Here is a 57671-nt window from a genome sequence, read left to right as displayed (position 1 = left end):
CGAGCAGGACCCCGGCTACCAGGCGCGCAAGATCTACCGGTGCGGCCAGGCGATCGTTCCCTGCGACCCGCAGGAATTCGCCCGATGGTGCCAGCACAACGAAATCGGCTGCGACATCATCTCCATGGGCCCCGAGTTCAATCAGGCCATGGAGGAACTGCACGCCTTCACCAGTGCGGTGACCGGCCTCGGAAATCTTGAAGCATGCCTCGACAACAAGAACTTCGAGGACTGCGGGACCCTGGCGGTCGATGTTCTGCTGGGCGCCAAGCTGAAGGCGCTCAACAAGGCATGGGACAGCCTCAAGCTGATCCGCCGCGGCTGCAAGGCCCTCGGCGCGGCCACGATGTCGGCTCAGTCCGACATGACGCCGATGATGGGCGTGCAGGCGGTGGCCGGCGGGCCGGTGGGAAGGGGCTGCCTCGAAGGCAAGGTCAATCACCCGGTCTACGATCCGACGACTGGGAATCGGATCACCGACATCGACGTCTTCGAAGGCGACGTCCTGTGGGAGGAGAAGAGCGTCCTAGGCTACTGGGGCGAGACCGAATGGCTCACACACCTGGAAGACAAGATCGAAAAGTACATCGCTGCCCGTGCGCAGCTGCCGGAGTTCTACCACGACGCACCCATGGGCTTCTGGTTCACCCGCCCGAACCAGGATCCACGGTTCGTGGAGCTGATCGAGACCGAGCTTCAGAAACTCAGGGCAAAGTATCCGGAGATCCCGATCCAGACGAGGTGGAACTGATGAGTTACCCGTTCCGGAACATTGAAGGATCGAAGATCATCTGGGATCCGGGAATCGGCGTGGGGCAGACCTACGCCGCCCTCGCCGCCGAGACCGGCGCCCTGCTGCAGGTGCCCACAGGGCTGACCTACGCCGAGCGCCTGGGCGGCAGCGAGGTGGACCTGGTCCTGTTCCAGCGGTTCACTCAGAAGCTGTACGACCGGTACTTCAACACCAGCAACTTCGTCCTGCACGGACTCCTTCACGGCCTGTTGCTGTCCTCCATCGTCATGCTGGAGAACGGCGGCGGATCGATCACACGGAACCCGGAGACGGAGCACGGACTCCTGGATGACCACGGCGCCTACACGCGCGCCATGTGGACGGACTTCTGAGAAGGCCCCACGCCTCGGCGTGAGAACGGCCGGTCCCGCACCCGCGGGACCGGCCGGCTCGCGTACAAGGAGGCAGTGCACAGCATCGCCTCACGGGCGGGGCTCAGTTTTCGCGATGGTCCGCGTGCCTGAGGACTGATTCAGTGCCGGACGGCGTCCGGGGAGCGCTTCACGCCTGCGGCGGCCAGGATCGCACCGAGGGCGCAGAGCGTGCCGGCGACGAGCACGGAGGTGTGGACGCCGTTCATGAATGCCTGGTGGCTGCCTTCGGTGACGGCTGTACGAAGGGCGGCCGGCATGGTGTCGGAGACGGGGGCGATGCCCATGGCGACGGCGTCCTTGGCCTCCAGCAGGCCGTCGGCGACGGGTGCCGGTGCTCCCGCTGTGGCGAGTTCGCCGGTGAGGGTGGTGCCGACCCTGCTGCTGATGAGGGAGACGAGGACGGAGGTGCCGAGCGCGCCGCCGATCTGGAGGGCGGTCGCCTGGAGGCCGCCGGCCACTCCGGCGTCCTTGACGGGCGCGTTGCCGACGATGGCGTCGGAGGAGGAGGCCATGACCATGCCGACGCCCAGGCCCAGGGCGACGAACGGCGGCCACAGGAGCGCGTAGGAGGAGTGGGCGTCCCAGCTGAGCATGGTGAAGCAGGCGATGCCCTGGAGTGCCATGCCGAGCGGCATGGTGAGGCGGGGTCCGAACTTGTCGGTGAGGGCGGCGCCCAGCGGGGAGGCGACGACCGAGGCCAGGCTCAGCGGCAGGGTGCGTACGCCGGCTTCGACGGGGGTGAAGCCGCGGACGTTCTGCAGGTAGATCATGACGAAGAAGATCACGCCGAGCAGGACGAAGAAGTTCAGCGCGGTGATGACGGTGCCGATGGTGAGCGCGGGGTTGCGGAACAGGCGCATCGGCAGCAGCGGCGAGGAGACGCGGGTCTGCCACCAGCCGAAGGCGACGAGGAGCAGCAGGCCGGAGCCGATGGCACCGAGGGTGCCGCCGGAGGCCCAGCCCCAGGTCTCGCCCTTCACCACCCCGAAGACGAGCAGGAGCGTGCCCGCGGCGAGCAGAACGACGCCGAGGACGTCGAACTTCTCCTGCGCGGCGGCCTTGTTCCGGCTCTGCGGGAGGACGGCCGCGCTGAAGGCGAGGGCGATGACGCCGATGGGGGCGTTGATGTAGAAGACGGATTCCCAGTCGACGTGCTGGACGAGGAGGCCGCCGACGATGGGGCCGAGGGCGGTGGACACCGAGGAGACCATGGCCCAGATGCCGACGGCCATGCCGAACTTCTTCGGCGGGAAGACGGCGCGGAGCAGGCCGAGGGTGTTGGGCATCAGCAGGGCGCCGAAGAAGCCCTGGAGGGCGCGGAAGGCGATGACGCCTTCGATGGAGCCGGCGAGGCCGATGGCCACCGAGGCGAGGGTGAAGCCGGCGACGCCGACGAGGTAGAGGGTGCGGCGGCCGAAGCGGTCGCCGAGCTTGCCTCCGAGGATGAGGGCGGCGGCGAGGGCGAGCAGGTAGGAGTTGGTGACCCACTGGAGGTCGGAGGTGGAGGCGTGGAGGTCGCGTCCGATCTCGGGGTTGGCGATGGCGACGACGGATCCGTCGAGGCCGACCATGAAGAGGCCGAAGGCGACGGCGATCAGGGTGAGCCACGGGTTGGAGCGCCGCTCGCGGGCGGGGGGGCTGCTGGGCGGGCGGTGGGAGGTTTCGGCGAGGGTGCCGGCGGAGGGCATGGCTGTGTCGAGTTCTTTCGGTTCACGGCATGCCGGCGCGGCGGCCGTGAGCAGGGGGGCGCGGCGGCCGGCACGGGTGCATGCGCAGGTGCAGGAGGTGAGAGGAGAGGCCGCGACGGGGCCGGGCCCGCTCGAACCATGCGGGCGGGGCGGGTCAGTGCGCGGCGTGCAGGCGCTGGTCGAGGCTGTTCAGGGCGCCGAGCGCGGAGCCGAGGGCGTCGAGTTCACCGTCGGTCATGGTGCGCAGGACGCGGACGACGCGGGCGCTCATGATCTGCGCGACCTCGCCGAGTCGCCGCTGGGCGACCGCGGTGAGGTGGAGGTGCGCGACGCGCTTGTCGGCGGGGTCCTGGCGGCGTTCGAGCAGCCCCTGCTCGGTGAGCTGGGTGACCAGGGCGCTGACGTTGCTCGGCTTCATGAGCAGCGCTTCGGCGGCGGCACGCACGGTGGTGCCGTCGTGCGTCGAGACGTAGCGCAGGAGCGCGAGCTGAGCCTCGGAGGGCTTGGGGTACGGGTAGTCCTGGTCGACGTACCGCTCGAGTGCTCGGCCCAGCGCGGGCAGGCAGGCCACGAGGCCGGCGGCCGTGTGGTCGAGGTCCTGCGCGGACTCGCTGGAGGGGAGCATGACAGCATTCAACTATGAAGATATAGCTATGCCAAAAGACCTACCTCCCCTGCGTGGATGACGTCACGGCGTGAACGCGGGGGCCGACCGCCCCAAGGGCGGCCTGCGCCTCGCCACCGCAGGTCGCAGGTCGCAGGTCGCAGCACCTGCCCTTTGACTGAATCCTTTCACATCCGTTCACATCACCCTCTTGACCGTCTACCAGAAGCCATGCTTCTGTGTGGCTGAAACGATTCATACGCCGACGCACACAGCGCGGCCCAGGTTCCGAGGTTGCCCAATGACTGTCGTACGGGACGCCGTGAAGGCCGCGCTCAAGACCCAGCGCATCGAGACCCCCTCCTGGGGCTATGGGAACTCCGGCACCAGGTTCAAGGTGTTCGCGCAGGGCGGTGTCCCCAGGACCCCGTGGGAGAAGCTCGACGACGCGGCGAGGGTCCACGAGTTCACCGGCGTCGCCCCGAAGGTCTCCTTGCACATCCCGTGGGACCGCGTCGACGACTACGCCGCCCTCGCCGCGTACGCCGAGGAGCGCGGTCTGGAGCTGGGCGCGATCAACTCCAACACCTTCCAGGACGACGAGTACCGCCTCGGCAGCGTCTGCCACCCGGAGGCGACGGTGCGCCGCAAGGCCGTCGACCATCTCCTGGAGTGCGTCGACATCATGGACACCACGGGTTCGACGGACCTGAAACTGTGGTTCGCCGACGGGACGAACTACCCGGGGCAGGACGACATCGTCGGCCGCCAGGAGCGGCTGGCGGAGGCGCTGGCCGAGGTGTACGAGCGGCTCGGCGACGACCAGCGGATGCTGCTTGAGTACAAGTTCTTCGAGCCGGCGTTCTACACGACGGACGTGCCGGACTGGGGCACCTCGTACGCCCACTGCCTCAGGCTGGGTCCGAGGGCTCAGGTCGTCGTGGACACCGGGCACCACGCCCCGGGCACCAACATCGAGTTCATCGTGGCCTTCCTCCTGCGGGAGGGGAAGCTCGGCGGCTTCGACTTCAACTCGCGGTTCTATGCCGACGACGACCTGATGGTCGGGTCCAGCGACCCGTTCCAGCTGTTCCGGATCATGCACGAGGTCGCGAAGAACGGCGGCCTGGACCCGGCCACGAACGTGGCCTTCATGCTCGACCAGTGCCACAACATCGAGGCGAAGATCCCGGCCGTCATCCGCTCCGTGATGAACGTCCAGGAGGCCACCGCCAAGGCGCTCCTCGTCGACACCGACGCACTCGCCGCCGCCCAGCGCGACGGCGACGTGCTCGGCGCCAACGCCGTGCTGATGGACGCGTACAACACCGACGTACGTCCGCTGCTGCGGGAGGTGCGCGAGGAGCGGGGCCTGCACCCCGACCCTGTCGCCGCGTACGCCGCCTCCGGGTGGCAGGACCGGATCGCGGCCGAGCGCGTCGGCGGCGAGCAGGCCGGCTGGGGCGCCTGACCGACGCGCCCGACGAGGCACCGCGCCCTGGCGGTGCCCGCGCCCTGACGGGGCACCCACCCCCAAGGGGTGCCCCCCGGGGTGCCCCCTCCCCGGGTGCCCCCTCCCCCTGACTCTTCGACCCGCGAAGGACTGATCGCACATGCCCACCCCTCCCGAAGTCGCCGCGCTCCTCGACCGCGCGCACCGGCTGGGCTCCGACCCGCGCAACACCAACTACGCCGGCGGCAACGCCTCCGCGAAGGGCACCGTCACCGACCCGGTCACCGGCTCGGACACCGAGCTGATGTGGGTGAAGGGGTCCGGCGGCGACCTCGGCACGCTGACCGAGAGCGGCCTCGCCGTGCTGCGTCTGGACCGGCTGCGGGCGCTCAAGGACACGTACCCGGGTGTGGAGCGCGAGGACGAGATGGTCGCCGCGTTCGACTACTGCCTCCACGGCAAGGGCGGCGCGGCACCGTCCATCGACAGCGCCATGCACGGCCTGGTCGACGCGGCCCACGTCGACCACCTCCACCCCGACTCCGGCATCGCGCTGGCCTGCGCCGCCGACGGCGAGAAGCTGACGGCGGAGTGCTACGGCGGGAAGGTGGCGTGGGTGCCGTGGCGGCGCCCCGGTTTCCAGCTCGGCCTGGACATCGCGGCGATCAAGGAGGCCCACCCGGACGCCGTCGGCGTCGTGCTCGGCGGGCACGGCATCACCGCCTGGGGCGCCACCTCCGAGGAGTGCGAGACGAACGCCCTGTGGATGATCCGCACGGCCGAGACCTTCCTCGCCGAGCGGGGCGAGGAGCAGCCGTTCGGTGCCCCTCTGGACGGCTACGGGGCACTGGACGAGGAGGTACGCCGGGAGCGGGCCGCCGCACTCGCCCCGCACATCCGGGCGATCGCCTCCCAGGACCGGCCGCAGGTCGGCCACTTCACCGACTCCGACGTCGTCCTCGACTTCCTCGCCCACGACCGGCACCCGCGCCTCGCGGCCCTCGGCACCTCGTGCCCGGACCACTTCCTGCGCACCAAGGTCCGCCCGCTGGTCCTGGACCTCCCGGCCGGCGCGCCGCTGGACGAGGCCGTGACCCGGCTGCGGGAGCTGCACGCCGAGTACCGGGAGGAGTACGCCGCCTATTACGCCCGGCACGCCACCGCCGACTCCCCGGCGATGCGCGGCGCGGACCCGGCGATCGTGCTGGTCCCCGGCGTCGGCATGTTCTCCTTCGGCAAGGACAAGCAGACCGCGCGCGTCGCGGGCGAGTTCTACGTCAACGCGATCAACGTGATGCGCGGCGCCGAGGCCGTCTCCACCTACGCCCCCATCGAGGAGGCGGAGAAGTTCCGCATCGAGTACTGGGAGCTGGAGGAGGCCAAGCTGCGGCGCATGCCGAAGCCGAAGCCGCTCGCCACCCGCGTCGCGCTCGTCACGGGCGCGGGCTCGGGCATCGGCAGGGCCATCGCGCAGCGGCTGGTCGCCGAAGGCGCGTGCGTGGTGGTCGCCGACCTGAACGGCGACAACGCCACGGCGGTCGCCGAAGAGCTGGGCGGCCCGGACAAGGCCGTGGCGGTGACGGTGGACGTCACCTCCGAGCAGCAGATCGAGGCCGCCTTCAAGGCGGCCGTGCTCGCCTTCGGCGGCGTCGACCTCGTCGTCAACAACGCCGGCATCTCGATCTCCAAGCCGCTCCTGGAGACCACCGCGCGCGACTGGGACCTCCAGCACGACATCATGGCCCGCGGCTCCTTCCTCGTCTCCCGCGAGGCCGCCCGGATCATGACCGCGCAGAAGCTCGGCGGCGACATCGTCTACATCGCGTCCAAGAACGCCGTCTTCGCCGGCCCGAACAACATCGCCTACTCCGCCACCAAGGCCGACCAGGCCCACCAGGTCCGCCTGCTCGCCGCCGAACTCGGCGAGCACGGCATCCGCGTCAACGGCGTCAACCCCGACGGCGTCGTCCGCGGCTCCGGCATCTTCGCCGCCGGCTGGGGCGCCCAGCGCGCCGCGACGTACGGCATCGAGGAGGAGAAGCTCGGCGAGTTCTACGCCCAGCGCACCCTCCTCAAGCGCGAGGTCCTCCCCGAGCACGTCGCGGGCGCGGTCTTCGCCCTCACCGGCGGCGACCTCACCCACACCACCGGCCTGCACATCCCCGTCGACGCCGGCGTCGCCGCCGCCTTCCTGCGCTGACGGCCCTTGATCCCACCTGGGGCGGGTGACTGACGCACCCGCTCCAGGTGCCCCCAGCTGACCGGCGGCGTGATGCCGTACGGGAACCGGCCCCGACACCGTGCCCGCCGGGCACGGCCGGCCGCCCCCATCCCTCCTGCCGTGCCCGCCGGGCGCCGGTCGCTCCACCTCTCCTGCCGTTCCCTGACGAGCCGCCCGCACCACAGAGGTATGCCCCGTGACCACTACTCCCCCGTCGTCCGCCTTCTCCTCCGCGTTCGCCGCCGTCGACCTCGGCGCCACCAGCGGACGGGTGATCGTCGGCCGGGTCGGGCCGGACACCCTCGACCTCACCGAGGTCCACCGGTTCCCCAACACACCCGTGCGACTCCCCGACGGGCTGCGCTGGGACGTGCTCGCACTCTTCCAGGGCATCCTCGACGGACTGCGCGAGGCCGCCCGATCCGGCGGCGTCGCCTCCATCGGCGTGGACACCTGGGCCGTCGACTACGGTCTCCTCGACGCGGACGGCGCCCTGCTCGGTCACCCCTTCCACTACCGCGACGAGCGGACCGGCGAAGTCGCCGAACGTGTCAGGGCCGAGATCGGCCGCGAGAATCTGTACGGCATCACGGGCCTTCAGCACCTGCCGTTCAACACGATCTTCCAGCTGGCGTCCGCCGAGGGAACCGTCCAGCGGGACACCGCCCGCACCCTGCTGCTCGTCCCGGACCTGCTGGTCCACTGGCTCACCGGGTCCGTCGGCGCCGAGGAGACCAACGCCTCCACGACCGGACTCTTCGACGCCCGCACCGGCACCTGGTCCGAGGAACTCCTGAGCCGGCTCTCCCTCGACCCGGGCCTCTTCCCGCCGCTGCGCTCCCCCGGCGACCCGGCCGGCACCCTGCTGCCCCACGTGGCCGCGTACACCGGGCTCGACGTGCGGACGCCGGTGACGACGGTCGCCTCGCACGACACCGCCTCCGCGGTCGTCGCCGTGCCCGCGGCCGAGCCGGACTTCGCCTACATCTCGTGCGGCACCTGGTCACTCGCCGGCCTCGAACTCGACGCCCCGGTGCTGAGCGAGGAGTCCCGGGCGGCGAACTTCACCAACGAGCGCGGGATCGACGGCACGATCCGCTATCTGCGCAACATCATGGGCATGTGGCTCCTGGAGGAGTGCCGGCGCACCTGGGAGAAGGAGAACCTGCCCACCCACATCCCCACGCTCCTCGCCGACGCCGCCCGAGCCGAATCCTTCGCCTCCCTCGTCGACCCGGACGCCCCGGAGTTCCTCGCGCCCGGCGACATGCCGGCCCGCATCCGCGACCACTGCGCGCGCACCGGCCAGCGCGTCCCCGGCAGCCAGGGTGCGGTCGTCCGCTGCATCCTGGAGAGCCTGGCCCTCGCCCACCGCCGCACCCTGCGGCAGGCCGCCGAACTGGCCGGCCGCGGCATCAGCCGGATCCACCTCGTCGGCGGCGGATCGCGCAACGACCTACTGTGCCAGCTCACCGCCGACGCCACCGGCCTGCCCGTCGTCGCGGGCCCCACAGAGGCCACCGCCCTGGGCAACATCCTGGTCCAGGCCCGCGCCGCCGGACTCGTCGGGGATCTCGCCGACATGCGCCGCCTGATCGCCTCCACCCAGCACCTGCGGCACTACACCCCCCGGGGCGACACCGCCGCCTGGGACGCGGCCGCCGCCCGCCTCGACTCCGCCCCGAGGAACTCCTGACGCGCGCCGCCCTCTCCGCCACCCGCGTCAACGACGCCGTCCACCCGTCCACGGCCGTCGCCACCATGAAGCCCCTCGAACGCCTCGGCGTCACGGGGGACTTCCCGGCCGCCGCGACCTGCCGCGGCCTCACCATGCACGTTCGCCCCGGTGAGATCGTCGGCCTGCTCGGCGCCGACGGTGCGGGCAAGATCACACCCTTTCGGCACACGAGACGGCGGCGGCCGGCGTCGATCGGCGTCGCGCGATCGCTGATCGGGAGTCGCCGCCCCGCTTGAGGGAGGCCGTCGTGGGGGAGGCTTCCGCGACGCGGACGGCGGGAAGGGCTGGTGTGGTGCGGCGGATGAGGGCGGATGTCGCGGTGGCGGGCAATGGTGTGCTCGGCTTGTCGCTCGCGGTGGAACTGAAACGCCGCGCCCCGGGGCTCCGGGTGGTGTTGGTCGGGCCGGCGTCACGGCCGGGCGGGGCGACGGCCGCGGCCGGTGCGATGCTCAACTGCTTCGCCGAGGTCACCGACACCACGCACCGCCATCCGGCCTCGCGCGCCAAGTTCGCGATGGCCCGGACGGCACTGGACGCGTGGCCCGACTGGCTCGCCGCCCTCGGCGACGGAGCCGGGAAGGGCCCCTCCCTTGCCTCGCCGGGGACGTTCGTGGTGCTGGGCGCCCAGGCCACCGCGACCGCCGTACGGAACTTCGACGCGGTCCAGGAGGCGTTGAAGGAGCACGCCGAACCGCACCAAGAGGTCCAGGCCGCGGACATCCCCGGTCTGCGGCCCGTGCCCCACGAACGCCCTCTCCGCGCGCTCTACCTGGAACGCGAGGGCGCCGTCGACGCACGCGCAGTCCTCCAGTCGCTGGAAACCTGCGGCCGCCGTCTCGGTGTCACCGTCACCGACGGCAGCACGACGCACCTGCTGACCGCCGGGGGCCGGTGCACCGGCATGCGCCTGGACGACGGCACCGAGATCGCCGCGGGCGCCGTCGTCGTGGCCGCGGGTACGGCCTCCGGTCCCCTCCTCGACCAGTTACTCCCCGGCCGAACCCCGCCGATGCTGCACGGCACGGGATGTGCCGTGCGTACCCTGCGCCACACGAGGCCCGGCTTCGACCGGGTGATCCGCACCCCCACCCGTTCCGGTGCGTGCGGCATGCACCTGGTTCCGCTGGGCGGCGGCGTGGAGTACCTCGGGGCGACCAACGTCGTGTCCTTCGCCCCACCCCCCGGACCGCGCCTCGGCGTCACCCAGTTCCTGCTGCGCTTCGCCACCGACCAGTTCGACACCCGTCTGGGCATGTCGGCCGTCCAGGGCTGGCACTACGCCGGCCGCCCCGTCCCCCTGGACCGCTTCCCGCTCCTGGGCCCGACCGGAATCGACGGCCTGTACGCGGCGACCGGCACCTACCGCGACGGATTCCACAGCTCGCCCGTCATCGCCCGTCACCTGGCCGACACCATCCTCGACCCCGGCCCCCTGCCCGAACTCCTGGCTCCCTTCGCCCCGGTGCGCGACCCCATCGAGACGATGACGGTCGAGGAGTCCATCGACCTGTTCGTGTCCGACGAGGTCGAGACGGCCGCCGAGTACGGGATGCGCCTGCCGTACTTCCTCGACACCGAGCCCATCGCCGCCCGGGCCCGCAGCCAGGCCCACGAGGCCCTCGAACGGCTCGACCGACCGATCGCGCTACCCCCCGAGATCCTCGCCGCGGCCCACGCCGCGCCTCCCACGCACCTCCGGCACCTCAACACCTACCTGCGGACCTCTCCCCCCACAGCCGGTTCGGTGCCGTCGCCGTAGAGGCCGAAGAACGCCTGGACGCCCGTCGGGCAGTCCTAGTCCCACTGCTCGTCGGCGAGGGAAGCCACGGGCTGGGGCTTGCCGATGAGAGCGAGGGCGATGAAGAAGTTGATCTGGCCGATGGCGACGGTCAGCGTCGCCATGGCCTTGTCGTCGTAGTGCCTGGCGGCCTCGGCGTACACCTCGTCGGTGACGCGCTCGCGGCCGTGCGGGGCAGGCTGGACAGTGGCCTCGACCAGGGCGAGGGCGGCGCGCTCGGCGTCGGTGAAGTAGGGGGCGTCCTGCCAGGAGGAGACGGCGGTGATGCGCTCCTCGGACTCGCCGGCCTTCCGCAGGAAGCTGGTGTTCAGGACGGTCAGGTACGTGTTGTGCACGATCTGCCCGGCGCGCAGGTGGATCAGGTTGATCGTGGTGCGGGGCACCGACTTGTTGCCGGTGGCGCGGAAGAGGGCGGCGGAGATGTCCGCCAGCTCGGGCACGAACTCGCCCGGGTTCGGCATGCGGGAGATCGAGGTGCTGCGGTTCGACATGGCGGGCTCGCTTTCAGATCTGTCTGGTCGGTGTCTTCACTGGACTGACGGACGGACCCGGCGCGATGTGACAGGACTCCGGTCGGAATTCTCACTTCGCGTACACCCGGCCCGACGGGGGATATCCCGCAAGCCCCCAGCCGATCACGGCCCACCCGGCGACGTCGCGAGGGATCGGCCGACTGCGCGCCGCCCGGAACACGATCACCGCGGCCCCTCTTCAACGCCGGCCACAGCGCCGCGGACACCGAACCAGGGGCCTCCGGCCCGGGCCAAGGCTGGGGTGGGGGCGGGGCTGGGCCGAGGCTTGGGCTGGGGCGGGGCATGCCCCCGCCGACGATCTCTGAGATCGGCTCCGACCGCGATTGCCTGATGGCCGGCCGTACGCGCGGAGAGGGTGTGTCAGAGTGATGGCCATGACCCGTTCCGAGTCTCGTGACGAGCTGAGGGCGTATCACGTGCCCGGCAGCAACAGCATGAGTGGGAGTGCGAGTGGGATGAGTCGTCCATGGCTGCGGTGATCGCGATGCTGGAACAGCTCGGGGCCGTCGCCCCGCTGACCGCCGAAGCTGCGGCCGCGCGGTTCGCGGACCAGGAATGGACGCCCGGCGGCAAGACCCGTGACGGCGTGCAGACCTCCTGGGACAGGGACGGCATCGGGGCCTGGATCCGGACGTGGAGCAGCGCGACGGTCACCGTCTCGTTCAGCGTGTGGATCCGCGACGTGGACGAGTCGGGCTACTTCGACGATCTGGACGCCGTCTACGAGGAAGGAGAGCAGGTCCTTGCCGACTTCCTCCCCGAGATCGAGCGGTCCTCCTTCGCCGGCCAGCTCGTCGAGGCCGAGCAGACGTTGGAGGACGAGGACGAGTTCATCGCGCTGAAGAAATGGGCCCTCGACGACCGGATCCTGACAGCCGGGGTCATCCAGCCCGACACGGACCTCCCGGTCATGGTCGTCGTGGCCTTGGAAACCGCCACCGTCACCGCCACCTGACACGGAACCCCGCCGTCGGAGGCATCAACCGATCCCGTCACACATCAGGCCGACTCAGAAGCCGCGGGGAACACGAACTCACCATGGCCTCTCAGCATGCCCGCCAATCTGCCGAAACAGCCGACGGACATGGGGAAGCAATGCGCCCGCCCGTCCGTATTCCTGTCGGGGGAAGCAGCCAAGCGGGCTCCGGGGACCACACGCCACCAGCCGCGACAGACCGTCGTCCGCACCTGATGGCCGCGACACAGATCCGCTGCCTGCCTGCCCGCTTCACTGATGAGGCTCACGAAGCACGTCACACCCATGGCATCACCGATGACCAGCCGTCCGCCGGCCAACGAGATCGGTCCCTCGTCGAGCGGCTTGATGAAGCCGTACTTTGTTGAGTTGCTGCTCAGGCCGCCGAGCCGGCTCATTTCGAGGCGCCATGGCGTCGTGCTCCACATTCGTTCTGGTCGGCGAGATGACCGGGCTGTTACGCGGGTCCCCCGGGCCCGGTGGATACTGAGGTCCGATGGCTTCAACCCGCGCTACGCGCCTTCGCCGACTCGCTCGTACGCTCACCGACCGATTCGACCTCGACCACCGGCGGCTGGGGGTGGTCGAGGCCACGTGGTCCGGCTCGGCGCAGGAGTGGACGTTCACGTGGACCGACGGGCCGACGGTGTCGCAGGTCATGGCGGCCTGCCGGGAGGCCGAACCGGAGGCGGGCGAGGGCCTTCGGTACGTGCGCGTGCTGTCGGAGGGCGCCGTCGCACTCGGCGCCGTCCGTCTCGCGGTTTCGCCCACCAGCGGCGCGGGCCGTCGCCCCCTCGTCAGCCCGGCCGATGTGGAGGCGTTGCTGCGGGACGAACCGTTTCCCCTGCCACACACAGACCGGGAACTGGCACTCGTGTACGCCGTGATCTACGAGATCCACGACGCGCACCACCGCGACCGGGCCCACCCCGGGGAGATCTGTGACCTCATCAACCGGTACGGCCTGGCGATGTTCCTGCGTCGGTGCGGTGCCGCACTGTCGCCCGTCGAGACCCTGACCGACCACTACGCGGCGACGCACGCCCACCCTCTGTGGCGCTGGCGGCTGGTCCCGATGGACGCGGAAGTGCTGTTCCGGGCGGTCCGGGAGGACCCGCGGGCGACGGCGGAATTCATCGCTGCCGCCCTTGCCCTGCTGCCCGGGCTCCCCGCCGAGTTCGCCTTGGCCGAAGGCGAACTCCTGGCCAGGCTCGAGCGCGCCGCTCCGACGCCGTCGTAACCGACCGGTCGAGGTGGTCAGGCCGATGTCGGGCAGACCCAGGTCGGCGGCGAGGGGGCGCGGACGAGGAGGTCGCCGACGGCGGCGATCATGGCGCCGTTGTCGGTGCACAGGGTCATGGGCGGGGCCCGGAGTTCGACCCTCGCGGCCGCGCACCGCTCCTCCGCCAGGGCCCGCACCCGGGAGTTCGCGGCCACCCCGCCCACCACGACGAGGGTGCGCACGTCGTACTCCCGGCAGGCGGCGAGCGCCTTGCGGGTCAGGACGTCCGCGACCGCCTCCTGGAGGGAGGCGGCGCCGTCGGCGATCGGGAGCCGCGCACCGCTCTGGTGGTGCTGCTCGGCCCAGCGGGCGGCGGCCGTCTTGAGTCCGGGGAAGGAGAAGCCGTAGGGGTGGTCCTTCGACCCGAGCAGGGGCCGCGGGAAGGCGACCGGGCCGGGGTTGCCGCCGCGGGCGGCGCGGTCGATGGCCGGGCCGCCCGGGTAGGGCAGGCCGAAGACCCGGGCGACCTTGTCGAAGCACTCGCCGGCCGCGTCGTCGATGGTGTCGCCCAGGTGCAGGATCGGATCGCGTACCAGGTCGCGTACGAGGAGCAGGGAGGTGTGGCCGCCGGAGACGATCAGCACCATGCACGGATCGGGCAGCGGGCCGTGTTCCAGGGTGTCGGCGGCGACGTGCCCGGCGAGGTGGTGCACGCCGTACAGGGGTACACCGGCCGCGTACGCCAAGGTCTTCGCCCCGGCCAGACCGACCTGGAGTGCGCCCGAGAGGCCGGGGCCGGTGGTGACGGCGACGGCGTCGATGTCGCGCAGCCGCAGCCCGGCCTGGTCGAGCGCCTCCTGGACGACCGGGTTGAATGCCTGGAGGTGCGCGCGGGCATCGTCTCCGGCACCACGTCGCCGAAGCGCGCATGTTCGTCCATGCTCGTCGCCACCACGTGGGCCAGCAGTCTCCCGCCGGAGACGATGCCCGCGCCCGTCTCATCGCACGAAGACTCGATCCCGAGCACTACCGGAGCTGCGACGCCGACCTCTTTCGCCTATCTCACGCAATTACAAGTGATATGCAAAAAGGTACTCGGCCGGTGGGTTCCGCGGCGCCCGGTCGCTGCCGCCAGGGTCAGCATCCCGGGTGGGCGGGCAGGGGTACGCGGCCTCACCCTCCGGCCCCCGGTGCGGTGAGAGGCGGTCGGGGCCCTGCGACTGGAGCCGCGTGAGCCGAGGCTGCGGGGGCCGTCACGCCTGGGTCAGTGGCCGGGGAGGGGACGCTGTCCGGGGCCGTTGTAGGCGCCGAGCGGGCGGATCAGGGCGTTGTGTTCGAGCTGTTCGGTGATGTGGGCGCTCCAGCCGGTGATGCGGCTCATCACGAAGATGGGGGTGAACATCGGGATGTCGAAGCCCATGAGGTGGTACGCGAGGCCCGCCGGGTAATCGAGGTTCGGATGGATTCCCTTGCGGCTGATCATCTCGTGGCGCAGGGCGGCGTGGAGGGTGGCGAGGCGGGTCACGTCGGGGGCGGCGGCGCGGGCGACGAGGCGGTCGGTGGCCTCCTGCATGATCGGGACCCGGGAGTCGCCGTTCTTGTAGACACGGTGTCCGAAGCCCATGATCTTGCGCTTGGTGGCCAACGCGTCGTCCAGCCACTCCCCCGCCTTCTCCGGGTCGCCGATCTCGTTCAGCATGTGCATCACGGCCTCGTTGGCGCCGCCGTGCAGCGGGCCCTTGAGGGCGCCGATGGCCGCGGTGACCGCGCTGTACAGGTCGGAGAGGGTGGAGGTGACGACGCGGGCAGTGAAGGTGGAGGCGTTGAAGCTGTGCTCGGCGTAAAGGATGAGGGAGATCTCGAAGCTGCGGACCACAGCCGGATCGGGTACCTCGCCGAAGCACATGTGGAAGAAGTTCTCGGCATAACCGAGGGACGCGTCGGGCTGGAGCGGGGCGAGGCCGTGGCGGCGCCGGTGGTCGGCGGCGACGACGGTCGGGAGCTTGGCCAGCAGAGAGAGGGACTTGGTGCGGTTGGCGGCGATGCTGCCGTCGTCCTCGGTGGGGTCCTCCGAGCCGAAGAAGCTGACGGCCGTGCGCAGCACGTCCATCGGGTGGCAGGTCTCGGGCAGGCGGGCGAGTACTTCGGCGGTGGTGCGGTCCAGGGGGCGCAGGGCGCGCTCCTGCGCCTGGAAGGCGCGCACCTGTTCCGCGTCGGGCAGTTCGCCGTGCCACAGGAGGTGAGCGACTTCCTCGAAGGTGCAGCGGGCGGCGAGGTCCTGGACGGGGTAGCCGCGGTAGGTGAGGGAGTTGGTCTCCTGGATGACGGTGGAGATGGCGGTGGTGTCGACGACGACACCGGAGAGACCTCGGTGGATCTCGGGTGCGGTGGCGGTCATGGTGGCCTCCGGTGCGGGTCAGTTGCCGGGCGGAAGGGTGAAGTCGAAGACGGCTGAATCGAAGGTGCTGTAGTCCTCGTAGCCGAGCACCTCGTACAGGCGGGAGCGGGTCTGCATGCGGGGCAGCAGGGACTCCTGGGTGCCCTCGGCCGCGAGGGTGCGCAGGCCGTCCTCGACGGCTCCCATGGCGAGACGGAAGAAGGTGACGGGGTAGAGCGCGATGTTGTAGCCGAGGTTTTCGAGGGTGGCCGTGTCGAGGAGCCTGCTCTTGCCGAATTCGGTCATGTTGGCGAGCAGGGGTACGTCGACGGCCTTGCGGAAGGCTTCGAACTCGGACTCGTCGGCGAGGGCTTCGGGGAAGATCGCGTCGGCGCCGGCGTCCACGTAGGCCTTGGCCCGGTCGATGGCGGCGTCGAGGCCCTCGATCGAGCGGGCGTCGGTGCGGGCCATGAGGAGGAAGTCCGGGTCGCGGCGGGCGTCGACGGCGGCGCGGAGCCGCCGGATCATCTCGTCGCTCGGCACGACGGTCTTGCCGTCGAGGTGTCCGCAGCGCTTGGGGTTGACCTGGTCTTCGAGGTGGAGGCCCGCCAGGCCCGCGTCCTCCAGGAGTTGGACGGTGCGGGCGGCGTTCATGGGCTCGCCGAAGCCCGTGTCCGCGTCGATGAGGACGGGCAGGTCGGTGACCCGCGTGGTCTGCGCGGCGCGGGCGGCGATCTCGGTCGAGGTGGTCAGGCCGATGTCGGGCAGACCCAGGTCGGCGGCGAGGACGGCTCCGGAGAGGTAGGCGGCTTCGAATCCGGCTTCCTGGATGAGCTTGGCCGAGTATGGGTTGATGGCGCCCGGGATCCGCAGCAGCCGACCGGAAGCGAGCTGCTCGCGGAAGTGGCGGCGGCGGGACGCGGGCGTGGTGTGCGTGTGGAGCATCAGAACAGGCCCTTCGGGAGGCCCGCGTCGTACGCGGCGACGACGTCCGTGTCGACGGCCGGGAAGAGGTCGGCCAGTCCGGCGGTGTCCAGCTCCGCGAGGCGGGCGGCAGTCTCCAGGAAGCGGTCCTGGTCGGCGGGCGTGACGATGCCGTCGGTGAGCGTGCGGAACTTCGCGGTGTAGCCGGCCCGGTCGAAGGGGCGGGCGCCGGCGGGGTGGGCGTCGGCGACGGCGAGCTCGTCCTCGATCACGGTGCCGTCGTCGAGGGTGATCACGGCGCGGCCGCCGAAGGCCCGGCGCGCCGGGTCGGGGTCGTGGTAGCGGCGGGTCCACTCGGGGTCCTCGACGGTGGAGATCTTCTGCCACAGCTCGACCGTCTCCGGGCGCTGGGCGCGCTCGGGGGCGTAGGAGCGCTCGTGGTGCCAGCCGCCGTCCTCCAGGGCGACGGCGAAGATGTACGGCACCGAGTGGTCGAGGGTCTCGCGGCTGGCAGTCGGGTCGTACTTCTGCGGGTCGCCGGAGCCGGAGCCGATCACCTGGTGCGTGTGGTGGCTGGTGTGGAGCACGATCGAGCGGACCTTGTCCAGCGGCCCGGCCTTCTCCCGCAGTCCCCGGGCCAGGTCGATGATCGCCTGGGCCTGGTACTCGGCGGAGTGCTCCTTGGTGTACGTGTCGAGGATCGCGCGGCGCGCTTCGCCGGGCTCGGGCAGCGTCACGGTGTAGGAGGCCTCGGGGCCGTCGAGCATCCAGGCGAGGAAGCCGTCCTCACCCTCGTAGATCGGCGAGGGCGACCCCTCGCCGCGCATGGCCCGGTCCACGGCCTCGATCGCGGCCTTCCCGGCGAAGGCCGGGGCGAACGCCTTCCAGCTGGAGATCTCACCCTTGCGGGACTGCCGGGTCGCGGTCGTGGTGTGCACGGCCTGCTGGATGGCCTGGTACACGGTCTCGGTGTCCAGGCGCAGCATCGCTCCGACGCCGCCGGCGGTGGCGGCGCTGAGGTGGGCGACGTGGTCGATGCGGTGGGCGTGCAGGCAGATGCCCTTCACCAGGGCGACGTGGATCTCGTAGGCGGCGGTGATGCCGCGCAGCAGGTCGGCCCCGGAGCGGCCGGTGTGCTGGGCGACCGCGAGGAGCGGGGGGATGTTGTCGCCGGGGTGGGAGTAGTCGGCGGCCAGGTAGGTGTCGTGGAAGTCCAGCTCGCGTACGGCGGTGCCGTTGGCCCAGGCCGCCCACTCGGGGGAGAGCAGGGTCCCGGCCGGGAGTCCGAAGGCCGAGGCGCCCGGAGCCGCCCGGTGGCCGGCGGCCTGGGTTCGGGCGACCGCGACCGGGCGGCGGCGCAGCGACGCGACCGCGACCGCGACGTTGTCGATGATCCGGTTGATCACCATCTCCGATGCCTCGGCGTCGAGGTCCGGCGCTTCCTGGGTGCCGGTGGCCACGACGGCCAGCTTCCAGGCGAGCTGCTCCTCGCGGGGCAGGCGGTCGGCGCTGGGGTGGACGCGTACCTGGTGGTCGATCACGGGACTCCTCGCGGCGGGTGCGGTGGATGGCGTGTACGTCAGCGAGTCTTCCCCGCCGACAGGGGGCGGATCGAGGGAGCCACTGTGCGTAATCCGTCCATGCCACAGCTGCGAAACTGCGAATCTTGCGAAATCTGCGGATGCTACCTTCACATGAAGGGGGCAGCAGGAGAGGAGCCTGATTCGCATGGGACGGGCCGCCGGAAGGAAGATCTACGCGCACGCGAAACTGCGCAGGCTGCGTCGCGAGCGGGGCATGAACCAGGTCGAGCTCGCGCGCACCCTGGGTCTGTCCACCAGCTACCTCAACCAGATCGAGCACAGCCAGCGTCCGCTGACCGCGCCCGTGCTGCTTCGGATCGCCGAGGTGTTCGGCATCGATCCGGAGTTCTTCTCCGAGGCCGAGGAGGAGCGTCTGGCCACGGACCTGCGGGCGGCCCTCGGGGACGAGGCTTGCGGCGCCCCGATAGCGCAGGACGAGATCGCCGACGTGGCCCGTGACCATCCGGAGGTGGCCCGCGCCCTCGTCACCCTCCATCAGCGCTACCGGGACGCCTCCGAACGGGTGGCGGCCCTTGCCTCACCCGAGGACACCGCGGGGCTGCTGCCCGCCGAACCCCACGACGAGGTACGGGACTTCTTCTACGCCCACCACAACCACTTCGCCGCCCTGGAGACGGAGGCCGAGGCGATCGCCGAGGCCCTCGGCATCGGCCGCGCGGGCCGCGCGGCGGACGCCCTCACGAAACGTCTCACAGTCGGGCACGGCATCAAGGTGCTCCGGTCGGGCCCGGAGCGGTCGGCCGACGCCCGTCGCTTCGACGCGGACAGCGGCGTACTCCTGATCTCCCCCTGGCTCAGTGAAGGGCAGAGCGCCTTCCAACTCGCCACGCAGCTGGCGTTCCTGGAGCACGGGGCGCTCCTCGACCAGCTGGTCGACGCGGCCGCGCTCACCTCACCCCAGGCGGAGGGTCTGGCACGCATCGGCCTCGCCAACTACTTCGCCGGCGCGGTCCTCATGCCGTACACCGCCTTCCACACGGCGGCCGAAGAGCTCCGCTACGACATCGAGTTGCTCCAGGCACGCTTCGGCGTCGGATTCGAGACGGTCTGCCACCGGCTGAGCACGCTCCAGCGCACCGGCCGCCGCGGGGTGCCCTTCTCCTTTCTGCGGGCCGACCGCGCGGGCAACATCTCCAAGCGGCAGTCCGCCACCGACTTCCACTTCTCACGTCTTGGCGGCACCTGCCCGCTGTGGACCGTGTACGAGGCGTTCTCCGCGCCCGGCCGGATCCTCACCCAGGTGGCCGAGATGCCGGACGGCAAGAAGTACTTCTGGATCGCCCGGACGGTGGCCAGGGGAGGATTCGGCCACCACGCGCCGCGCGCCGACTTCGCCGTCGCGCTGGGCTGCGAGCTGCGCCACGCGCCACGCCTGGTCTACGCGGAGGGAATCGCCCTGCACAACCCCCGCGCCGCCACCCCGATCGGTCTGGGCTGCCGGATCTGCGAACGCCAGGACTGCGCCCAGCGCGCCCGGCCGCCCGCCGGCGGTGTCCTCGCCGTCGACCCCGACCGGCGCGCCCTGGTGCCGTACCCGGTGGTGTCCGAGCGCTGAAACCGTGCGGTTCGCCGCCCGGCGTCCCTCCTCACTCCGGCCATCTGTCTCATTTCATCGTCCGTATGGTGGACACGGGCTCGCCGCTGGGAGACCGGCACCCTAGTCTGGCCGGGCAGCTGGTTCGCCCCGTCCGCCAGGCGGGATGCGTCGTAAGAGGGAACCCGGTGGGAATCCGGGACTGCCCCGCAGCGGTGAGCGGGAACGACCGCCGTCATACGCACTGGGACCGGACAACGGTCCTGGGAAGCGACGGCCAGTAGGTGCCCTCCGGGAGGAGAGCGTGCCCGCGAGTCCGAAGACCTGCCCGTTGCCCGCACGCGGACGATTCCGCGCGCGGCCATTCCGGTGACCTCGTGGGCGGGTCGGCGTACACAGCGAGCGGCGTGCACGGAGTCTTCCCGTGACATGGTCCGCGCGTTTTGTCGTTCCCTTCGCGTCCGCGTCTCGTCATCCGGGATGTTTCTGGACACATCTCGCGAAGGAGAGTTCCGTGACAGCGAAGCCCGCAGCCGCGGCAGCACGAGCCACCGTGTACGGCTACCCCCGCCAGGGTCAGAACCGCGAACTGAAGAGGGCCGTCGAGGGGTACTGGAAGGGCCGCATCACCGCCGACGCCCTCCGGACCACCGCCGCCGACCTGCGCCGTTCGAACTGGCAGCAGCTGGCCGACGCCGGCATCCACGAGGTTCCGACCGGTGATTTCTCGTTCTACGACCACGTCCTGGACACCAGTGTCATGGTCGGCGCTGTCCCCGCGCGCCACCGCGCCGCCGTCGAGGCGGACGCGCTCGACGGCTACTTCGCCATGGCCCGCGGCACCCAGGACGTCGCGCCACTGGAGATGACCAAGTGGTTCGACACCAACTACCACTACCTGGTCCCCGAACTCGGCCCGGACACGGTCTTCACCGCCGACTCCGCCAAGCAGGTCGCCGAGCTGAAGGAAGCGCTCGCCCTCGGCCTGACCGCCCGCCCGGTCCTCGTCGGCCCCGTCACCTACCTCCTCCTCGCCAAGCCCGCCCCCGGCGTGGCCGACGACTTCGACCCGCTCACCCTCCTCGACCGGCTGCTCCCGGTCTACGCCGAGGTCCTCGCCGACCTGCGCGCGGCGGGCGCCGAGTGGGTCCAGCTCGACGAGCCCGCCCTCGTCCAGGACCGCACCCCGGCCGAACTGAACGCCGCCACCCGCGCCTACCGCGACCTCGGCGCGCTCACCGACCGGCCCAAGCTGCTCGTCGCCTCCTACTTCGACCGGCTCGGCGACGCGCTCCAGGTGCTCGCCTCAGCCCCCGTGGACGGCCTCGCCCTCGACTTCACCGACCGCGCCGCCGCCAACCTCGACGACCTCGCGGGCGTCGGCGGACTGCCCGGCAAGCGCCTGGTCGCGGGCATCGTCAACGGCCGCAACATCTGGATCAACGACTACCAGAAGTCCCTGGCCACCCTCGCCACCCTGCTCGGTCTCGCCGACCGCGTCGACGTGGCTGCCTCCTGCTCACTCCTGCACGTCCCTCTGGACGCGACCGCCGAGCGCGACATCGACCCGCAGATCCGTCGCTGGCTCGCCTTCGCCCGCCAGAAGACCACCGAGGTCGTCACCCTCGCCCGCGGCCTCGCGGGCGGCACCGACGCGATCAGCGCAGAACTGGCCGCCAACCGGGCGGACCTGGCCTCCCGTACCGGCTCCGCCATCACCCGCGACCCGGCCGTACGCGCCCGCACCGCCGCGATCACCGACGCGGACGGCCGCCGCTCCCAGCCGTACGCCGAGCGGGCCGCCGCCCAGCGCGCCCACCTGGGCCTTCCGGTGCTGCCGACGACGACCATCGGCTCCTTCCCGCAGACCGACGAACTCCGCGTGGCCCGCGCCGACCTGCGCGCAGGCCGGATCGACACGGCCGGATACGAGGAGCGGATCAAGGACGAGATCCGCGAGGTCCTCTCCTTCCAGGAGAAAACCGGGATCGACGTCCTGGTCCACGGCGAGCCCGAACGCAACGACATGGTGCAGTACTTCGCCGAGCAGCTCACGGGCTACGTCGCCACGCAGCACGGCTGGGTGCAGTCGTACGGCACCCGCTACGTCCGGCCCCCGGTCCTCGCCGGGGACATCTCCCGCCCCGAACCGATGACGGTGCGCTGGACCACCTACGCGCAGGCGCAGACCAGCAAGCCGGTCAAGGGCATGCTCACCGGTCCGGTCACCATGCTCGCCTGGTCGTTCGTCCGTGACGACCAGCCGCTCGGCGACACGGCCCGCCAGGTCGCCCTCGCCCTGCGCGACGAGGTGAACGACCTGGAGGCCGCGGGCACTTCGGTCATCCAGGTCGACGAGCCCGCCCTGCGCGAGACGCTTCCCCTGCGGGCCGCCGACCACGCCTCCTACCTCGACTGGGCGACCGAATCCTTCCGGCTCTCCACCAGCGGTGTCCGGCCCGACACCCAGATCCACACGCACATGTGCTACGCCGAGTTCGGCGACATCGTCCAGGCCATCGACGACCTCGATGCCGACGTCATCAGCCTGGAAGCCGCCCGCTCCCACATGCAGGTCGCCGGTGAACTCGCCGAGCACGGCTACCCGCGCGAGGCCGGTCCGGGTGTCTGGGACATCCACTCCCCCCGCGTCCCCAGCACGCAGGAGGCCGCCGCGCTGCTGCGCAAGGGCCTGGAGGCCATCCCCGCCGAGCGGCTCTGGGTCAACCCCGACTGCGGACTCAAGACCCGCGGCTGGACCGAGACCCGCGCCTCTCTGGAAAACCTCGTCACCGCCGCCCGCGAGGTCAGGGCGGGACTGACCGCCGACAACGGCTGACACCCCCGCAAGCCCGGACCGGACGCTTCGCCGTCCGGCCCGGGCGACCCGCCGGACAGCAGCGGCACGGCCTGGCCATCACGAAACGCGGGTGACGAAGGGTGCTCACGTGGCGAAGCCGAAACCCCGGCACATCACCGTCGACGGGCAGCCCATGGTGGCGCTGACACCCCAGGAATACGCCGCCCTCCTGTCCATGCGCCGTCAGGTCGGGGCGCTGGGATCCCGGCTGCGTATCGTCCGCGAGACGCTCAAGGTCACGAACGACCTGTTGTCGGCGCTGGTCACCGCACTCGAAGCGGAGCGCGTCACCGGGTGCGGGCCGGCCGCGGACGCTGGGCGTCCGGTGACCGCGCTGCTCTCCTCGGCACCCGACCTCATCGCGCGCGCCCATCGTGTGGCCGGGAAGAGCCGCGACCGTGCGGGACTGCGGAGGAGGCGGTGACGGCCTGGACCCAGCGGCGAGACCGTTGCGGCGCGTCCTGGTATCCCGCGAAAGCGGCCTGATGACGGAGAAACACAGCATGTCCACCCCTGATACGAGCCAACACGTCGGAGTCCCCGGCCCCCCTGGTGACCACCACGTCGAGATCCTGACCCCCGAGGCGCTGGACTTCGTGGCGCGGCTGGACGCCGCGTTCGCACGCCGTCGCCGCGAGATCCTCACGGCGCGCGGTCACCGTTCCGACAGCCTGGCCTCAGGTCGTCAGCTGGACTTCCCCCGTGCCACCTCGGCCGTCCGCGACGATCCGCACTGGCGGGTGGCGCCGCCGGCGCCGGGCCTGACTGGCCGGCAAAGGGAGTTCACGGGGCCGCCGAACGCCGGAGCGGCGGCGCACGCCCTCGCCTCCGGTGCCGACGTGTGGATCGCCGACTTCACGGAGGTCCCCTCCCCGCTCCGGGAGAACATCCTCGCCGGTCAGCGCACCCTCCTCGACGTCTGCCGACGCCGCACCGCCCCCACCCTCGTCGTCCGCCCCCGCGGCTGGCACCTGGAGGAGGAACGCTTCAGGGGCGACGGCCCTCCCGTCTCCGCCACGCTCGTCGACTTCGGCCTGTACTTCTTCCACTGCGCGCGGCTCCTGACCTCCGCTGGTTCCGTCCCCTGCTTCCACCTGTCCGGGCTGGAAAACCGGTTCGAGGCGCGCCTGTGGAACGACGTGTTCCTCCTGGCCCAGGACCTCCTCGGCATCCCGCGCGGCACGGTCCGGGCCACCGTCGTCATCGACACGGTCACGGCCGCGTTCGAGATGGAGGAGATCCTCTACGAACTGCGCGAGCACAGCTCCGGACTCGCCACCGATCCCTGGCACTACCTCTTCAGCGTGATCGGTGCCTTCGGCCACCGGACCCCCTTCCTGCTTCCGGACGGGTCCGATACCTCCCTGACCGCGCCCTGCATGCGGTCGTACGCCGCGCTCATCGTCCGCACCTGCGAGCGCAGGAACGCCCGCGCAACGGGCGATCTCACCGAGATCACCCCTGTGACCGACGACGCGCCGGTGCGCGCCGCCGACCTGCTGGCCGTACGCCCGCCGGGTCCGGCGCAAGCGCCCTCAAGGCAGCAGCTCCGGTCCGCCGTGGCCCTCGCGCTGCGGCACACCGAGACCTGGCTGCGCGGACGGGGGACGGCTGTTCCCGGCAGGCGGCTCACGGAAACCGCCACCGCCGAACTCACCCGTGCCCGGCTGTGGCAGTGGCGCAGACAGCGTCTGGTCTCCCCGTCCGACCTCCACGCCCTCATCGACGTCGCATCCGCCGCGATGGCCCGCCAACACCCCGGCGCGCTGGTCGCCGCGGCCCGGGGAGTCCTCGAAAGGACCCTCCTGGAGGACGAACTGCCGCCTCTGCTGACTCCGGACACGTACCGGCGGAGCCTGATCTGCCCTACGGGGGGCTCGGCGTGAGCGCGCTCCAGGCCCGGACGGGCGTACCTCGGCAGCACGAGGACGAAGGCATGGGCATCGTCGCCGGATTGCCTCGATGGGATCGGTGCGCCGTCATGGGGGTGGTGAACGTGACCCCCGACTCCTTCTCCGACGGTGGCCGCTGGTTCGACCCGGCAGCGGCGGTGAAGCACGGGGTGGATCTTGTCGCAGAAGGCGCCGACCTGGTCGACGTCGGTGGCGAGTCGACTCGGCCCGGTGCCTCCCGGGTCGATGAGGAGGAAGAGCTGCGGCGCGTCGTGCCCGTCGTGCGCGCGCTCGCGGCCGAAGGGGTGCTCGTGTCCGTCGACACCATGCGCGCGTCGGTCGCCGCCCGGGCGATCGACGCCGGCGCGGTCCTCGTCAACGACGTGAGCGGGGGTCTGGCAGACCCCGGAATGGTCCCCGCCGTCACTGCCGGCGGCGTCCCCTTCGTCGTCATGCACTGGCGGGGCTTCAGCCGCGACATGAACCGACGAGCGGTGTACGGGGACGTGGTGCGCGAGGTCGTCGCGGAACTCGGCGCCCGGGTGGAGGCCGTGGTGGCCGCGGGCGTTCCCCGGGAACGGCTCGTGGTGGACCCGGGGCTGGGGTTCGCCAAGCAGCCGGAGCATGATCTCCGTTTGGTCGCAGGGCTGGCCGAGCTCCGTGCGCTAGGCTACCCCGTCCTGGTCGCAGGGTCACGCAAGAGGTTCCTGGGCCACATCCTGACTGGCGCGGACGGCACGCCTCCCCACGCCCGTGACCGCGACGCCGCGACGGCCGCCCTCTCCGCGATCGTCGCCCACCGGGGTGCCTGGGCCGTCAGGGTCCATGACGTACGCGCCACGGCGGACGCGGTCAGGGTCGCGCACGCGCTCGCGTCCGCCCCCTGACGGGCGGCCGAGTCCGTCTCCTGACCGACGCTCACGGCCGCCTCCTGACCGGCAGCCAGGTGCGTCGCCGGCGGCCGCTTCCTCTCCGTGGCGCGAGGAAGCGGCCGGGCGGGTCAGCGGTGGGTGAAGTCCGGGGCCCGCTTGTCGACGAAGGCCGACATGCCCTCCTTCTGATCGGCGGTGGCGAACACCGCGTGGAACAGGCGGCGTTCGAAGCGGACTCCTTCCGCGAGGGTGGTCTCGAAGGCGCGGTTCACGGCCTCCTTGGCCATCATCGCGACTGGCTTCGACATCCCCGCCACGGTCGCCGCGACCGCGAGGGCCTCGGGAAGGAGGTCGTCGGCCTGGACGATACGAGAGACGAGGCCCGCACGTTCCGCTTCTGCGGCGTCCATCGTCCGGCCCGTCAGGCACAGCTCCATGGCCTTGGCCTTGCCGACGGCGCGGGTGAGGCGCTGCGAGCCGCCGATGCCGGGGATGACTCCCAGCTTGATCTCCGGTTGCCCGAAGACCGCCGTGTCGGAGGCCAGCAGGATGTCGCAGAGCATGGCGAGTTCGCAGCCGCCGCCCAGGGCGTAGCCGGAGACGGCGGCGACGGTGGGGGTGCGGAGGCTCCCGAGCCGGTCCCAGGCGGTGAACCAGTCGGTGAGGTACATGTCCATGTACCCCTGGGGCTGCATCTCCTTGATGTCCGCGCCGGCCGCGAAGGCCCTCGCGGAGCCGGTGATGACGACGCAGCCGACGTCCGGGTCCCGGTCGAGTGCCTCGGTGGCGGCCACGACCTCCTCCATGACCTGGAGGTTCAGGGCGTTGAGCGCCTTGGGCCGGTTGAGGGTGAGCAGTGCCGTACGGCTGCCCGTACGCTCCACGGTGATCGTCTCGTAGTCGGTCGTGGTCATGCGGTGGTCGTTCCCTTCGGTGCTTCGGCGGCGGCGCGCAGGGCATGGACGATCCCGGAGAAGTCCTGTGCCGCTCCCGAACCCTCGGCGAAGGCGGTGTACATCTCGGCTGCTCGCAGGCCGAGCCCCGCGTCGATGCCGCCCGCGCGCAGGGCGTTGGCGGCGAGTCCGAGGTCCTTGGCCATGAGCGGGGCGGCGAAGCCGGGGCGGTAGTCGCGGTTGGCGGGGCTGGTCGGTACGGGGCCGGGAACAGGGCAGTTGGTGGTGAGGGCCCAGCACTGGCCGGAGGCGGTGGAGGCGACGTCGTAGAGCGCCTGGTGGGAGAGGCCGAGGCTCTCGCCGAGGACGAAGGCCTCGCTGACGGCGATCATCGAGATGCCGAGGATCATGTTGTTGCAGATCTTGGCGGCCTGCCCGGCGCCCGCGCCACCACAGTGCACGGCCCTCTTCCCCATGGTCGCGAGGAGTGGTTCGGCCTCGTGGAACTCCGCTTCTCCGCCTCCCGCCATGAAGGTGAGGGTGGCGGCTTCGGCTCCGACGACCCCGCCCGACACGGGGGCGTCGAGGGCGCGGTGTCCGGCGGCCGTGGCGGCGTCGTGGGCGGCGCGCGCGTCGGCGACGTCGATGGTGGAGCAGTCGACGAAGAGGGTTCCGGGTCGGGCGGCGGCCAGGAGGCCCTCGTCCTGGTAGAGGGCGAGGACATGGCGGCCCGCGGGCAGCATCGTGATCACGACGTCCGCTCCGGCGGCCGCGGCCCGTGCCGAGTCGGCGGTCTCCACTCCGGCCGCGGCGGCGGTCACCAGCGCGTCGGGGACGAGGTCGAACCCGAGGACGCGGTGGCCGGCGGCGACGAGGTTGGCGGCCATGGGGCCGCCCATGTGGCCGAGGCCGATGAAGCCGATGACGGGGGTCACCAGGGCACCTCCTGAAGCGGGTCGGGGGAAGGGAGCCGCAGCTCGCGGTCGCCGCCGAGCGGGGTGAAGTAGCGGGCCACGTCCTCGTCGGTAACGGCCGTCAGACGGGCGGGGGACCAGCGGGGGTCGCGGTCCTTGTCGATGACCTGGGCCCGGATTCCCTCGACCAGGTCGGGCGAGGTCAGCGCCGCGCACGAGACGCGGTACTCCTGCTCCAGGACGCGCTCCAGCGGGCCGAGACCACGGGCGCGGCGCAGCGAGGTCAGGGTCACCTTGAGCGCGGTCGGTGACTTGGCGGACAGGGTGGTGGCGGCCTCCTTCGCCGCCGGGACACCACTCGCGACGAGCCGGTCGACGATCTCCTCGACGGTGCCGGCGGCGTAGCAGTGGTCGATCCACTCCCGGCGGGCGGCCAGTTCACCGGGTGGTACCTGGCCCACGTGTGCAGCCAGGGCGTCGTGCACGGAGGTCCGCGCGAGGTCCTCCAGCAGCCGGTCGAGCCGTCCGGACGGTACGAAGTGGTCGGCGAGCCCGCACAGCAGGGCGTCGGCGGCGCCGACCGGCGCCCCGGTCAGGGCGAGGTGGGTGCCCAGCTCGCCGGGCGCCAGCGCGAGCAGGTAGGTCCCGCCGACGTCGGGGACGAAGCCGATGCCGGTCTCCGGCATGGCGACCCGGGAGCGTTCGGTGACGATCCGTACGGTGCCGTGGGCCGAGACGCCGACGCCCCCGCCCATCACGATGCCGTCCATGAGGGCCACGTAGGGCTTGGGGTAGCGGGCGATGAGGGCGTTGAGCCGGTACTCGTCCCGCCAGAAGTCCGCCGAGGCCGTACCGCCGTTCCGTGCGTCCTCGTGGATGGCGCGGATGTCGCCGCCCGCGCACAGTCCGCGCTCCCCCGCGCCGGAGATCACCACCGCTTCGACGGCGCGATCGTCCCGCCAGGCGGTGAGTGCCTCCTCGATGCGCAGCACCATGGGATGGGTGAGCGCGTTCAGTGCCCGGGGCCGGTTGAGGATCAGGCGGCCGGTGCGGCCCTCGGTGCTGACGAGGACGTCGTCGGTCATCGGAGGCTCTCCGTCAGGCCGCGCGCGACGATGACGTTCATGATCTCGTTGGTCCCTTCCAGGATCCGGTGGACGCGCAGGTCCCGGACGATCTTCTCGATGCCGTACTCACTGAGGTAGCCGTAGCCGCCGTGGAGCTGGAGGGCCCGGTCGGCGACGGAGAAGCCGGTGTCGGTGGCGAACCGCTTGGCCATGGCGCAGAGCTGCACCGCGGCCGGGTCGCCGCGGTCGAGGGCGTCGGCGGCCTGCCGCACCAGCGCGCGGGCGGCGGTGAGTTCGGTGGCCATGTCGGCGAGGCGGAACTGGAGGGCCTGGGCGTCGAGCAGTCGTGCGCCGAAGGCCTCGCGGTCGGCGAGGTGGGCGAGGCTGCGGTCGAGGGCGCTCTGGGCGCCGCCGAGGGAGCAGGCCGCGATGCCGAGGCGGCCGCCGTTGAGCGCGTGCATGGCGATGCGGAAGCCCTCGCCCTCGGCGCCGAGGCGCCGGTCGGCGGGGATGCGCACGCCGTCGAGCACCACCTGGCGGGTGGGCTGGGCGTTCCAGCCCATCTTGCGTTCGTTCGCGCCGAAGGAGACTCCCGGGTCGCCGCGTTCGACGACGAAGGCGGAGATCCCGCCGGGGCCGCCTCCGCCGGTGCGGGCCAGCACGATGTACAGGTCGGAGGTGCCCGCGCCGGAGATGAACTGCTTCACGCCGGTCAGGACGTAGTGGTCGCCATCCCGTTCGGCGCGGGTGCGCAGGGCGGCGGCGTCCGATCCGGCGCCCGGTTCGGTGAGGCAGTAGCTGCCCAGGGTCTCGGCGGCACAGAGGTCCGGGAGCCAGCGGGCACGCTGAGCGGGGCTTCCGTACCGGTCGATCATCCAGGCGACCATGTTGTGGATGGAGAGGTAGCCGGCGATCGAGGGGCAGCCGGTGGCCAGGGTCTCGAAGACGAGGACGCCGTCGGCCCGGGTCAGCCCGGAGCCGCCGTGCTCCTCCCGTACGTAGACGCCGCCGAGGCCGAGCGCGGCGGCCCTACGGAGGACGTCGACGGGGAAGTGCTTGTCCTGGTCCCAGGCCACGGCGTGCGGGGCGAGCTGTTCCTGGGCGAAGTCCAGGGTGACTTCGGCGAGGGCCAGTTGGTCCTCGGTGAGGGTGGTCACGGCGCTCATCCCATCGTCGGCATGGTGAAGCTCGAGCCCTCCTTGACCCCGGAGGGCCAGCGCGAGGTGACGGTCTTGGTCCGGGTGTAGAAGCGGATCGAGTCGGGGCCGTGCTGGTTCAGGTCCCCGAAGCCCGAGCGCTTCCAGCCGCCGAAGGTGTGGTACGCCACCGGGACCGGGATCGGGACGTTCACGCCGACCATGCCGGCGCCGACACGTCGGGTGAAGTCGCGGGCGGTGTCCCCGTCCCGGGTGAAGATCGCCACGCCGTTGCCGTACGGGTGCTCGCTCGGCAGCCGCAGGGCCTCCTCGTAGTCGGCGGCCCGTGCGACACACAGCACCGGGCCGAAGATCTCCTCCTGGTAGATCCGCATGGACGGAGTGACGCGGTCGAAGAGGGAGGCTCCCGCGAAGAAGCCGTTCTCGTGGCCGGGCAAGGTGAACCCCCGCCCGTCGACGACGAGTTCCGCTCCCTCGTCGACACCGATGCCGATGTAGCGGTTCACCCGGTCCAGGGCGTCCCGGCTGACGAGAGGCCCGAAGTCGGCGTCCGGGTCGTCGGAGGTGCCGATGCGCAAGGAGGCGATGCGCTCCTTCAGCTTCGCCACCAGCGCGTCCGCGGTCTCCTCCCCCACCGGGACGGCCACGGAGATGGCCATGCAGCGCTCGCCCGCCGAGCCGTAGCCGGCGCCGATCAGCGCCTCGGCGGCCTGGTCGAGGTCGGCGTCGGGCATCACGATCATGTGGTTCTTGGCGCCGCCGAAGCACTGGGCGCGCTTTCCGTGCGCGGCGGCGGTGGCGTAGATGTGCGCGGCGATCGGGGTGGATCCGACGAAGCCCAGAGCCTGGACGCGGGGGTCTTCGAGGAGCGTGTCGACGGCCTCCTTGCCTCCGTTGACCACGTTCAGCACGCCCGGCGGCAGGCCCGCCTCCAGGAACAGCTCGGCGAGCCGCAGAGGTACCGAGGGGTCGCGCTCGGACGGCTTGAGGATGAAGGCGTTGCCGCAGGCCAGGGCGGGTGCGGCCTTCCACAGCGGGATCATCGCCGGGAAGTTGAAGGGGGTGATCCCGGCGACGACGCCGAGCGGGGAGCGCAGTGAGTGGACGTCGATGCCGGTGCCGGCGTTGTCGGTGAACTCTCCCTTGAGGAGGTGCGGGATGCCGGCGGCGAACTCGACGACCTCCAGGCCGCGTTGAAGGTCGCCGTGCGCGTCGGCGACGGTCTTGCCGTGTTCGGCGGAGAGCAGCCGGGCCAAGGAGTCCCGCTCCCCCTCCACGAGTTGGAGGAAGCGCAGCAGGACGCGGGCACGTCGCTGCGGATTCCACCGGCCCCACTCCTGCTGGGCCGTCTCGGCGTCGGCGATCGCCGCCTCGGTGTCGGCGCGCCCGGCCAGGGGAACCCTGGCCTGGACGGCGCCGGTGTTGGGGTCGTACACGTCGGCGAAGAGACCGGACGTGCCGACGGTGTGCTTGCCGCCGATGAAATGGGTGAGTTCGCGGACCATCGAAGCCTGCTCTCGTCAGGTACGGATCCGAGGAAGGCGCGGCGAGGACCGCGAGGACGCACCGATCGGGATGCGCGCACGCGGGTGCCGCCGCGGGACAGGGGAAGGCGGGGACGCCTTCGTCGAGTCACGAACGCGGGGACAGGGCCTCGGGTTTCGGGTACTCCGCCGGATCACCAGGGCCGTGGTCACGTACCGGTGCCATGCGTGTCTGCTCCATCCTCGTGGACAACACGGAACACCCCACGGCCGGTATCCTGACTCCCGGATCAGCGCATGCTCTCCGGCCTTCCCGACGGATGGTTTCCGTCAGTGGCCTGACCTGCTGGAAGAGCACACTCCCCGGTCACAGTGGCGGGACCGCGCCGGAATCACACCGGCTTCCCTGCACCGCGGGCTCGTCACGAACATATAGTTGGACGTCCTAGTAAGTCCACCCCCACCCCGTCACGGCCAGGACGTCTGGACAGTCGACCGCGCGAGCCCGCGTGACCGGCGAGGAACCCCATAGGCTCGGACCATGCGCATCGTCTCCTTGCTGCCCGCGGCGACCGACATCGTGGCCGAGCTCGGGCTGGCCGCCGACCTGGTGGGACGGACCCATGAATGCGACTGGCCGCCGCGGGACGTGGCCGGGGTGCCGGTGGTCACCACCGCCGGGTTCTCGTCCGAGGACCTGACCAGCCGGGAGATCTCCGCGGCGGTCGGCGGCGCGGCGCACGGCGGCTCCTCGCTTTACACCCTCGACGCCAGGGCTCTCGCCGCTCTCGCGCCCGATGTCGTGCTCACGCAGGACCTGTGCGATGTCTGCGCGGTGTCCTACGAGGCTGTCTCACGCGCGGTGCGCGTCCTGGACGGCGGTTCCCGAGTCCTCAGCCTGGAGCCCCGCACCCTGGACGACGTCCTGGACTGCCTGGTCACGGTCGGTGAGCTCCTGGGCGTGCGTGAGCGGGCCGAGCGGCGGCGCGAGGAGCTGCGCGGTCGGCTGGCCGCGGTACGTGGCCTCACGGCGGGCCGGCCCCGGCCCCGGGTCGTGGCGGTCGAGTGGCTCGATCCGCTGTGGCCCGCGGGACACTGGGTGCCCGAACAGATCACCTGCGCCGGCGGCGAACCGTTCCTCGCCGCTCCCGGAGAGCACACGAAGCCGATGACATGGGAGGCCGTCCAGGCTGTCCGCCCCGACGTCCTCCTGGTCCTGCCGTGCGGCTTCCCGCCCGAACGGACCGTGCGCGAGCGCGACCTGTTGACCTCCCTCCCCGGTTGGGACGATCTGCCGGCGGTACGGTCGGGCGCGGTGTGGGTGCTGGACGGGCCCGCCTACTTCAACCGGCCGGGCCCCCGGGTGGTGCGCGGCGCGGAGGTTCTCGCGCACGTCCTCCACGGGGTCCGGGCCGGGGACCCCGTGTCGACGGCCGAGGCGTTCCCGCTCCCCTGATCCCCGGGTCAGTCCGAGGGGTCGACGACCGGATACGGGACGAAGGTGCTCGCGTTCTGGTCGATTCTGAGCGGTCGCCCGAGGGGCGGGGCCGCGCGCTGGGGGGCAGTCTAGGCGTTCGCAGACGCGGCAGCCCATGCCGATCGGGGTGGCGGCGGCCGCGTTGTCGAGGTCGAGTCCGTCCGAGTACACGAGCCGGTGGGCGTGGCGGATCTCGCAGCCGAGGCCGATCGCGAAGGTCTTTCCGGGCTCGCCCCAGCCGCCCCGGTGCCGGGTGACGGCGCGGGCCGTCCACAGGTAGCGCTGCCCGTCGGGCATGGCGGCGATCTGGACGTGGATGCGGCCCGGCGCGGCGAACGCCTCGTACACGTTCCACAGCGGGCAGGTGCCGCCGGCGCGGGAGAAGTGGAAGCCGGTGGCGGACTGCCGCTTGGACATGTTGCCGGCCCGGTCGACGCGGACCAAGGAGAAGGGGACGCCGCGCAGGCGGGGGCGCTGGAGGGTGCTCAGGCGGTGGCAGACCGTCTCGTAGCTGAGCCCGAAGCGGTCGGTGAGTCGTTCGATGTCGTACCGGAACTCCTCTGCCGCCGTGTGGAACGCCGTGTAGGGGAGGATCAGCGCGGCGGCGAAGTAGTTCGCGATGCCGATGCGCGCCAGCTGGTGGGCCGGGCCGTCCGAGGGGAAGTCCTCGGCCGCCTGCCGGTCCAGGCCGTCCCCGTACTCCAGCAGCGCGAGCTGCGTGGCGAGCCGGAAGGCGCGCTGGCCGGGGCGGAGGCGGGCGGACAACCGCAGGATGCGGGTCTTCTCGTCGTAGGAGTGCAGCCGGTCTCCCGTCTCGGTGGAGAAACGGACGCCGTGCCGGTCGGAGAGCCGCCCGCTCAGGGCACTGATGATCTCGCCGGGCCGGATGCCGATCTCCGCCGCGAGCGCCTCGGCCGCGAGATCGGTCTCGTGCAGGTAGTTCTGCCTGCGGTAGAAGAAGTCGCGGATCTCCTCGTGCGGGGAGCGCGGCAGCTCCGGATCCGATCCCCTCGGGTCCGCCGCGTCGGCGATCCGTTCGGCGAGACGCTGGTTGCGCCGCCCCAGGTCGACCAGGACCCGGGCGACCGCCGGAATCCGCGAGGCCAGGTCGGCGAGGTCGGACGGGGAGACCCGGGCCGCAGCAAGCTCGCCGGAGAGGGCTTCACGGAGGTCCGCGACGAGGCGGCCGGTGTCCCTCGGTGAGGCGCGGCAGCACGGGCACCGTGAGCGCTCGGGCGTCGTGCTCCATCTGATTGAGGTAGCTGGGCGAGATGGCCAGGGTGCGCGCCAGCTCCGCCTGGCTCATTCCGCGATCCTCGCGAAGTCGCCGCAGCCGTGCCCCCGCGTACGTCTTGCTCACCCTCGCTCCTCCGATCGTTCGGAACCTCCCTCGGCGTCAGCGTATGCCAGCCGGACACGCCCACACCATTAGCAAGGTTGGCAAAGTGCAGCGGATTGATTCGCAAAAATTGGCATGGATCCACGGTTGATGGCACTGGGTGCCAGTGCCAAAGTCTGAGTGCGGCCCGCCGGACCCGACAGGTCCAGGGCAGGACCGGGACCCGATCATGCCCTGACTTCGGCAATCCTGGCCTTGAAGACCCGGATCGGCACAGATTGCTCACCTCCGCCCGTCCGGGCACCCGGCGGGCCGCACCCTTTGACAGGACACTTAGTGCCAGGCCGCGCAGATAGTTGACGGAATTGGCAAAGGACGACCGAAGGAGACGGTGACGGTCATGGCAGACACGAACACGACGACGGCGGCCGCGGCGGATCTGGCCGCGCGCTGGGCGACGGACCCCCGCTGGGCCGGCATCGAGCGCACGTACACCGCGGAGGACGTCGTACGCCTCTCGGGCAGCGTCCGCGAGGAGCACACCCTCGCCCGGCGCGGCGCCGAGCGGCTGTGGCGGCAGCTGCACGACCTGGACTACGTCCACGCGCTGGGCGCCCTGACCGGTGGCCAGGCGGTCCAGCAGGTGCGGGCCGGGCTCCAGGCGATCTACCTCTCCGGCTGGCAGGTCGCCGCCGACGCCAACCAGGCGGGGCACACGTACCCCGACCAGAGCCTCTACCCGGTCAACTCCGTGCCGCAGGTGGTCCGCCGGATCAACAACGCGCTGCTGCGCGCCGACCAGATCGCCACCGCCGAGGGCGGCACCGACACCACGGACTGGCTCGCGCCGATCGTCGCCGACGCCGAGGCCGGCTTCGGCGGCCCGCTCAACGCCTTCGAGCTCACCAAGGCCATGATCGCGGCCGGCGCGGCGGGCATCCACTACGAGGACCAGCTGGCCTCCGAGAAGAAGTGCGGCCACCTCGGCGGCAAGGTCCTCGTGCCGACCGCCCAGCACATCCGCACCCTCAACGCGGCCCGGCTCGCCGCCGACATCGCCGACGTCCCCACCCTGATCGTCGCCCGCACCGACGCGCTCGCCGCCACCCTGCTGACCAGCGACATCGACGAGCGCGACGCGCCGTTCGTCACCGGCGAGCGGACCTCCGAAGGCTTCTACCACGTCCAGAACGGCATGGGCCCGGTGATCGCCCGCGGCCTCGCCTACGCCCCGTACGCCGACCTGATCTGGGTCGAGACCGGCACCCCGGACCTCGCCCAGGCCCGCGAGTTCGCCGAGGCCCTGCACGCCCGCTACCCGGGCAAGATGCTGGCGTACAACTGCTCGCCGTCCTTCAACTGGAAGGCGGCCCTGGACGACGACCAGATCGCCAAGTTCCAGCGTGAACTCGGCGCCATGGGCTACAAGTTCCAGTTCATCACCCTGGCCGGCTTCCACTCCCTCAACCACGGCATGTTCGACCTGGCCCGCGGCTACGCCGAGCACGGCATGACCGCCTACGTCGACCTCCAGGAGCGCGAGTTCGCCGCCCAAGCACAGGGCTTCACCGCCGTCAAGCACCAGCGCGAGGTCGGCACCGGCTACTTCGACCTGGTGTCCACCGCGGTCAACCCGGCCTCCTCGACGACCGCGCTGGCCGGCTCCACCGAGGAAGAGCAGTTCCACTAAGCACCACCGCGACCGGACAGTTCGCGTCCCGGCCGAACGGGGGCAAGCGACCGTCTCCGCCCGCCCCCGTTCCCCTCTCAGCCCAGGAGAGTCCGATGACCACCAGCGCCCCGACCCGTCAGGTCCGTGTCCTGGCCGCCCCCGGCGACCGCCACGACGAGATCCTCACCCCCGCCGCCCTCGACTTCGTCGGCAAGCTGGCCGCCGCCTTCGGCGAGCGCCGCCGGTGGGTCCTGAAGGAGCGCCGTCGGCAGGCCATCCGGCTCGCCACCGGTTCCCCGCTCGACTTCCCGGTCGCCACCTCGGGCGTCCGCGCGGACCGCGCCTGGCGGGTGGCCCCGCCCGCGCCGGGCCTGACCGACCGCAGGGTCGAGATCACCGGCCCGCCCGAGCGCCGGATGGCGGTGAACGCGCTCAACTCCGGAGCGCGCGTGTGGATGGCGGACTTCGAGGACGCCACCGCGCCCACCTGGGACAACGTCATCGGCGGGCAGCTGGTCCTGCTCGACGCGATCGAGCGGCGCATCGACTTCACCACGCCGGAGGGCAAGGAGTACCGCCTCGGGGAGCACCTCGCCACGATCATGGTCCGGCCGCGCGGCTGGCACCTCGACGAGGAGCACCTGGAGTTCGACGGCCGCCCGGTCCCGGCCTCGCTGGTGGACTTCGGCCTGTACTTCTTCCACTGCGCGCAGCGGCAGATCGACGCCGGACACGGCCCGTACTTCTACCTTCCCAAGCTGGAGAACCACTACGAGGCCCGGCTGTGGAACGACGTGTTCCTCCTCGCCCAGGAGCTCCTGGGCATCCCCCGGGGCACCGTCCGCGCCACCGTCCTGATCGAGACGATCACCACGGCATTCCAGATGGAGGAGATCCTCCACGAGTTGCGCGAGCACAGCGCGGGTCTCAACGCCGGCCGCTGGGACTACCTCTTCAGCTTGATCAAGACCTTCGGCCACCGCACCGACTTCCTGCTCCCCGACCGCGCGAAGGTCACCATGACCGCACCCTTCATGCGGGCGTACACCGAACTCCTGGTCCGCACCTGCCACCGGCGGGGAGCGCACGCCATCGGCGGCATGGCCGCCCAGGTCCCCAGCAAGGACCCGGCCGCGCACGAGGCGGCTCTGGCCAAGGTGCGGCTCGACAAGGAGCGGGAGGCCGAGGACGGCTTCGACGGCTCCTGGGTCGCCCACCCGGGCCTCGTCCCCGTGTGTCGGGAGGTCTTCGACGGTGTCCTGGGCGACCTTCCGGAGCAGATCCACCGGACGCGTGACGACGTGGAGACCACGGCGGCCGACCTGCTCTCCGTCCGCCGGATCAGCGGCCCGCCCACGGCCGAGGGGGTGCGCACCAACATCGCCGTGTCCCTGCGGTACTTCGACGCCTGGCTGCGCGGTCAGGGGGCCGTGGCCATCGACGGTCTGATGGAGGACGCCGCCACCGCCGAGATCGCCCGCGTCCAGATCTGGCAGTGGCTGCGGCACCGGGTGATCGACCGGGAGGACGTGCTCCTGGTCCTGGACGAGGAGTTGACCCGGCTCGGCGCGGAGTACCCGTGGGCCGCGCTCGACGAGATCCGCGGGCTCTTCGAGCGCACGTCGCTCGCCGCCGAACTACCCCTCTTCTTCACCCCCGAGGCCTACACGCGCCATCTCGTCCAGACCGCCACCGCGGAGGCGATGGCATGAGCGCCGCCGACATCCGCCGTGTGGGGATCGTCGGTGGCGGTCAGATGGGCGCCGGCATCGCCGAGGTGTGCGCGCGAGCCGGTCTCGACACGCTGCTCTGCGAAGCGACCGGCCCCGCAGCCACCGCCGCCCGCGAGCGGATCGCCGTCTCCCTCGAACGCGCCGTGCAGCGCGGCAAGCTCGACCGGTCCTCGGCCGAAGCCGCCCTCGACCGGATCGCGACCACGGCGGAACTCACCGATCTGGCCGACCGGCAACTCGTCGTCGAAGCCGTCACAGAGGACGGCGACGTCAAGACGGCGGTGTTCACGGCCCTCGACAAGATCGTGGAGGATCCGGCCGCGATCCTGGCCACGAACACCTCCTCCCTCCCCGTGATGCGCCTGGGCATGACCACCGGCCGGGCCGACCGGGTCGTCGGACTGCACTTCTTCAACCCCGTACCCGTACTCCCCCTCGTCGAGGTCGTCACCACCCTGCACACCGCCGCCGAGGTGACCCGCGACGTGACGGACTTCGCCACCCGCACCCTCGGCAAGACCGTCATCCAGTCGCGCGACCGGGCCGGCTTCATGGTCAACGCCCTGCTCGTCCCGTATCTGCTCTCCGCGATCCGCATGACCGAGTCCGGTTTCGCGACCGCCACGGACGTGGACCGCGGGATGGAACTCGGCTGCGCCCACCCGATGGGCCCCCTCAAGCTCGCCGACCTGATCGGCCTCGACACGGTCGCGTCCATCGCCGAGTCGCTGTACGAGGAGTTCAAGGAACCCCTGTACGCGCCGCCGCCCCTGCTCATGCGCATGGTGGAGGCCGGGCTGCTCGGCCGGAAGGCGGGGCGCGGGTTCCACAGGTACGACCGGGAGGAGAGACCCGGTAGTCCGGGCTGAGGGGCCTGGGCGGCGCGCGAGCACCGGGTGAGGGTCCGGTGCCGTGTGCTGGGAGGGCGGGAAGCGTGGAGGCTTCCCGCCCTCCCTCGCGTTCTCCCGCATACCACCCCACCGGCCGAGCGGCCGTCGCGGGCCACCCGCAACCTGGCCCGGTCCGCCCTGACCGGACCCGTTCCGGAAGCGGTCGCCCTGGCGTCGCCGGATCGGGCCCCGCGTACCCGACCGGTCCGCTGGGTGGTGGGAATCGATCGCAGTCAAGGGGAGAGCAGTGTCGGACGGTACGAAACACATCGCGGTGATCGGGATCGGTTCCGGGGATCCCGACCTCGGTTCCCTCAACATCGCCGCCGCCATGGCTTCCCCAGACCTGGGGCGACGGTGGAGACCGCGGTGCGCGCCCTGACCTCCGTCTCCGACCAGTCCGACATCGGCGCCGTGCCTTCCGTGGCCCGCGGCAACGACCTGTCCCACGCCATCGGCCTCGGTCAGATGAACCTCCACGGCTACCTGGCCTCGCAGCGCATCCACTACGGCAGCGAGGAGGAAGTGGATTTCACGGACATGTACTTCTACATCGTCGCCTACCATGCCCTGCGCGCCTCGAACCGGATCGCCATCGAGCGCGCAACGGCGTTCGACGGCTTCGCCGGCTCCGCGTACGCCGACGGTTCGTACTTCGACAAGTACACCGACCGCACCTGGGAGCCGGCAACCGCACGCGTACGGGGCCTCTTCGCGGAAGCCGGGATCCCCCTTCCCACACGCGACGACTGGCGGGAGCTGAAGGGGGCGGTCCAGGCGCACGGCATCTACAACCAGTACCTCCAGGCTGTCCCTCCCACCGGGTCCATCAGCTACATCAACGACTCCACCGCCTTCATCCACCCGGTCGCCGCCAAGGTGGAGATCCGCAAGGAGGGCAAGCTCGGCCGCGTCTACTACCCGGCACCGCACCTGGACGACGACAACGCGGAGTACTTCCAGGACGCGTACGAGATCGGCGCCGAGAATACGGCAGCGGGACCGGGTAAAGCCCAGCCCGTTGGTAGGTGTCGATGTAGTTCACACCCGCAGCCGCCACGTCGACCAGGAGCTCACCCGGGCCTGGCGCGCCGATCGCCACCTCCGCGACCTCGAGCACCTCCGGGCCTCCGGTCCGCCGAACCTGCACTGCTGTGGGCATGCGCCCTCCTCAACTCCGGTCACGTTCTCGGCCGCTACGACTGTAGCTGCCGAAAGGTTTCCTCAGCTGACTGGAGGCGGGGGGCAATCGGGCGGGTGCGGTACGGGGCCAAGTCCGCACTGAGCTGGGAGGACACTGTCGTGTGCTCGGGGCCTCTGCTACCTCCGAGTTCCAGTGCAGGGCCAAGCCGGCGGCGCGCCCGCCGAGGTCCCGGTCCCGGTCACGGTCACGGTCGCGGTCACGACTACGCTCGCTCCGCGTGTGCTCGCCGAGACCACGCCCGGTCGCGTCGCCCTCGTCCAGCCGGACGCCGACTGGCACGTCTCCGAGGCGGACGGCTTCCCCCGGAGTTTCGCCACGCGGGATACGTCGTTGTACAACGCGCCGATCCGCTGACGGGAGCCATCATGAGTCGTGCTCGACAGGCATCCGAAATGCCCATCCCCTTGGTCCCGGCTCTCGTCCTGGTCCTGCCCCTGGTCCTGGCGCTGCTCCTCCCTCTGCTCGCCGCCCCCGTCGCGGCGGAGCAGACACTCTTGCGGGCCGCCGATCCCAGTGTGCTCCGGGTGGGCTCCACGTACGTCGCCGTCCAGGCGGCGGGGGGCTCGATCGTCGTACGCCAGGCCGCCACCACCGCCGGACTCGCCACCGCGCCCGCCCACACCGTCTGGACCGACAGCGGAGGGCTCGGCGAGGTGTGGGCGCCCGAGATCGTCCGCGACGGCGGCCGCTACTACGTCTACTTCGCCGCCGGCGAGGGCGCCGCTCACCGTATGTACGTCATCAGCTCGACGGCTCCCGACAGCGGATACACCTCCGCCACCCGGCTCGCCCTCCCGGACGACAAGTGGGCCATCGACGGCACCCTGTTCACCTACGGCGGGGAGCGCTGGTTCGTCTGGTCCGGATGGGCGGGCGACACCGACGTCGAGCAGAACCTTTACATCGCCCGCATGAGCAGTCCCACCACCGCCACCGGCGCCCGGTACGTCATCTCCCAGCCGCGCGAGAGCTGGGAACGGGTCGTCGGCGACCCGTACATCAACGAGGGACCCGAACCCGTCAAGGACCCTGACGGGCGGCTGCACATCGTCTACTCCGCCAACGGCAGCTGGAGCGACAGCTACTGCCTGGCCGACCTGCGGCTCCGGGCCGGCGGCGACCCCACGCACGTCTGGGACTGGTACAAGTCCAACGGCTGCCTCTTCGGCTCCCACCGCGACACGATGATGGCCGGCTGGGATCCCACCCTCCACGTCGACGGCCCCGGCCACCACACCTTCGTCCTGCTCGACGGGGACATCGCCACCAGCCCGCCGGCCGGACCTCGGTTCCCGCTCATGTTCCACGCCGTACCGAAGGGCACCCCGTACGCCTGGGAGAACCGCTACTGGTACACCGGCACCTTCTGCTGGTGGGGCGACACGACCTACCGCCGCGCGAACGTCCCCGGACCGACCTCCGACACCGGGTGGAGTCTGAAGTTCTTCGAGTAGCGCCCGTGGGAGGGCCCGCGCTCTCCTCGGGTCGGACGCGCACCGTTCGCCCGGAGCCGACGGACCGAAGCAGTCGGCTCCCTGCTTCGGAATCGCGGGCGGATCGGTGCGTGTCGTGTCGGGCTCCTGGGCTACCAGCGGTCGCGGTGTACGACCTCCGAGACCGGACGGCGGCGTACGGGGCCGAAGTTGCCCATCGGCCAGCCGACGGGTATCGCGGCGAAGGTGCGCATGTCCTCGGGAATGCCGAGGGCGTCCTTCCACTCCTCCTCCAGCATCAGGTGCCAGATGGTGATGTTCGCGGCCAGGCCGAGGCCCCGGGCGGCGAGCAGCAGATTCTGTACGCCGGGGTAGACGCAGGATCCTTCCGCCAGGGCCATGAATCGTTCCTGCGTTTCCATCATGCGCTTGGTCGCCGCCGGGCCGAGCGCCTCTGCGGAAGCGAGGTAGCCCTCCTCGGTCACCCTCGGCGCGGGGAACTGGTAGCAGGGGATGACCAGTACGGGGGTGTCGGCGAAGTGGTCACGCTGGTACTCGATCGCGGCGACCATCCGGCCGTAGGCCGCCTCGTCCATCCCGGCGGGGGCGAGCGCGCCCGTCGTCGCGAGGTAGGCGTCCACGCAGCGCTTCCACAAGGGGGCGAGACGGGCCATGACGTCCCGGTCGGTGACGACGACGTACTCGAAGCGCTGCATGTTGCCACCGCTGGGACCCCAGACCGCGGCCTGCACGAGCTGCTCGACGAGCTCGTCCGAGACCGGGTCGGGCTTGATGCGGCGCATGGCACGCATGGTGGACATGATGTCGAAGAGACGCGGATCGCCGTTCGCGGGCGTGAGATCGATCATGGTCGCGGAGTGTAGACCCCGTCGCCGGTCCGACGACAGGCGTGCCCGTGTCCGGCGCCGTGCCGGGCGGACACGGGAAGGGGCCTCCCTCTGCGGTCGGTTCAGTGGTCCAAGCGGTCGGGATCGGCGTCGTTACCGTTCCGTCGACCGCCGGGCCTCCCCCAGCATGCGCGCCGCTCTGCGCGTGGCGCGCGTAGGGCCCGTGGAGCGCGACGGGCGCGAAGGTCCCGTGGCGGGCGAAGGGCCCGTGGAGCGCGAGGGGCGCGATCGCCCGTGGCGCGCGGAGGCCCGTGGCGCGCGCTGTCAGGTGCGCGCCCCACGGGCCGGTCGGGTGGCGGCCGTCAGGCCGTGGTGATGCGCCGGACCGCTTCGGCGGTCAGGGCGCGGGGGTGCGGTTGGCCGTTGTCCAGAGCGCGGTGCAGTGTGAGGCCCTCGATGAGAGCGTCGAGCTGGCGGGCGGTGTCCGGGTCGAAGTGGCGCTCCAGCAGCTCGCGGCTGCGGCGCATCCACGCCTGTGTCAGTTCCTGGTACTCCGGGCGCCGGGCGGCGAGAGTGTAGAGCTCCTGTGCCAGGACCAGGTCGCGCCGCGCGCCCTCGGAGACCGCGTGGACGAGGTCGGTCACGGCTTCCCGGGCCTGCTCAGGGGTCTCGGCCCCGCTCAGGTACCGCTCGAAGACGGCCACGATCTGGTCGGCGAACCGTGTGAAGGCTTCACGGAGCAGCTCGTCCTTGCCGCTGAAGTGGTAGGTCATCGAGCCGAGGGGAACGCCCGCACGGGTGGCGATCTTGCGGTGGGAGACCCCGGCCACGCCTTCCTCCGCGACGTGGTCGAGCGTGGCGACGAGGATGCGTTCGCGGCGCTGCGGGTCGGTGTGTCCGGTGCTCACGCGCCGTACCTCACAGGGTGCGAATCGGCCGTGCGGGGCTTCCCACGGCGACGACGTTCGCGGGGATGTCCTTGGTCACGACCGCGCCGGCGCCGATCACGCTGTTGTCCCCGATCGTCACGCCGGGGCAGACGATGACGCCGCCGCCGAGCCAGACGTTGTTCCCGATGGTGATGGGCCGCGCGGCCTCCAGCTTGTCGCGGCGCGGCTGCGGCTCCAACGGGTGCGTGGGGGTCAGCAATTGCACGTTCGGACCGATCTGGCAGTCCTCGCCGATGACGATCGACGCGACATCCAGCGCGGTCAGATTGAAGTTCACGAACGTGCGGGCGCCGATCGTGATGTTGCTGCCGTAGTCGACGTGGAGCGGTGGCCGTACGTGCGCCTCAGGCCCGACCGAACCCAGCAGCTCGGCCAGCACCGGCTCGGCGGCCCGCGCGTCCTCGACGTAGGCGGCCTGGTAGCGGGCGGCCAGACGCACGGCGCGCTGCTGCCGCTCGGCGATCTCGGGGTCGTCGGCGATGTAGAGGTCCCCGGCCAGCATGCGTTCGAGGTTGGTGCGGGGGTCGTGCGCGAAGTAGTCCGTCGGCATGACGACCACGATACCCCGTAGAGCGTACGAACGTACACTCGGGGGCGTGCCGACATCTCGCCGACGTCGGGCACAGCCGGGTTCCGCGCACGCTGACGACCCTCGTCGGGCCTGCCCGCGAGGCGGGTGGCCCGACCGAGCGGTCAGCCTGGGGCGCGGAAGGCCGTGACGACGTAGTAGTCCAGCGCGCCTTCCCGGTACGCCTTCAGGAAGTTCCGGGGCCACGTGCCCGGCTTCCATTGGTCCGACAGCCAGCGGTCCCAGCCCTCCCACACCTCCGGGCCGATGGAGACCGCCCGCGCGTCCGTCAGACCCGCCCGGGTGAACGCCTCCGCCAGCAGGGTGACGGGGCGGGCGATGTCCAGGCCGTCGGCGTACGACGCGAGGAGATCCGCGAGTCGGGCGCCGTGGGCCGGGTCGTCGTCCGGGGTGAAGAAGCTCGCGACGGCGACCCGCCCGCCGGGGGCCAGGACCCGCGCCGACTCGTGGGCGAAGGCGACCAGGTCGTCGAAGTGCTGCGCCGCCTCCACGCTGTACACGCGGTCGAACTCGCCGTCCCCGAGGGGCATGTCCTCCGCCGCGCCCCGGACGAACCCGAGCTTCGGCGGAGAGGCGTCCAGCAGTGCCGCGTTGGTCTTGCGTGCGCGGTCCAGCTGCTGGGGGTGAATGTCCATGCCCGTGATGTGTGCGGGCTCGTACTCGCGCAGCGCCAGCGCGCACCCGACGCCGAGCCCGCAGCCGACCTCGAGCACCCTCCTGCCGTCGAGCGGCCCAACCGCGTCGAGTACACGCCGGTACAAGTCCTGCTGGCTGCGGACACGATCGTCGACCGAGATCGGTCCGGCGAGGTCGATCGCACTCCAGGACCCGAAGTTGATGAAGCCTCCAGCGAAGACCGGAACCGAGCTGAGGTCGGCCGGCCCATACGTTTCCCGCACGGTTGCCCGCATGTCCACCGATTCCGCCACAGGCGTCACCTCCACGGCAAGTGTGACGGCCGGGACACCCCGTGTCGACGGCGCCACGGGTCGAGCCGGCCCTTTCCGGACACGCAGCACGGCCTGCGCCGGTACGGGGAGGAGATCAGGTCAGGGGCGATCCGTATCGGAAGTCTGTCGCCGGTCAGCCGATTCCCTGCCGGTCCGGTCTCAGGGCGAACTCTCGATCGGCATCTGTCTGTGCCGCGTTGCCGACGTTCTCGCTCAGCAGTTCCCTGTGGCGGCGCAGCGGGGGGTGGCGGTCGGGGGGCGTGACCCTGAGAAGGTCGTCGAGGCCGGCGAGCACGCGACGGGAGACCTGGGGGTTGCCGGCGCAGCACACGCGTACCTCGGCGAAGCCGAGATCCACGAGGGTGGTCCAGGTGGGGAGCGGCTGCAGCAGCCGGACCTCCGCGGAGCGGTCCCTGTGGACGGCTGCTCCCAGCGGCAGACGGCTGAACACCGCCAGCAGCTGGACGGTGCGGTCCAGCGCTTGAACGGCGGTGGTGGGGTCGTTGACGGCCGCGGACAAGGCGCGCAGCGCGATGTCGGAGAGCTGGCGCAGGCCGAAGCCCAGGTCCATGCTGTTCACGGTGCGTTCGGCTCCCACCGACACGATGTGACGCATGGATCCCGGGGAGACCGTGGAGCCGTCCGGAACGGCCAGCAGAGGTGTGCCGGGGACGAGGAAGTCGCCGATGCGGGGGATCACACGGAGGACCGTTCCCTGCTTGCGGGCGAGGGCCACGAGCCGGGCCGTGTCCACGCCCTGGAGGACGCCCGCCCGGCCCTCGTGGACGAGGACCCTGGATCGGGGAAGGGCGTCCGCCGCCTCCCGGTCGGTCGTCTCCGGGAGGTGGGCCATCGCCCTCTGCGCCTCGTCCGCGATGCGGGCCACGACGTGGCCCACCCGCATCAGGCGCAGGGTGGCGTTCACGTAGAGGACGAACAGGAGCAGGCTGAGGGCGACCATCAGGAGGGTGAGCACCGACTGGACCAGCGGCACGCTGACGAGGGCGCTGGGGTCAGGTGCGCTGTCGTAGGAGGACAGGACCAGCAGGGTCAGGACGAACGTGGCGAGAAAGACGGCGAAGGTGGCCTTGGTGATCCTGCTGCGGACGAAGAGACGCACCACCCGGGGTGTGAGCTGGCCGCTCGCCATCTGCACGGCGACCAGCGAGATGCTGAAGACGACGCCGATGAACGTCATCATGGCGGAACTCACCGTGCTCACGACACCCTTGGCATCGTCGGTGAACCTCTGCAGCTCCACGAGCATGTCGAATTCCCCGCTCTGCTTCAGCTCCTCCACGACGAGCGAGTCGAGTTCCGCGGCTGCCAGCCAGATGAGGAACACCCCCACCATCGCGAGAGCCGGAGCGAGCCAGAACGTGTCGCGCAGGTGCTGCCTGAAGCGGGACAGGAGCATGCGGAGGGAGGGAGCCCGGGCCACGACCATGTCACTCATGGCGGAACGATAGGTGCACCCGGGGCGGTCGGACCGGCTCCCGTGGGGCGGCGGCCGGTGGCGTGTCGCTCACGGTGGGCGGCGGGGGGCCTCGTGGACGCGAGAGAGCGCCGTCGGGTCCCACGGATCACGACCGCCGGCGGCACGTCGGCCGTCGGCGCTCCGTGACCGACGTGGTTGCGGGTTCGAATCGGGCTTCTGGGACAGGATGGGACACGTGACGTTGTCCGACGCCGTGTACCTGGCTGCGGGAATCGCCGCTCTGGGCGCGGCGGTGGTTCCCCGGCTCGTGCTGCACAGGCCGCTGTCGATGCCGATGGTGTTCCTGGCGGCGGGGATGCTCCTCGGCTTCCTCCCCGTGCCGGCCGTGGACCCCGTGGACGCGCGCTTGTGGGTGGAACACACCACGGAGCTGTGCGTCATCGTGTCCCTGATGGGTGCGGGGCTCGCGTTGAACAGACCTGTCGGCCTGCGCCGGTGGGCGGGACCGTGGCGGCTGCTGGGCATCAGCATGCCGCTCACGATCGCGGCGTTGGGTGCCGCCGCCGCGATGCTCCTGGAGTGGCCGCTGGCGGCCGCCCTGCTGCTCGCGGCGGTGCTGTCACCGACGGATCCGGTGCTGGCCGCCGAGGTGCGCGTGGGCGAGCCCACCGACGATCCGGACGACGAGGACGAGGTCCGGCTCTCCCTCACCGCCGAGGCCGGGCTGAACGACGGACTCGCCTTCCCCTTCGTCCTGGGCGCCCTCGCCTTCGCCGCCGCGCCGGCGGGGACGGCGTCCTGGACCGCGGAGTGGCTCCTGGTCGACGTACTGGCCCGCACGGCCATCGGTGTCGTGATCGGCATCCTCACCGGCCGGCTGCTGAGGTGGATGTTCTTCCACGCACGGCCCCCGGCGCTGCGCCTGTCCGAGCACATGGAGGGGTTCGTCGCCCTGGGCGCCACGTTCGTGGCGTACGGCGCGGCCGAACTGCTGCACGGCTACGGATTCCTCGCCGTGTTCGTCACCGCCTGCACCATCCGGGCCGCCGAACGCAGCCACGGTTACCACAAGGTCCTGCACGAGTTCACCGAACAGATCGAACGCCTCCTGACCGCCCTCCTCCTCTTCCTGCTCGGCGTCTACCTCGTCGCACACGGCCTGCCCTCCCTCACCTGGCAGGGCGCGCTGCTCGGGCTGCTCCTCATCCTGCTGATCCGGCCGGCCGCCGGGTACGCGGGTCTGCTCGGCAGCGACACCGAGCCGCGTGAACGCCTGATGATCGCCGTGTTCGGGATCCGAGGCATCGGCTCCCTCTACTACCTCGCCTACGTCCTCGGCCACAGCGACGACTTCGACGCACAGGCGGAAGAGCTCTGGGCGATCGTCGCCTTCACCGTCCTGCTGTCCGTCGTGTTCCACGGCGCCGCCGCGACACCCGCGATCCGCCGATTGGATCGTCCACGCGAGTGACCCGCGCCGAGCGGTCGATGTGCCTGGCCAATCGGGGTACGGCGCTGCGCCGGCGGTACCAGCACACGGGCGCGGCTCGTGACGCGCGGGAAGCGGAGCCGTCCTGCGGGAGGCGGTGGCCGCGGAACCGGACGGAAGCCCCGGGTACGGCCGCCACCTGTCAGCGCTCGCCGAGCTGTTGTGCGCGCGCCACCAGCGCACCCGCGATCGAGGCACTGAAGTCGAGGCACTGCGGTCGAGGCGATCGCGGCCTGGCAGCGGGCGGCCCGGCTGCCCGTGCCGACGGCCCGGCTGGAGCGGGTCCGTCACGTCCTGGACGCACCCGACAGCATCGGAGCCCCCGCCCCGCCGCCTTCGAGTCCCCTCGCCGACGGTTCTCTCGCGGGTACGCCCTCACCGGACCTCGCGTCGTCCTCCGCCTGGCTGGAGCACCACGACGCCGCGGACCACCGCGCGGCACCGGCCCGCGCGTGGGATGAGCTGATCGAAGACGCACATCGCCTGCCACAGCAGCCAGGACTGCGGGGAGCCGTCCCGCGCCGGTCTGTATCTGCACGACGGCGTCCTGACGGTGGCCGAACTCGCCACCGTCAGGACCGAAGGGCCTGGGGAACGCGCCTACTTGTCCGCCTGCGCGACGGCCACCGGAGGAGTGGACGCGCCCGATGAGGCGATCACACTCGCCCACGCCCTTCAGACCACCGGCTACCGGCAGGTGGTCGCCACCCTGTGGAGCGGGCTTCTACACCCGGACACATGGGCGCCTGAGCCCGCCCGATGTCAATCGCGCGCCTTCACGTCGGCGGAGGCGGCTCCCGTCGGTTTCAGCTGGACCCAGCCGGCCGTGCTCGGTGCGCCTTCCTCGTTGAGGAGGAAGAGCATGTAGTAGCCGGGCGGGGCGGCGGCGGCACTCGGCGGGGCCTGGAGCTCCAGGAAGTTGCCACCGCGGCTCTTGATGCGGAGTTCGAGGTGGCGCTGGCTGGTGTTGACCGAGTGGGTGGCGGTGGTCGGCGCCAGCAGCACGGCACGCGTGACCTCGCCGGGCGTGCTGGTGCTCACCGTGATCTTGTCGTTGTAGCCGACGCTGGGGTTGAAGATCAGGCCGAGCGAGGGGCGGCTGCCCTGGTGGAGGTAGGCCGGTTCGTAGATCTCGATGCTGCCGTAGTTGTTGTCGGTGATGTCGGGGTCGTTGGCGAGCTGCTGGAGCTCGTCGCCCGTGACCATCACGCGGCCGTCCGGGAGGACCACGGCGTTGGAGTGGTAGCCGCGGGGCAGCCGCTGGACGGGGCCGAGCTTCCAGTCGCCGTTCTCGTCGCGCAGCTCGACCTGTCGGTACTTGAGGTCGGCGTTGGGGTTGTACGGGCCGTTGCCGTAGTCGCGGATGTCGAAGGCGCCGTTGACGGTGAGCAGGTTGCCGTTCGGCAGGAGCAGGGTGTCGTCCTGCGTACGGCCGAGGGCGCGGGGCTTCTCGGTGTTCCACTTGCCGCCGGCCAGCCGGTAGGTGTTGGGGTCGTCGCGGTCGCCGCCGAGGACCAGGACCGAGTCGGGGCCGCGGAAGCCGGCGGGCAGCGGGACGGCGGAGCCGTAGTTGCGCCGCCATTCGCCGCCGTCGGGGCCGGGCTTGTGCTTGTTGATGTCCGGCCGGTTCGGCAGGTCGGTCCGGGTGTCGGCGGCGGTGTCGAAGATCCACTGCTGGTCGACGGAGCGGCCGAGACCGTAGATCTTCCCGTCGCGCAGCGAGAACAGGTGGGGGTAGTCCCACTTGAAGGGGGCTTCGGTCCTGAGCCGGTCCACTGCCCAGCCGATCGGCTTGACCGCCTTGTCGAAGGGCACGGGATGGTTCGCCGCGGGGAAGCGCTCGACGAGCGGTGTGGGCGTGCCCCAGCCGAGCTCCGACTGGCCCGACATGATCACCTGTCGGCCGTCGGCGCCGGTGACCACGGTCGGGTACCACCGGCCGACGGCCATGTCCTGGTTCAGGTACCACTGCTCCGTCCACGGGTCGAACACCAGGGACAGCTTGGCGCCGCTGCCGCCGTTGCCGCCGAGGTTGCCGCCGAAGACGCCGAGCATGCCGTTGGGCAGGAAGGAGTGACCGGCGCAGAAGAACGGGGCGGGCCGGGGCTCGTTCTTGCCGTCGGGCATGTCGATGACCGGCGGCTTCTTCTCGGTGAACGCGCCGGCTCCGGTGCCCTTGGCCGGATCCCAGATCCAGGCGCGGCCCGCGTTCTCCTTGCCGATGGTGTCGGTGGGGGCGGGCTCCTTCTGCGGGTTGTCCTGGATGCGTTCGAAGGAGAACAGCAGGACCTTGCCGGTGGGGAGCAGCGCGATGTGGGCCGCGAAGTCCGGGGACTGGAAGTACTCCCGGAACCGGCCGAACTCGGCGGCGTCGAAGGACGCGTTGTGCTTCGCCTGCGAGGCGGTCAGTGCCTTGAGCCGCTCGGTCCTGGTGGTCTGCGGATACTCGCCGACGTCGGCCAGGGCCATGCGCGTACGGGCGTGCTCCTCGGCGTGCTCCTCGCCGAGCGTCGCGGCCTCGTCCTTGTCGAGGGTGACCTGTGCGGTCGCGGCCCGGGAGGCGGGCGCGTAGGGAAAGGCGTCGCCCTCCTCTCCGGGGCCGGTGTGGGCGCGTACGGGGCCTGCCGACGTCAGGGCCATGGAGGCGGCCATCGCCGTGGCGGCGCTGAGCGAGAGCACCGTGGCGAGCTTCCGGCGTGGGGGCGGAGGTGGATTCCTGCGGGACATCGGACTCCTTGCCTGGGGAGGATGCGGACACGGCCGCTTCCGACCGGTGGGGTCGGGGGGACTGGGGCCGAGCCGGAATCACCGAACCGTTACGTAAGGTGACGATCTTCAGTTTCGCGGCGGGATATCCAGCTGTCATCCGGAGACACGCAGGCGGGTGACCCCCGCGACGACGCCCCCTCAGAAAGCAGCTGACCTGCCTCGTTACGGCGACAAACGGGTGGCAGGGAGGCGGCGGACGGCTCAATCCACCGAGCTCCTCCTGGAAGGGCATACAGAGACGCGCAAGTCTTTCACTACTCTGCGCAACCGTCGCGGAGGTGTCGATCTTCTGGAGAGAGCATGGTGGACGATCTCGAGCTGCGTGACAGCGACGACATCCAGGGCGACGTGATCGCCGGCTTCAAGAAGGACCAGGTGACCCTGCTGTTCCTCGCGTTCGAGGACGCCGCGAGGGCGCGCACCTGGGTCAAGTCGCTGGAACCGCAGATCTCCACGACGAGGCAGGTCGCGACGTTCAACGCCGCCTTCAGCAAGGCCCGGAAGGCGTCGGAAGGCGACGACCCCAAGTCGCTGAAGGCGACCTGGATCAACGTCAGCTTCACCTACGCGGGCCTGCGTGAGCTGATCGGGAAGGAACCGCTGCCCTCCGTCAGGCCGGGCAGCGGCCTGGAGGCGTTCAAGCAGGGCTCGGACAAGCGGGCCATCGGCGACACCGGCGACAGCTCGCCGGAGCTGTGGCTCTTCGGCGACGGCAAGGGCCAGGTCGTCCACGCCGTGCTCACCATCGCCTCCGACACCGTCCAGGACCTTCAGGCGACGGTCAGACAGCAGCGCGAGGCGTGCGCGGCGAGCAAGATCGTGATCGTGTTCCAGCAGGACGCCGCGACGCTTCCCGGCAGCCGGAGGGGCAAGGAGCACTTCGGCTTCAAGGACGGCGTCAGCGAGCCGGGCGTGATCGGCTTCGACGCACCGGACCCGGTCAGGCCCGAGTACGTCGAGGGGCACCCCGGCACCCGGCTGATCCCGCCCGGCGAGTTCGTCGTCGGGCTCGACCGGGTCGGCGGCGTCCCGCACGAGACCCCCGCGTGGGCCGACCACGGCAGTTTCCAGGTGGTACGCCGGCTCGGCCAGGACGTCCCGGGCTTCTGGTCCCAGGTCGCCACACAGCTGAAGGCGCTCAAGAAGGACAAGGTGGTGCCGCCCGAGGCGACCGTGGAATGGCTGGCCGCCCGCCTCGTCGGCCGATGGCGCTCGGGTACGCCCGTCGCCACCTGTCCCCACGCCGACCGGCCCTCCAACGCGCTGTCCGGCGAGGACAACGACTTCGGCTTCCGCAACGACCCCGAGGGCTTCATCACCCCGCTCTTCTCGCACCTGCGCAAGACCAACCCGCGCGACGGCCTCCAGGAAAGGCCGGGCGATCCCCCGTTCGACGAGAACCCGGTGATGGACCGCCGCCGGATCATCCGCCGCGGCGCCCCGTACGGCGCGCCCTTCGACCCCGCGTCGGAGGGGCCGGGCGGGCCGGACGAGAAGCGCGGCCTGCTGTTCGTCTGCTACCAGTCCGATCTCGTCCAGCAGTTCGAGTTCATCCAGCGGGCGTGGATCGACAGCCCGGACTTCCCGCCCAACCGGACCAGCAAGCCGGGCCCTGACGGCATGGTCGGCGCCGCCGGCACGCTCAGCTTCGAGACGCCCGGCAAGACCACCCCCCTGACCCTGAGCCAGTTCGTCGTGACCGAGGGCTCCGTCTACGCCTTCGCGCCGTCACTGACCCTGCTGCGCCTGCTCGGTGACGGCCGGCTCACCGACCAACCTCCCGCCGCCGTCCGGCCGACCGACGCCTTCCTGCCCATCCCCGACCTGCAGAGGACGGACGGCAAGAGCTGGTACTGGGCGTACGGGACGGGCAACGACGGCGTTCCGGTCTGCCGGACCTTCTCCATCGCCGACGGCGACGCGCACACGGACGTGCGCGAGCGCCCCGACCGGCCGCTGAGCGCCTGGCCCTGCTACGACGGGGTGACGAAGGTCGACGCGATCCTGCCCGTCCCGGACGAGCAGCGGATCAACGGGCGCAGCCGGTACTGGCTGTTCCACACCGTCGCGGGCCGTCAGGTGTACCGGCTCATCTCGATCGCCGACGGCGCCGAGACCGGCCTCCCGCCCGAGCGGGCCGGCCGGATCGACCGCCCCGACCGTTCCCTCGGCGCCTGGCAGTCGCTCGCCGGCGTGCAACGGGTCGACGCCTTCCTACCGGTACCCGATCTGCAACGGGTCAACGGCAAGAGCTGGTACTGGGTGTTCCACTCCCTGGTGGACACCCAGGTCTACCGGCTCGTCTCGGTCGCCGACGGCGCCGCTCACCAGGACGTCATCGAACGCGGCGACCGCGGGCTCGACCTGTGGCGATCGCTCGCCGGGGTGACCCGGGTCGACGAGTTCCTCGCGGTACCGGACATGCAGCGGATCAACGGCATGAGCCTGTTCTGGGTGTTCCACCAGGACAAGTACCGGATCATCGTGATCCGCGACGGCCGCGGCCACGAGGACCAGATCACCGTCGAGGACCGCCCGCTGACCCTGTGGACGTCCCTGACGGGCTGACGACCCGGCCCCGGGGGCTCGGTCCCCGGGGCTCGGTGGCGGTTCGGCCGTCCACCACGCGCGGTTCAGAGGCGCTTGGCGCTGCGGAGGGTCTTGGCGTAGTAGCCGTTGCCGTCGAGGCGGGAGACACCGCCGATGTCGCCGATGGTGGGTCCGTTGACCTCTTCCCGGCTGGAGATGAAGATCAGGTGTCCTTCGGTGTCGTGGCCGAGGACCATGCCCACGTGGTCGAGCCGGTTGCCCGTGCGGGTGTCGAGCTTGAAGAAGACGAGGTCGCCCGGCTGGAGCTGGTCGATGGTGGTGGGGCGGTCCCCGGCCGTGATGCCCGTGAGGGGGAGGATGTCCGCACCCTCGCCGGAGCGGGCCATGCCGTTGGCGGTACGGGGCAGGCCGTCGCCCGCGGTGTCCGAGGACATCAGGGGGTAGCGGGCGCGGTAGCCCCAGACCATGCGGATGTAGCCGGAGCAGTCGAGGGAGCGGGCGCGCATGGTCTCGGGTGCGCCGACGGTGCCGTCCCGGAAGGGGTAGGGCGTGCCGAGGAAGTCGTAGAAGTCGGACTGTTCGAGGCGCAGGTCGCCGTTCCGGGTACCGGAGGTGTTCAGGGGGCCGAACTGCGCGTCGCCCGCGATGACGAGGCCCTGGGCGTCCTTGCGCTGGGGGGCTCCCGCGATGTACTGGAAGGCGACGGCGAAGACGTCGTCCTTCTTGCTGGTGGCGTTCTCGGCGTACCAGTCTTTGAACCACCGGGCGTTCTGGGCGTCCTTGGTCCAGGGCTTCGGCATGAGGCGGACCCAGTCGGTCGTGGAGACCTTGGACGCGGTCGCGGCCGGTTCGGCGAAGGTACGGGCGGGACCCTTGAGGGTCGCGGTGCGGGCGCCGTCCGTCAGGACGGCCTTGACCCGGCCGTCGGCTCCCCTGAGCACGCTGCGCGCGGGGTTCTCCAGCCGGGTCCACCGCTCGGCGGTGGTGATGGTCGTCGCCCCGGTGGACTTGCCGCCTGTTCCGTCGAGGACGCCGACGTTGCGGACCTCGGTGGCGCCGCGCTCCTCCTGCTTGCGGAGTTCGAGGGTGAGGTAGCCGGAGGTGGCGACGAGCCCCAGGACGACGAGGCCCGAGAGGACGGGGCGGGACTTCTTCTTCCCTGGCATGGTTCTTCCTCGGTTTCTCGGCGGGGCTCAGACCGCGGGCATGACGCCGAGCAGCAGGCCGGCGGCGATGACGATGTAGGCCGTCAGCGTGACGGTGCCGGTGGCCAGCAGGGTGGGACCCTTGGGCTGGCGGACCAGCTGGTAGGCGATGAGACCGGGGACGATGAAGCCCAGGGTCTGGTTTCCGTAGAGGAGCGGGAACTCGATCGACAGGACGATCATCACCGTGGCCTGGAGCAGTACGCCCAGGAGCACGACCGCGGCGAAGAGGCGCTTGCCGTAGAGGATCACGAGCTTCTGCATCAGCTTCGTGCCCGCGTAGGTCAGGGCGGTGACACCGACGACCATGGCGGCCCGCTGGAGGTCCTCGATGAGGGTCAGGGCGAGCCACCCCGGAGTGATCATGCCGCCCGGGGAGAGGTTGGTGGTCAGGTAGCACAGGAGGGAGAAGAGCAGCCCGATGGCGATGCCGAGGGCGGCCATCTCGGGGGTCAGTGCGGCGGTGGTCAACGGGGGCTCCGGGCGCGGGTACGGGAGAGGAGGCGGGAGGGCGGCGGCGAGGTCACGGGCGCGAGCGGGGCGGTTCGTCCCCGTCGGCCTGCGGCTGGAACCAGCCGAACGACTCGGGCGTGTCGGGCCGCTCGGCGGGCTGCTGCCGCACCGTGGCGCCGGTCTCGTGCGGAACGGACGCCGGCGGCGGAACAGGCGTCGGCGGCGGTCCGGACGCCCGTACGGGTCCGGACGCCGGTAGCGGTACGGACGCTGGTGCCGCATGCGGGACCTCCGTGCCCCGCGCGGGGATCCGCGGGCGCGGGAACTCGAAGGTGTGGACGTCGTCGCGGGGTTCCTCGTACGCCGTCGGGTGCGAGGTGTACGCGGCGGGCGAGGCGGCATCCGGCGGGGCGAAGGCCGTCGACGGGTCCTGTGCGTCCCCCGGGTCGGGGAGCTCGGCCGGTACCTCCTCAGAGAGTGCGGCGGAGGTGTCGTCGGCCGGCAGCTCGGCCAGGTACTCCAGCAGTTCCTCGCCCTGGCCGTGGATGTTGCCGATGGCGACAAGCGAGGAGCCGTCGGGCATGGCGGCGAGCATGGCCGGCATGAACTCCTCGGCGGGGCGGCGCTCGCCGCCGAGGTCGACCGCCTTGTGCCGCCAGTCCGCGGGGATGGCGTCGATGGCGCTCTTGGCGGGATGCCCGATGACGAAGACGTTGTCCGGCTTCAGGTCGGGGATGATCTCGCCCATCTGCCCGTTGCGCTCGACCCGGTCGGGGCGGCAATTGATGACGACGTTCAGGGGCCGGCTGATCGCGCCGAGGTCGAGGAGCTGGTTGACGTTCATCAGGGTCGACTCGGGGTCGTTGGCCGCGAACACGTTCGCGAAGGCCAGGCGGCTTCCCGTGGGGGTCGCGTACCGTTCCACCGAAAGGACGCCGGGGTCCGGCGGGGCGTCGTACATGCCCTGGAGGGCGACCTGCCGCTCGACGCCGAGGAGCTCGGCCACGGCGAGGGCGATGGCGACGTTCTCCTTGAAGGTGAACCAGCTGAAGCCCCGCAGTTCCGCGTCGGTGACCGAGTCGGGGTCGGCGTAGACGAGGCGGCAGTTCCGGGCGTCCGCTTCTTCCTGCAGGATGGAGAAACGTTCCTTCTCCGCCGTGACGCAGATGCCGTTCTCTGGCATCGAGCGGCAGAGAGACCGGGCCACGTCGTCCAGGGTGGGGCCCATCTCGGCGAGGTGGTCCTCGCGGACGTTGCACAGGACGCCGATGGTGGAGCGGATCAGCTTGCTCTGGTTGACCTCCTGCAGCGCCGGCATCACCGCCATGCACTCGATGACCAGGGCGTGGGGCCGGTAGGCGGCGGCGCGGCGCACGATGCCGATCTGCTCGACCACGTTGGCGATGCCGAACTTGCGGTAGACCGGTTCCTCGGTCGCGTCGGGGTGGATGAACCGCGCCGCCGTTCCCGTGGTCTTGGCGACGGTGACGAGACCGCCGCCGCGCAGGGCGCCCGCGCACAAGCGGGTGATGGACGACTTGCCCCGGATGCCGTTGACGAGGACCCGGGCGGGGATGACGTGGAGGGCGGCGTAGTGCCTGCGCTGTTCCACGATGCCCGCGATCAGCAGGAAGACACAGCTGATCAGCAGGACGAAGTAGAGGTAGAGCACCGCCTGGTCACCTTCCGCCCGCGCCGGCCGCGGACGGGGCGTCCGTGGACCGTCGGGCCTGGTCGTGTCGGAGGGACTGCGCCCGCTGGCGCAGGAGTTCGAGGCTGCGGACGACCGCCCCGACCTCGTCGTGGTAGCGGGGGTACAGGACCGTCTTGAGGTCGCCGTCCGCGAGCCGCTCCGCGCCGGTCGCCAGCGCCCGCAGCGGCCGTACGACCACGAGGTGGATCCAGCCGAGGCTGAGGATGGCGGCGGCGAGCCCGAGCAGCCCGGCGAGGACCCCGCGGTCCTCGCGCTCGTACGGGGTGATCTGGAAACCGGCCGCGTCCTGCCGGCTCACGACGGTCCAGCCGATGTCGGCCGCGACGCCGCCGCCGGAGAACGGGGCGGCCGCGGCCACGGTGACCCGCCCGCCCTCACGCAGGAGCAGCCCGTTCTCCACCGGCCCCGCGCCGACCCGGACCCCGGCCGCGCGGACGAGGCCGCGCAGCGCCTCCCCGGGCAGCTCCTCGAAGGCCCGGAATCCCTCGCTCGCGGCGATGGTCAGTCCGGCGGCGTCCACGACACGGACCTCGCCCAGGCCCGGCCGGGCGAGCAGCGAGTTGAGGAACTCCACCCGGATCTCCCCGACCAGGGCCTTCCCGTCGCCGTCGGGCACGGGGGCTCCCGCCTGGACGACGGGCATCTTGCCGCCCTGACCGGACACCCGGACCAGCGGCTGCTTCTCGTCGCCGCTCCACGGGTGGGGCTCGGCGCCGGCGCGGGCCGTGACGGTACCGTCCGGGGCGACCAGGGAGAGGGCCTGGTAGCGGGGGTGCTTCACGAGCGTCTCCTCGAGGAGACGGGAGGCCGCGTCGTCGCCGCCCGCCCCGAGCAGGCGGGAGGTGGAGACGAGGTCGGCCTGCGCCTCGTTGAGCGCCCGGCGGAGCCGGTCGGCGATCAGGTCCGTACGCTCCCGCTGGTCGTTGACCATGGTGGCCGGGACGCTCACCGACCCGTCCGTGCGGTTCAGGAGCAGGCCGACGGGCACGCACCAGAGCAGCAGCAGGACGCCCGTGACCACGAGCGGTCCGCGTGCCCCGATCCGGACCCTCCCGGTGGGGACGGAGGCTTCCTCCTCGCCGTTCAGCCGGCGGCGCAGGCGCTCCAGCGCCACGCCGACGCGGTGTGCCTCGCCTCGCCGCGGGACCGCGACCGGGCGGCTCAGATCCCCGCGCGCCAGGCGGCGCGATTCGAGGAAGAGCCGCAGCAGCGGCCGCTGGACGGTAGTCCACAGCACGGTGGCCGCGACCAGACCGAGCAGCACGATCGCGCCTGCGGCCGCGAGCCCGAAGAGGCGGCGGCCGGGCTCCTCCGGCTGCTGCTCGACCACGGGCAGCAGCGCGACGACCGTGAGTCCGAGCCCCGCCGCCACGCTCGGCTCGTCCTCCGGGTCCGCGGACGCCAGGGAGGCGTAGCCGGCGAGAGCGACGCGGCCGTTGTACTCGCCTCCGGCCAGAGTGCCGCTGACGCCCGGGTAGCCACGGGAACCGGGCTCCTTGGCGCGGACCGGATGCTCCTCCGTCCGCACCGCGGCCTGGTCGGCGAGGCGGGTCATCTGCTGGTGGAGGAAGGAGAGCTCCTTGCGCTCCTGGTCGGAGTTGAGGGCTTCGGCCTGCTCGAATCCGGCGGTGGCGAGCACCTCTCCGTCCTCGGCCACCACGGACATGCTGCGGAAGGGGCCGAGGTTGATGGCGGGCACGGAGAGGCTGCTCGACGCGATCAGCAGCTGCTGGGGCCGGTCGGCCCAGTCGAGGAGCGCCATGGTCATCAGCCGGACGTCGCCGGTCTCCAGCCGCACCATCCGGGGCGTCAGGGCCCGCTCGCCGACGAGGACGTCCTGGTCGAGCCAGCCGAGGGGGAGGTGCTCGCCGCGCGCGGCGAGCACCTCCCCGCTCTCCAGGTCCACGACGGTGGGGGCGGGGCCCATCTTGGATGTGCGGCGCCGGTGCCGCAGGTCCCGGGCGGGCGGGAGGGCCCCCACCGCGGTAGC

Annotated in this window: 45 protein-coding genes, 3 pseudogenes and 2 riboswitches (1 of these 50 running past the window's edge); of the genes and pseudogenes, 24 read left to right on the top strand and 24 right to left on the bottom strand. The window is 71.3% G+C overall.

The genetic code is table 11. The features are described from left to right. A protein-coding gene (locus ACIGHB_RS32785) for an ALF repeat-containing protein (RefSeq protein WP_399918281.1) crosses the window boundary here: on the top strand, positions 1–751 show its final stretch. 2855 nt of this gene lie to the left of the window's left edge; 751 of the gene's 3606 nt are visible here — the last part of the coding sequence; its start codon lies off the left edge, out of view; the stop codon is at positions 749–751. Next, entirely contained in the window at positions 751–1125 is a 375-nt protein-coding gene (locus ACIGHB_RS32780; protein ID WP_399918279.1) for a DUF6086 family protein, read from the top strand. Before ACIGHB_RS32785 ends, ACIGHB_RS32780 begins: the two co-directional genes overlap by 1 nt. Before the next feature lie 140 nt (positions 1126–1265). Here the strand turns inward: ACIGHB_RS32780 and ACIGHB_RS32775 are convergent, their stop codons facing one another. Together ACIGHB_RS32775 and ACIGHB_RS32770 are read right to left on the bottom strand one after the other, a co-directional pair. Then, on the bottom strand, positions 1266–2855 hold the full coding sequence (locus ACIGHB_RS32775) for an MFS transporter (RefSeq protein WP_399918277.1): 1590 nt from the start codon (positions 2853–2855) through the stop codon (positions 1266–1268). 154 nt (positions 2856–3009) lie between these two features. Then, positions 3010–3480 (bottom strand): MarR family winged helix-turn-helix transcriptional regulator, encoded by a 471-nt coding sequence (locus ACIGHB_RS32770; protein WP_388881525.1) that lies wholly within the window; start codon positions 3478–3480, stop codon positions 3010–3012. Positions 3481–3760: 280 nt separating this feature from the next. On the opposite strand from ACIGHB_RS32770, the gene rhaI reads away from it, so the two are divergent. The 5 genes from rhaI (at position 3761) to ACIGHB_RS32745 (ending at position 10630) form a co-directional block, all read left to right on the top strand. Then, positions 3761–4930 carry an L-rhamnose isomerase gene (rhaI, locus tag ACIGHB_RS32765; protein WP_399918274.1) on the top strand — a complete coding sequence of 390 codons (1170 nt, stop codon included), beginning with the start codon at positions 3761–3763 and terminating at the stop codon, positions 4928–4930. A gap of 142 nt (positions 4931–5072) precedes the next feature. Then, positions 5073–7112 (top strand): bifunctional aldolase/short-chain dehydrogenase, encoded by a 2040-nt coding sequence (locus tag ACIGHB_RS32760; RefSeq protein WP_399918272.1) that lies wholly within the window; start codon positions 5073–5075, stop codon positions 7110–7112. Between the two features lie 217 nt (positions 7113–7329). Continuing rightward, complete coding sequence (locus tag ACIGHB_RS32755; RefSeq protein ID WP_399918270.1) at positions 7330–8829, top strand: rhamnulokinase family protein; 1500 nt, start codon at positions 7330–7332, stop codon at positions 8827–8829. Between the two features lie 65 nt (positions 8830–8894). Further along, entirely contained in the window at positions 8895–9107 is a 213-nt protein-coding gene (locus ACIGHB_RS32750) for a hypothetical protein (protein WP_399918268.1), read from the top strand. 65 nt (positions 9108–9172) lie between these two features. Beyond that, positions 9173–10630: an NAD(P)/FAD-dependent oxidoreductase gene (locus tag ACIGHB_RS32745; RefSeq protein ID WP_399918266.1), complete on the top strand. Its 1458-nt coding sequence runs from the start codon at positions 9173–9175 to the stop codon at positions 10628–10630. Between the two features lie 35 nt (positions 10631–10665). On the opposite strand, the gene ACIGHB_RS32740 is transcribed toward ACIGHB_RS32745, so the two are convergent. Next, positions 10666–11160 carry a carboxymuconolactone decarboxylase family protein gene (locus ACIGHB_RS32740; protein ID WP_391084375.1) on the bottom strand — a complete coding sequence of 165 codons (495 nt, stop codon included), beginning with the start codon at positions 11158–11160 and terminating at the stop codon, positions 10666–10668. A 508-nt stretch (positions 11161–11668) separates the two neighbouring features. Here ACIGHB_RS32740 and ACIGHB_RS32735 point away from each other — a divergent pair. Next, complete coding sequence (locus ACIGHB_RS32735; protein ID WP_399918264.1) at positions 11669–12157, top strand: hypothetical protein; 489 nt, start codon at positions 11669–11671, stop codon at positions 12155–12157. A 44-nt stretch (positions 12158–12201) separates the two neighbouring features. Here the strand turns inward: ACIGHB_RS32735 and ACIGHB_RS32730 are convergent, their stop codons facing one another. Then, positions 12202–12576, bottom strand: coding sequence for a hypothetical protein (locus ACIGHB_RS32730; RefSeq protein ID WP_399918262.1), 375 nt, complete (start codon positions 12574–12576; stop codon positions 12202–12204). Between the two features lie 98 nt (positions 12577–12674). On the opposite strand from ACIGHB_RS32730, the gene ACIGHB_RS32725 reads away from it, so the two are divergent. Next, entirely contained in the window at positions 12675–13418 is a 744-nt protein-coding gene (locus tag ACIGHB_RS32725) for a hypothetical protein (RefSeq protein WP_399918260.1), read from the top strand. 44 nt (positions 13419–13462) lie between these two features. Here ACIGHB_RS32725 and tsaD read toward each other — a convergent pair. The 4 genes and pseudogenes from tsaD to ACIGHB_RS32705 form a co-directional block, all read right to left on the bottom strand. Continuing rightward, a pseudogene (tsaD, locus tag ACIGHB_RS32720) lies at positions 13463–14427 on the bottom strand (tRNA (adenosine(37)-N6)-threonylcarbamoyltransferase complex transferase subunit TsaD); the annotation flags it as partial. A gap of 237 nt (positions 14428–14664) precedes the next feature. Continuing rightward, entirely contained in the window at positions 14665–15798 is a 1134-nt protein-coding gene (locus ACIGHB_RS32715) for a bifunctional 2-methylcitrate synthase/citrate synthase (protein WP_399918258.1), read from the bottom strand. A gap of 18 nt (positions 15799–15816) precedes the next feature. Continuing rightward, positions 15817–16722, bottom strand: a complete 906-nt coding sequence (gene prpB / locus ACIGHB_RS32710; protein WP_399918256.1) for a methylisocitrate lyase — start codon at positions 16720–16722, stop codon at positions 15817–15819. Further along, positions 16722–18242, bottom strand: coding sequence for an MmgE/PrpD family protein (locus tag ACIGHB_RS32705; RefSeq protein ID WP_399918254.1), 1521 nt, complete (start codon positions 18240–18242; stop codon positions 16722–16724). The genes prpB and ACIGHB_RS32705 overlap by 1 nt, the downstream gene beginning before the upstream one ends. 187 nt (positions 18243–18429) lie before the next feature. Between ACIGHB_RS32705 and ACIGHB_RS32700 the strand changes: the two genes are divergently transcribed. The 5 genes from ACIGHB_RS32700 to folP all read left to right on the top strand — a co-directional run bounded on the left by ACIGHB_RS32700 (position 18430) and on the right by folP (position 25478). Next, the gene (locus tag ACIGHB_RS32700) at positions 18430–19860 is read left to right on the top strand and encodes a short-chain fatty acyl-CoA regulator family protein (RefSeq protein WP_399918252.1); all 1431 of its coding nucleotides are present in this window, start codon (positions 18430–18432) and stop codon (positions 19858–19860) included. 103 nt (positions 19861–19963) lie between these two features. Further along, a riboswitch (cobalamin riboswitch) is annotated at positions 19964–20186 on the top strand. A 167-nt stretch (positions 20187–20353) separates the two neighbouring features. Then, a complete protein-coding gene (metE, locus tag ACIGHB_RS32695; protein WP_399918250.1) occupies positions 20354–22678 on the top strand; it encodes a 5-methyltetrahydropteroyltriglutamate--homocysteine S-methyltransferase in 2325 nt (774 codons plus the stop codon). A 109-nt stretch (positions 22679–22787) separates the two neighbouring features. Continuing rightward, positions 22788–23123: a hypothetical protein gene (locus tag ACIGHB_RS32690; protein ID WP_399918248.1), complete on the top strand. Its 336-nt coding sequence runs from the start codon at positions 22788–22790 to the stop codon at positions 23121–23123. A 79-nt stretch (positions 23124–23202) separates the two neighbouring features. Beyond that, the gene (locus ACIGHB_RS32685) at positions 23203–24585 is read left to right on the top strand and encodes a malate synthase A (protein WP_399918246.1); all 1383 of its coding nucleotides are present in this window, start codon (positions 23203–23205) and stop codon (positions 24583–24585) included. Positions 24586–24635: 50 nt separating this feature from the next. After that, positions 24636–25478 (top strand): dihydropteroate synthase, encoded by an 843-nt coding sequence (gene folP / locus ACIGHB_RS32680; RefSeq protein ID WP_399918244.1) that lies wholly within the window; start codon positions 24636–24638, stop codon positions 25476–25478. Between the two features lie 113 nt (positions 25479–25591). Here the strand turns inward: folP and ACIGHB_RS32675 are convergent, their stop codons facing one another. Genes ACIGHB_RS32675 through ACIGHB_RS32655 form a run of 5 tightly spaced genes read right to left on the bottom strand, consistent with a single transcriptional unit; the run spans position 25592 to position 30999 of the window. Next, positions 25592–26377, bottom strand: coding sequence for an enoyl-CoA hydratase (locus ACIGHB_RS32675; protein ID WP_399918242.1), 786 nt, complete (start codon positions 26375–26377; stop codon positions 25592–25594). Next, positions 26374–27291, bottom strand: coding sequence for a 3-hydroxyisobutyrate dehydrogenase (gene mmsB / locus ACIGHB_RS32670; RefSeq protein WP_399918240.1), 918 nt, complete (start codon positions 27289–27291; stop codon positions 26374–26376). The genes ACIGHB_RS32675 and mmsB overlap by 4 nt, the downstream gene beginning before the upstream one ends. Further along, a complete protein-coding gene (locus tag ACIGHB_RS32665; RefSeq protein ID WP_399918238.1) occupies positions 27288–28355 on the bottom strand; it encodes an enoyl-CoA hydratase/isomerase family protein in 1068 nt (355 codons plus the stop codon). The genes mmsB and ACIGHB_RS32665 overlap by 4 nt, the downstream gene beginning before the upstream one ends. Continuing rightward, positions 28352–29503: an acyl-CoA dehydrogenase family protein gene (locus tag ACIGHB_RS32660; RefSeq protein ID WP_399918236.1), complete on the bottom strand. Its 1152-nt coding sequence runs from the start codon at positions 29501–29503 to the stop codon at positions 28352–28354. Before ACIGHB_RS32660 ends, ACIGHB_RS32665 begins: the two co-directional genes overlap by 4 nt. Beyond that, positions 29500–30999 (bottom strand): CoA-acylating methylmalonate-semialdehyde dehydrogenase, encoded by a 1500-nt coding sequence (locus ACIGHB_RS32655; protein ID WP_399918234.1) that lies wholly within the window; start codon positions 30997–30999, stop codon positions 29500–29502. The genes ACIGHB_RS32660 and ACIGHB_RS32655 overlap by 4 nt, the downstream gene beginning before the upstream one ends. A 229-nt stretch (positions 31000–31228) precedes the next feature. Beyond that, positions 31229–31409, bottom strand: a riboswitch (cobalamin riboswitch). Positions 31410–31519: 110 nt separating this feature from the next. On the opposite strand from ACIGHB_RS32655, the gene ACIGHB_RS32650 reads away from it, so the two are divergent. Next, positions 31520–32434, top strand: coding sequence for an ABC transporter substrate-binding protein (locus tag ACIGHB_RS32650; protein WP_399918232.1), 915 nt, complete (start codon positions 31520–31522; stop codon positions 32432–32434). An 8-nt stretch (positions 32435–32442) separates the two neighbouring features. Here the strand turns inward: ACIGHB_RS32650 and ACIGHB_RS32645 are convergent. Further along, positions 32443–33815: pseudogene (locus ACIGHB_RS32645) on the bottom strand (short-chain fatty acyl-CoA regulator family protein). A gap of 379 nt (positions 33816–34194) precedes the next feature. Here ACIGHB_RS32645 and aceA point away from each other — a divergent pair. The 6 genes and pseudogenes from aceA to ACIGHB_RS32615 all read left to right on the top strand — a co-directional run bounded on the left by aceA (position 34195) and on the right by ACIGHB_RS32615 (position 40747). Then, the gene (aceA, locus tag ACIGHB_RS32640; RefSeq protein WP_399918231.1) at positions 34195–35484 is read left to right on the top strand and encodes an isocitrate lyase; all 1290 of its coding nucleotides are present in this window, start codon (positions 34195–34197) and stop codon (positions 35482–35484) included. 95 nt (positions 35485–35579) lie between these two features. Beyond that, on the top strand, positions 35580–37178 hold the full coding sequence (gene aceB, locus ACIGHB_RS32635; protein WP_399918228.1) for a malate synthase A: 1599 nt from the start codon (positions 35580–35582) through the stop codon (positions 37176–37178). Continuing rightward, positions 37175–38068 (top strand): 3-hydroxybutyryl-CoA dehydrogenase, encoded by an 894-nt coding sequence (locus tag ACIGHB_RS32630; RefSeq protein WP_399918226.1) that lies wholly within the window; start codon positions 37175–37177, stop codon positions 38066–38068. Before aceB ends, ACIGHB_RS32630 begins: the two co-directional genes overlap by 4 nt. Before the next feature lie 322 nt (positions 38069–38390). Then, positions 38391–39076: pseudogene (locus tag ACIGHB_RS32625) on the top strand (ribonucleotide-diphosphate reductase subunit alpha); the annotation flags it as partial. A gap of 436 nt (positions 39077–39512) precedes the next feature. Then, on the top strand, positions 39513–39647 hold the full coding sequence (locus ACIGHB_RS32620) for a hypothetical protein (protein WP_399918324.1): 135 nt from the start codon (positions 39513–39515) through the stop codon (positions 39645–39647). 38 nt (positions 39648–39685) lie between these two features. Next, entirely contained in the window at positions 39686–40747 is a 1062-nt protein-coding gene (locus tag ACIGHB_RS32615) for a glycoside hydrolase family 43 protein (protein ID WP_399918322.1), read from the top strand. A gap of 131 nt (positions 40748–40878) precedes the next feature. On the opposite strand, the gene ACIGHB_RS32610 is transcribed toward ACIGHB_RS32615, so the two are convergent. The 5 genes from ACIGHB_RS32610 to ACIGHB_RS32590 all read right to left on the bottom strand — a co-directional run bounded on the left by ACIGHB_RS32610 (position 40879) and on the right by ACIGHB_RS32590 (position 45519). Beyond that, positions 40879–41595 carry a nitroreductase family protein gene (locus ACIGHB_RS32610; protein ID WP_399918224.1) on the bottom strand — a complete coding sequence of 239 codons (717 nt, stop codon included), beginning with the start codon at positions 41593–41595 and terminating at the stop codon, positions 40879–40881. Between the two features lie 341 nt (positions 41596–41936). Continuing rightward, positions 41937–42482 carry a TetR/AcrR family transcriptional regulator gene (locus ACIGHB_RS32605; protein ID WP_399918222.1) on the bottom strand — a complete coding sequence of 182 codons (546 nt, stop codon included), beginning with the start codon at positions 42480–42482 and terminating at the stop codon, positions 41937–41939. A gap of 10 nt (positions 42483–42492) precedes the next feature. Beyond that, the gene (locus ACIGHB_RS32600; RefSeq protein WP_399918220.1) at positions 42493–43074 is read right to left on the bottom strand and encodes a sugar O-acetyltransferase; all 582 of its coding nucleotides are present in this window, start codon (positions 43072–43074) and stop codon (positions 42493–42495) included. Between the two features lie 143 nt (positions 43075–43217). After that, entirely contained in the window at positions 43218–44024 is an 807-nt protein-coding gene (locus ACIGHB_RS32595) for a class I SAM-dependent methyltransferase (RefSeq protein ID WP_399918218.1), read from the bottom strand. A 172-nt stretch (positions 44025–44196) separates the two neighbouring features. Further along, complete coding sequence (locus ACIGHB_RS32590) at positions 44197–45519, bottom strand: DUF2254 domain-containing protein (RefSeq protein WP_399918216.1); 1323 nt, start codon at positions 45517–45519, stop codon at positions 44197–44199. 217 nt (positions 45520–45736) lie between these two features. Here ACIGHB_RS32590 and ACIGHB_RS32585 point away from each other — a divergent pair, with 217 nt between their 5' ends. Beyond that, positions 45737–46972 (top strand): cation:proton antiporter, encoded by a 1236-nt coding sequence (locus ACIGHB_RS32585; RefSeq protein WP_399918214.1) that lies wholly within the window; start codon positions 45737–45739, stop codon positions 46970–46972. Positions 46973–47468: 496 nt separating this feature from the next. Then, the gene (locus tag ACIGHB_RS32580) at positions 47469–47858 is read left to right on the top strand and encodes a CHAT domain-containing protein (RefSeq protein WP_399918320.1); all 390 of its coding nucleotides are present in this window, start codon (positions 47469–47471) and stop codon (positions 47856–47858) included. Here ACIGHB_RS32580 and ACIGHB_RS32575 read toward each other — a convergent pair. Continuing rightward, positions 47753–49717, bottom strand: coding sequence for a galactose oxidase-like domain-containing protein (locus tag ACIGHB_RS32575; protein WP_399918212.1), 1965 nt, complete (start codon positions 49715–49717; stop codon positions 47753–47755). The genes ACIGHB_RS32580 and ACIGHB_RS32575 overlap by 106 nt on opposite strands. Before the next feature lie 342 nt (positions 49718–50059). Between ACIGHB_RS32575 and ACIGHB_RS32570 the strand changes: the two genes are divergently transcribed. Next, positions 50060–52327: a Dyp-type peroxidase gene (locus ACIGHB_RS32570; RefSeq protein ID WP_399918210.1), complete on the top strand. Its 2268-nt coding sequence runs from the start codon at positions 50060–50062 to the stop codon at positions 52325–52327. A 65-nt stretch (positions 52328–52392) separates the two neighbouring features. Here the strand turns inward: ACIGHB_RS32570 and ACIGHB_RS32565 are convergent, their stop codons facing one another. The 4 genes from ACIGHB_RS32565 to ACIGHB_RS32550 form a co-directional block, all read right to left on the bottom strand. Beyond that, positions 52393–53475 carry a C40 family peptidase gene (locus tag ACIGHB_RS32565; protein WP_399918208.1) on the bottom strand — a complete coding sequence of 361 codons (1083 nt, stop codon included), beginning with the start codon at positions 53473–53475 and terminating at the stop codon, positions 52393–52395. A gap of 27 nt (positions 53476–53502) precedes the next feature. Continuing rightward, positions 53503–53985, bottom strand: a complete 483-nt coding sequence (locus ACIGHB_RS32560; protein ID WP_388881596.1) for a poly-gamma-glutamate biosynthesis protein PgsC/CapC — start codon at positions 53983–53985, stop codon at positions 53503–53505. Between the two features lie 52 nt (positions 53986–54037). Next, positions 54038–55639: a poly-gamma-glutamate synthase PgsB gene (pgsB, locus tag ACIGHB_RS32555; protein ID WP_399918206.1), complete on the bottom strand. Its 1602-nt coding sequence runs from the start codon at positions 55637–55639 to the stop codon at positions 54038–54040. A gap of 7 nt (positions 55640–55646) precedes the next feature. Continuing rightward, positions 55647–57671 (bottom strand): HAMP domain-containing protein (locus ACIGHB_RS32550; RefSeq protein ID WP_399918204.1); only part of this gene is annotated, 2025 nt, incomplete at its 5' end.

This window comes from Streptomyces sp. NPDC085460 (assembly GCF_044541975.1).
In the GTDB taxonomy this organism is placed as follows: Bacteria; Actinomycetota; Actinomycetes; order Streptomycetales; family Streptomycetaceae; genus Streptomyces.
Note: the sequence above shows the minus strand (reverse complement) of the source record. Positions and strands in the feature narration are given on the sequence as shown.

Excerpts from the sequence above, each read along its gene's own strand:
- ACIGHB_RS32595 (WP_399918218.1), bottom strand. The coding sequence starts at position 44,024 with ATGCGGGCAACCGTGCGGGAAACGTATGGGCCGGCCGACCTCAGCTCG.
- ACIGHB_RS32610 (WP_399918224.1), bottom strand. The coding sequence starts at position 41,595 with ATGATCGATCTCACGCCCGCGAACGGCGATCCGCGTCTCTTCGACATC.
- ACIGHB_RS32660 (WP_399918236.1), bottom strand. The coding sequence starts at position 29,503 with ATGAGCGCCGTGACCACCCTCACCGAGGACCAACTGGCCCTCGCCGAA.
- aceA (WP_399918231.1), top strand. The coding sequence starts at position 34,195 with ATGGCAGACACGAACACGACGACGGCGGCCGCGGCGGATCTGGCCGCG.
- ACIGHB_RS32745 (WP_399918266.1), top strand. The coding sequence starts at position 9,173 with ATGAGGGCGGATGTCGCGGTGGCGGGCAATGGTGTGCTCGGCTTGTCG.
- ACIGHB_RS32600 (WP_399918220.1), bottom strand. The coding sequence starts at position 43,074 with ATGCCGACGGACTACTTCGCGCACGACCCCCGCACCAACCTCGAACGC.
- ACIGHB_RS32685 (WP_399918246.1), top strand. The coding sequence starts at position 23,203 with ATGTCCACCCCTGATACGAGCCAACACGTCGGAGTCCCCGGCCCCCCT.
- ACIGHB_RS32675 (WP_399918242.1), bottom strand. The coding sequence starts at position 26,377 with ATGACCACGACCGACTACGAGACGATCACCGTGGAGCGTACGGGCAGC.
- ACIGHB_RS32700 (WP_399918252.1), top strand. The coding sequence starts at position 18,430 with ATGGGACGGGCCGCCGGAAGGAAGATCTACGCGCACGCGAAACTGCGC.
- ACIGHB_RS32655 (WP_399918234.1), bottom strand. The coding sequence starts at position 30,999 with ATGGTCCGCGAACTCACCCATTTCATCGGCGGCAAGCACACCGTCGGC.
- ACIGHB_RS32570 (WP_399918210.1), top strand. The coding sequence starts at position 50,060 with ATGGTGGACGATCTCGAGCTGCGTGACAGCGACGACATCCAGGGCGAC.
- ACIGHB_RS32615 (WP_399918322.1), top strand. The coding sequence starts at position 39,686 with ATGCCCATCCCCTTGGTCCCGGCTCTCGTCCTGGTCCTGCCCCTGGTC.
- ACIGHB_RS32780 (WP_399918279.1), top strand. The coding sequence starts at position 751 with ATGAGTTACCCGTTCCGGAACATTGAAGGATCGAAGATCATCTGGGAT.
- ACIGHB_RS32740 (WP_391084375.1), bottom strand. The coding sequence starts at position 11,160 with ATGTCGAACCGCAGCACCTCGATCTCCCGCATGCCGAACCCGGGCGAG.
- ACIGHB_RS32770 (WP_388881525.1), bottom strand. The coding sequence starts at position 3,480 with ATGCTCCCCTCCAGCGAGTCCGCGCAGGACCTCGACCACACGGCCGCC.
- ACIGHB_RS32760 (WP_399918272.1), top strand. The coding sequence starts at position 5,073 with ATGCCCACCCCTCCCGAAGTCGCCGCGCTCCTCGACCGCGCGCACCGG.
- ACIGHB_RS32730 (WP_399918262.1), bottom strand. The coding sequence starts at position 12,576 with ATGAGCCGGCTCGGCGGCCTGAGCAGCAACTCAACAAAGTACGGCTTC.
- ACIGHB_RS32775 (WP_399918277.1), bottom strand. The coding sequence starts at position 2,855 with ATGCCCTCCGCCGGCACCCTCGCCGAAACCTCCCACCGCCCGCCCAGC.
- rhaI (WP_399918274.1), top strand. The coding sequence starts at position 3,761 with ATGACTGTCGTACGGGACGCCGTGAAGGCCGCGCTCAAGACCCAGCGC.
- ACIGHB_RS32735 (WP_399918264.1), top strand. The coding sequence starts at position 11,669 with ATGGCTGCGGTGATCGCGATGCTGGAACAGCTCGGGGCCGTCGCCCCG.
- ACIGHB_RS32565 (WP_399918208.1), bottom strand. The coding sequence starts at position 53,475 with ATGCCAGGGAAGAAGAAGTCCCGCCCCGTCCTCTCGGGCCTCGTCGTC.
- ACIGHB_RS32650 (WP_399918232.1), top strand. The coding sequence starts at position 31,520 with ATGCGCATCGTCTCCTTGCTGCCCGCGGCGACCGACATCGTGGCCGAG.
- ACIGHB_RS32590 (WP_399918216.1), bottom strand. The coding sequence starts at position 45,519 with ATGAGTGACATGGTCGTGGCCCGGGCTCCCTCCCTCCGCATGCTCCTG.
- ACIGHB_RS32715 (WP_399918258.1), bottom strand. The coding sequence starts at position 15,798 with ATGACCGCCACCGCACCCGAGATCCACCGAGGTCTCTCCGGTGTCGTC.
- aceB (WP_399918228.1), top strand. The coding sequence starts at position 35,580 with ATGACCACCAGCGCCCCGACCCGTCAGGTCCGTGTCCTGGCCGCCCCC.
- ACIGHB_RS32630 (WP_399918226.1), top strand. The coding sequence starts at position 37,175 with ATGAGCGCCGCCGACATCCGCCGTGTGGGGATCGTCGGTGGCGGTCAG.
- prpB (WP_399918256.1), bottom strand. The coding sequence starts at position 16,722 with ATGCTCCACACGCACACCACGCCCGCGTCCCGCCGCCGCCACTTCCGC.
- folP (WP_399918244.1), top strand. The coding sequence starts at position 24,636 with ATGGGCATCGTCGCCGGATTGCCTCGATGGGATCGGTGCGCCGTCATG.
- ACIGHB_RS32750 (WP_399918268.1), top strand. The coding sequence starts at position 8,895 with ATGAAGCCCCTCGAACGCCTCGGCGTCACGGGGGACTTCCCGGCCGCC.
- ACIGHB_RS32725 (WP_399918260.1), top strand. The coding sequence starts at position 12,675 with ATGGCTTCAACCCGCGCTACGCGCCTTCGCCGACTCGCTCGTACGCTC.
- ACIGHB_RS32575 (WP_399918212.1), bottom strand. The coding sequence starts at position 49,717 with ATGTCCCGCAGGAATCCACCTCCGCCCCCACGCCGGAAGCTCGCCACG.
- ACIGHB_RS32665 (WP_399918238.1), bottom strand. The coding sequence starts at position 28,355 with ATGACCGACGACGTCCTCGTCAGCACCGAGGGCCGCACCGGCCGCCTG.